The organism is Flavobacterium sp. W21_SRS_FM3 (assembly GCF_052113625.1).
GTDB lineage: Bacteria > Bacteroidota > Bacteroidia > Flavobacteriales > Flavobacteriaceae > Flavobacterium.
The window spans coordinates 115,343-173,013 of the sequence record NZ_JBGQOD010000005.1 but is presented as its reverse complement, the minus strand read 5'-3'; the positions used below and the strand labels follow the sequence as shown (position 1 = coordinate 173,013).

52 protein-coding genes (2 of these 52 running past the window's edge) are annotated in these 57,671 nt (G+C 34.0%); 13 read left to right on the top strand and 39 right to left on the bottom strand.

Features of this window, described 5'->3' with window-relative positions:
* The 9 genes from ACEN2K_RS09815 to ACEN2K_RS09775 all read right to left on the bottom strand — a co-directional run.
* Positions 1-1,154 carry the 5' portion of an MFS transporter gene (locus ACEN2K_RS09815; RefSeq protein WP_441759154.1) on the bottom strand. The gene continues 82 nt to the left of window position 1, outside the view, so 1,154 of the gene's 1,236 nt are visible here — the first part of the coding sequence; it begins with the start codon at positions 1,152-1,154; its stop codon lies beyond the left edge, outside the window.
* A 43-nt stretch (positions 1,155-1,197) separates the two neighbouring features.
* Positions 1,198-1,884: a 3-keto-disaccharide hydrolase gene (locus ACEN2K_RS09810; protein ID WP_441759153.1), complete on the bottom strand. Its 687-nt coding sequence runs from the start codon at positions 1,882-1,884 to the stop codon at positions 1,198-1,200.
* Between the two features lie 31 nt (positions 1,885-1,915).
* A complete protein-coding gene (locus ACEN2K_RS09805) occupies positions 1,916-3,376 on the bottom strand; it encodes a Gfo/Idh/MocA family protein (protein WP_441759152.1) in 1,461 nt (486 codons plus the stop codon).
* Between the two features lie 88 nt (positions 3,377-3,464).
* Entirely contained in the window at positions 3,465-3,839 is a 375-nt protein-coding gene (locus tag ACEN2K_RS09800; RefSeq protein ID WP_441759151.1) for a c-type cytochrome, read from the bottom strand.
* 18 nt (positions 3,840-3,857) lie between these two features.
* Positions 3,858-4,910 carry a sugar phosphate isomerase/epimerase family protein gene (locus ACEN2K_RS09795; protein WP_441759150.1) on the bottom strand — a complete coding sequence of 351 codons (1,053 nt, stop codon included), beginning with the start codon at positions 4,908-4,910 and terminating at the stop codon, positions 3,858-3,860.
* A gap of 10 nt (positions 4,911-4,920) precedes the next feature.
* Positions 4,921-6,075, bottom strand: coding sequence for a Gfo/Idh/MocA family protein (locus tag ACEN2K_RS09790; protein WP_441759149.1), 1,155 nt, complete (start codon positions 6,073-6,075; stop codon positions 4,921-4,923).
* 13 nt (positions 6,076-6,088) lie between these two features.
* Positions 6,089-7,792 (bottom strand): GMC oxidoreductase, encoded by a 1,704-nt coding sequence (locus tag ACEN2K_RS09785; protein ID WP_441759148.1) that lies wholly within the window; start codon positions 7,790-7,792, stop codon positions 6,089-6,091.
* Positions 7,793-7,845: 53 nt separating this feature from the next.
* Positions 7,846-8,406: a gluconate 2-dehydrogenase subunit 3 family protein gene (locus tag ACEN2K_RS09780; protein WP_441759147.1), complete on the bottom strand. Its 561-nt coding sequence runs from the start codon at positions 8,404-8,406 to the stop codon at positions 7,846-7,848.
* A 484-nt stretch (positions 8,407-8,890) separates the two neighbouring features.
* Entirely contained in the window at positions 8,891-9,298 is a 408-nt protein-coding gene (locus ACEN2K_RS09775) for a glyoxalase (protein WP_441759146.1), read from the bottom strand.
* A 66-nt stretch (positions 9,299-9,364) separates the two neighbouring features.
* On the opposite strand from ACEN2K_RS09775, the gene ACEN2K_RS09770 reads away from it, so the two are divergent.
* Positions 9,365-9,748 (top strand): acyl-CoA thioesterase, encoded by a 384-nt coding sequence (locus ACEN2K_RS09770; protein ID WP_441759145.1) that lies wholly within the window; start codon positions 9,365-9,367, stop codon positions 9,746-9,748.
* 118 nt (positions 9,749-9,866) lie between these two features.
* On the opposite strand, the gene ACEN2K_RS09765 is transcribed toward ACEN2K_RS09770, so the two are convergent.
* A complete protein-coding gene (locus ACEN2K_RS09765; protein ID WP_441759144.1) occupies positions 9,867-11,123 on the bottom strand; it encodes a mechanosensitive ion channel family protein in 1,257 nt (418 codons plus the stop codon).
* Positions 11,116-11,421, bottom strand: a complete 306-nt coding sequence (locus tag ACEN2K_RS09760) for a DUF3817 domain-containing protein (protein WP_441759143.1) — start codon at positions 11,419-11,421, stop codon at positions 11,116-11,118. The genes ACEN2K_RS09765 and ACEN2K_RS09760 overlap by 8 nt, the downstream gene beginning before the upstream one ends.
* Before the next feature lie 105 nt (positions 11,422-11,526).
* Between ACEN2K_RS09760 and ACEN2K_RS09755 the strand changes: the two genes are divergently transcribed.
* The 4 genes from ACEN2K_RS09755 (at position 11,527) to ACEN2K_RS09740 (ending at position 16,574) form a co-directional block, all read left to right on the top strand.
* Positions 11,527-12,048, top strand: coding sequence for a DUF6155 family protein (locus ACEN2K_RS09755; protein WP_441759142.1), 522 nt, complete (start codon positions 11,527-11,529; stop codon positions 12,046-12,048).
* Between the two features lie 112 nt (positions 12,049-12,160).
* Positions 12,161-13,717: a DEAD/DEAH box helicase gene (locus ACEN2K_RS09750; RefSeq protein ID WP_441759141.1), complete on the top strand. Its 1,557-nt coding sequence runs from the start codon at positions 12,161-12,163 to the stop codon at positions 13,715-13,717.
* 138 nt (positions 13,718-13,855) lie between these two features.
* On the top strand, positions 13,856-15,193 hold the full coding sequence (locus tag ACEN2K_RS09745; protein ID WP_441759140.1) for a DEAD/DEAH box helicase: 1,338 nt from the start codon (positions 13,856-13,858) through the stop codon (positions 15,191-15,193).
* 94 nt (positions 15,194-15,287) lie between these two features.
* Complete coding sequence (locus tag ACEN2K_RS09740; protein WP_441759139.1) at positions 15,288-16,574, top strand: NAD(P)/FAD-dependent oxidoreductase; 1,287 nt, start codon at positions 15,288-15,290, stop codon at positions 16,572-16,574.
* A gap of 10 nt (positions 16,575-16,584) precedes the next feature.
* Here ACEN2K_RS09740 and ACEN2K_RS09735 read toward each other — a convergent pair whose 3' ends face one another.
* Together ACEN2K_RS09735 and ACEN2K_RS09730 are read right to left on the bottom strand one after the other, a co-directional pair.
* A complete protein-coding gene (locus ACEN2K_RS09735) occupies positions 16,585-17,778 on the bottom strand; it encodes a multidrug effflux MFS transporter (RefSeq protein WP_441759231.1) in 1,194 nt (397 codons plus the stop codon).
* A gap of 110 nt (positions 17,779-17,888) precedes the next feature.
* Positions 17,889-18,626 carry an NUDIX hydrolase gene (locus ACEN2K_RS09730; RefSeq protein WP_441759138.1) on the bottom strand — a complete coding sequence of 246 codons (738 nt, stop codon included), beginning with the start codon at positions 18,624-18,626 and terminating at the stop codon, positions 17,889-17,891.
* 203 nt (positions 18,627-18,829) lie between these two features.
* On the opposite strand from ACEN2K_RS09730, the gene ACEN2K_RS09725 reads away from it, so the two are divergent.
* Entirely contained in the window at positions 18,830-20,314 is a 1,485-nt protein-coding gene (locus ACEN2K_RS09725) for a mannitol dehydrogenase family protein (RefSeq protein WP_441759137.1), read from the top strand.
* A 124-nt stretch (positions 20,315-20,438) separates the two neighbouring features.
* Here the strand turns inward: ACEN2K_RS09725 and ACEN2K_RS09720 are convergent, their stop codons facing one another.
* From ACEN2K_RS09720 to ACEN2K_RS09695, 6 genes are read right to left on the bottom strand one after another with little or no spacing between them, the layout of a single operon-like run.
* A complete protein-coding gene (locus tag ACEN2K_RS09720; protein WP_441759136.1) occupies positions 20,439-21,329 on the bottom strand; it encodes a carbohydrate kinase family protein in 891 nt (296 codons plus the stop codon).
* A 4-nt stretch (positions 21,330-21,333) separates the two neighbouring features.
* The gene (locus tag ACEN2K_RS09715; protein ID WP_441759135.1) at positions 21,334-22,824 is read right to left on the bottom strand and encodes a mannitol dehydrogenase family protein; all 1,491 of its coding nucleotides are present in this window, start codon (positions 22,822-22,824) and stop codon (positions 21,334-21,336) included.
* A 3-nt stretch (positions 22,825-22,827) separates the two neighbouring features.
* Complete coding sequence (locus ACEN2K_RS09710) at positions 22,828-23,802, bottom strand: ABC transporter permease (RefSeq protein ID WP_441759134.1); 975 nt, start codon at positions 23,800-23,802, stop codon at positions 22,828-22,830.
* Between the two features lie 27 nt (positions 23,803-23,829).
* A complete protein-coding gene (locus ACEN2K_RS09705) occupies positions 23,830-25,347 on the bottom strand; it encodes a sugar ABC transporter ATP-binding protein (protein ID WP_441759133.1) in 1,518 nt (505 codons plus the stop codon).
* A 20-nt stretch (positions 25,348-25,367) separates the two neighbouring features.
* Entirely contained in the window at positions 25,368-26,417 is a 1,050-nt protein-coding gene (locus tag ACEN2K_RS09700) for a substrate-binding domain-containing protein (protein ID WP_441759132.1), read from the bottom strand.
* 35 nt (positions 26,418-26,452) lie between these two features.
* A complete protein-coding gene (locus ACEN2K_RS09695; protein ID WP_441759131.1) occupies positions 26,453-27,259 on the bottom strand; it encodes a hypothetical protein in 807 nt (268 codons plus the stop codon).
* Between the two features lie 602 nt (positions 27,260-27,861).
* On the opposite strand from ACEN2K_RS09695, the gene ACEN2K_RS09690 reads away from it, so the two are divergent.
* The gene (locus ACEN2K_RS09690) at positions 27,862-28,059 is read left to right on the top strand and encodes a YqaE/Pmp3 family membrane protein (protein ID WP_441759130.1); all 198 of its coding nucleotides are present in this window, start codon (positions 27,862-27,864) and stop codon (positions 28,057-28,059) included.
* A 185-nt stretch (positions 28,060-28,244) separates the two neighbouring features.
* Here ACEN2K_RS09690 and ACEN2K_RS09685 read toward each other — a convergent pair whose 3' ends face one another.
* Entirely contained in the window at positions 28,245-28,676 is a 432-nt protein-coding gene (locus ACEN2K_RS09685; RefSeq protein WP_441759129.1) for an FKBP-type peptidyl-prolyl cis-trans isomerase, read from the bottom strand.
* 645 nt (positions 28,677-29,321) lie between these two features.
* Here ACEN2K_RS09685 and ACEN2K_RS09680 point away from each other — a divergent pair.
* Together ACEN2K_RS09680 and ACEN2K_RS09675 are read left to right on the top strand one after the other, a co-directional pair.
* Entirely contained in the window at positions 29,322-31,238 is a 1,917-nt protein-coding gene (locus tag ACEN2K_RS09680) for a DUF294 nucleotidyltransferase-like domain-containing protein (protein WP_441759128.1), read from the top strand.
* A 2-nt stretch (positions 31,239-31,240) separates the two neighbouring features.
* Positions 31,241-31,837 carry a 3'-5' exonuclease gene (locus ACEN2K_RS09675; protein ID WP_441759127.1) on the top strand — a complete coding sequence of 199 codons (597 nt, stop codon included), beginning with the start codon at positions 31,241-31,243 and terminating at the stop codon, positions 31,835-31,837.
* Here the strand turns inward: ACEN2K_RS09675 and ACEN2K_RS09670 are convergent.
* The 14 genes from ACEN2K_RS09670 to ACEN2K_RS09605 all read right to left on the bottom strand — a co-directional run bounded on the left by ACEN2K_RS09670 (position 31,830) and on the right by ACEN2K_RS09605 (position 47,568).
* Complete coding sequence (locus ACEN2K_RS09670) at positions 31,830-32,327, bottom strand: 4'-phosphopantetheinyl transferase family protein (protein WP_441759126.1); 498 nt, start codon at positions 32,325-32,327, stop codon at positions 31,830-31,832. The genes ACEN2K_RS09675 and ACEN2K_RS09670 overlap by 8 nt on opposite strands.
* Positions 32,324-32,578 (bottom strand): acyl carrier protein, encoded by a 255-nt coding sequence (locus ACEN2K_RS09665; protein ID WP_441759125.1) that lies wholly within the window; start codon positions 32,576-32,578, stop codon positions 32,324-32,326. The genes ACEN2K_RS09670 and ACEN2K_RS09665 overlap by 4 nt, the downstream gene beginning before the upstream one ends.
* A 10-nt stretch (positions 32,579-32,588) precedes the next feature.
* Positions 32,589-33,863: a beta-ketoacyl-[acyl-carrier-protein] synthase family protein gene (locus ACEN2K_RS09660; RefSeq protein ID WP_441759124.1), complete on the bottom strand. Its 1,275-nt coding sequence runs from the start codon at positions 33,861-33,863 to the stop codon at positions 32,589-32,591.
* A gap of 5 nt (positions 33,864-33,868) precedes the next feature.
* On the bottom strand, positions 33,869-34,303 hold the full coding sequence (locus ACEN2K_RS09655; RefSeq protein WP_441759123.1) for a 3-hydroxyacyl-ACP dehydratase FabZ family protein: 435 nt from the start codon (positions 34,301-34,303) through the stop codon (positions 33,869-33,871).
* Between the two features lie 11 nt (positions 34,304-34,314).
* Positions 34,315-35,367: a type III polyketide synthase gene (locus tag ACEN2K_RS09650; protein WP_441759122.1), complete on the bottom strand. Its 1,053-nt coding sequence runs from the start codon at positions 35,365-35,367 to the stop codon at positions 34,315-34,317.
* Entirely contained in the window at positions 35,364-36,077 is a 714-nt protein-coding gene (locus ACEN2K_RS09645) for a methyltransferase domain-containing protein (protein ID WP_441759121.1), read from the bottom strand. The genes ACEN2K_RS09650 and ACEN2K_RS09645 overlap by 4 nt, the downstream gene beginning before the upstream one ends.
* 2 nt (positions 36,078-36,079) lie before the next feature.
* Positions 36,080-37,210, bottom strand: a complete 1,131-nt coding sequence (locus ACEN2K_RS09640) for an NAD(P)/FAD-dependent oxidoreductase (RefSeq protein WP_441759120.1) — start codon at positions 37,208-37,210, stop codon at positions 36,080-36,082.
* Between the two features lie 104 nt (positions 37,211-37,314).
* Positions 37,315-39,222, bottom strand: a complete 1,908-nt coding sequence (acs, locus tag ACEN2K_RS09635; protein ID WP_441759119.1) for an acetate--CoA ligase — start codon at positions 39,220-39,222, stop codon at positions 37,315-37,317.
* Between the two features lie 532 nt (positions 39,223-39,754).
* Complete coding sequence (gene ilvC / locus ACEN2K_RS09630; protein WP_441759118.1) at positions 39,755-41,224, bottom strand: ketol-acid reductoisomerase; 1,470 nt, start codon at positions 41,222-41,224, stop codon at positions 39,755-39,757.
* A gap of 10 nt (positions 41,225-41,234) precedes the next feature.
* The gene (ilvN, locus tag ACEN2K_RS09625) at positions 41,235-41,762 is read right to left on the bottom strand and encodes an acetolactate synthase small subunit (RefSeq protein WP_441759117.1); all 528 of its coding nucleotides are present in this window, start codon (positions 41,760-41,762) and stop codon (positions 41,235-41,237) included.
* A 4-nt stretch (positions 41,763-41,766) separates the two neighbouring features.
* Positions 41,767-43,461, bottom strand: a complete 1,695-nt coding sequence (gene ilvB / locus ACEN2K_RS09620) for a biosynthetic-type acetolactate synthase large subunit (RefSeq protein ID WP_441759116.1) — start codon at positions 43,459-43,461, stop codon at positions 41,767-41,769.
* Between the two features lie 41 nt (positions 43,462-43,502).
* Positions 43,503-45,176: a dihydroxy-acid dehydratase gene (ilvD, locus tag ACEN2K_RS09615; RefSeq protein ID WP_441759115.1), complete on the bottom strand. Its 1,674-nt coding sequence runs from the start codon at positions 45,174-45,176 to the stop codon at positions 43,503-43,505.
* Between the two features lie 40 nt (positions 45,177-45,216).
* Positions 45,217-46,341: a 3-isopropylmalate dehydrogenase gene (leuB, locus tag ACEN2K_RS09610; RefSeq protein ID WP_441759114.1), complete on the bottom strand. Its 1,125-nt coding sequence runs from the start codon at positions 46,339-46,341 to the stop codon at positions 45,217-45,219.
* Positions 46,342-46,404: 63 nt separating this feature from the next.
* A complete protein-coding gene (locus ACEN2K_RS09605) occupies positions 46,405-47,568 on the bottom strand; it encodes a 2-isopropylmalate synthase (protein WP_441759113.1) in 1,164 nt (387 codons plus the stop codon).
* A gap of 154 nt (positions 47,569-47,722) precedes the next feature.
* Between ACEN2K_RS09605 and ACEN2K_RS09600 the strand changes: the two genes are divergently transcribed.
* Positions 47,723-49,267, top strand: a complete 1,545-nt coding sequence (locus ACEN2K_RS09600) for a hypothetical protein (protein ID WP_441759112.1) — start codon at positions 47,723-47,725, stop codon at positions 49,265-49,267.
* Positions 49,268-49,330: 63 nt separating this feature from the next.
* Here the strand turns inward: ACEN2K_RS09600 and ACEN2K_RS09595 are convergent, their stop codons facing one another.
* The 3 genes from ACEN2K_RS09595 to ACEN2K_RS09585 all read right to left on the bottom strand — a co-directional run bounded on the left by ACEN2K_RS09595 (position 49,331) and on the right by ACEN2K_RS09585 (position 50,533).
* The gene (locus tag ACEN2K_RS09595) at positions 49,331-49,555 is read right to left on the bottom strand and encodes a hypothetical protein (RefSeq protein WP_441759111.1); all 225 of its coding nucleotides are present in this window, start codon (positions 49,553-49,555) and stop codon (positions 49,331-49,333) included.
* A 91-nt stretch (positions 49,556-49,646) separates the two neighbouring features.
* On the bottom strand, positions 49,647-49,937 hold the full coding sequence (locus tag ACEN2K_RS09590; RefSeq protein ID WP_441759110.1) for a putative quinol monooxygenase: 291 nt from the start codon (positions 49,935-49,937) through the stop codon (positions 49,647-49,649).
* Between the two features lie 2 nt (positions 49,938-49,939).
* A complete protein-coding gene (locus ACEN2K_RS09585; RefSeq protein WP_441759109.1) occupies positions 49,940-50,533 on the bottom strand; it encodes an NAD(P)H-dependent oxidoreductase in 594 nt (197 codons plus the stop codon).
* 94 nt (positions 50,534-50,627) lie between these two features.
* On the opposite strand from ACEN2K_RS09585, the gene ACEN2K_RS09580 reads away from it, so the two are divergent.
* Positions 50,628-51,521, top strand: coding sequence for a LysR family transcriptional regulator (locus ACEN2K_RS09580; protein WP_441759108.1), 894 nt, complete (start codon positions 50,628-50,630; stop codon positions 51,519-51,521).
* Between the two features lie 326 nt (positions 51,522-51,847).
* Here the strand turns inward: ACEN2K_RS09580 and ACEN2K_RS09575 are convergent, their stop codons facing one another.
* Together ACEN2K_RS09575 and ACEN2K_RS09570 are read right to left on the bottom strand one after the other, a co-directional pair.
* The gene (locus ACEN2K_RS09575) at positions 51,848-53,605 is read right to left on the bottom strand and encodes a DUF885 domain-containing protein (protein WP_441759107.1); all 1,758 of its coding nucleotides are present in this window, start codon (positions 53,603-53,605) and stop codon (positions 51,848-51,850) included.
* Positions 53,606-53,755: 150 nt separating this feature from the next.
* Positions 53,756-55,732 (bottom strand): alpha-ketoacid dehydrogenase subunit alpha/beta, encoded by a 1,977-nt coding sequence (locus ACEN2K_RS09570; RefSeq protein ID WP_441759106.1) that lies wholly within the window; start codon positions 55,730-55,732, stop codon positions 53,756-53,758.
* A 237-nt stretch (positions 55,733-55,969) separates the two neighbouring features.
* Here ACEN2K_RS09570 and ACEN2K_RS09565 point away from each other — a divergent pair, with 237 nt between their 5' ends.
* Both ACEN2K_RS09565 and ACEN2K_RS09560 read left to right on the top strand, forming a co-directional pair.
* Positions 55,970-56,410: a response regulator gene (locus ACEN2K_RS09565; protein WP_441759105.1), complete on the top strand. Its 441-nt coding sequence runs from the start codon at positions 55,970-55,972 to the stop codon at positions 56,408-56,410.
* 26 nt (positions 56,411-56,436) lie between these two features.
* On the top strand, positions 56,437-57,671 hold the 5' portion of the coding sequence (locus ACEN2K_RS09560; protein WP_441759104.1) for an ATP-binding protein. 1,006 nt of this gene lie beyond the right edge of the window; only the first 1,235 of its 2,241 coding nucleotides appear in the window; it begins with the start codon at positions 56,437-56,439; its stop codon lies off the right edge, out of view.

Sequence of the window (57,671 nt, the reverse complement as noted above, 5' to 3'; positions counted from 1 at the left end):
GGAATGATCCACACCATTTGCCAGTTAATGGTACCGTCTATCATTTTATAATTATCCGTTATCCAGCCAGCGACAGCAAACCCCACTAACATACCTACACCGTAAGTAGCTAGGGTGATAAGCCCTTGTGCAGCACTCTTGTATTTCTCACCCGCTTTTGAGTTGGTATAGATTTGACCCGAAACAAAAAAGAAATCGTAACAAATACCATGTAAAGCAATACCTATAATAAGCATAAAACTTAATTCACCACCATTCCCATAAGCAAATAAAGCATAGCGAATTGCCCAGGCTAACATACCAACTAAAATTGTTTTCTTAAAACCATATTTTACGAAGAAAACGGGAATTAATAATAAGAATAAAGCTTCTGAGATTTGTCCGATAGCCATTTTACCTGTAGGATTTTCAATCCCTGCGCTTGTTAAGAAAGGGTGGGCGTTCTGGTAATAAAAGGCTAGGGGAATACATATTAGGATAGAGGAGATGAAAAATATCGCAAAATTTTTGTCCTTTAATAATTTTAAGGCGTCTAAACCTAATAAATCACTTACTCTAATCTTTTCGTCTGCAGTTACTTTAGGAGGAGTTTTTGGTAAAGAAAAACTAAAAAGACCTAATAATAGTGCTGCAATTCCAGACAATAAAAAAGTGTTTTTTAATAGTCCCTGTGTTACATTCTCAGAAGAATCCCAATGAAATAAGTAACTGATAGATAATCCAGCCAGTATCCAGCCTATGGTTCCCCAAACTCTAATGTTTGGAAATTCTTTCTCTGGGTCTTTCATCTGGTTGAAAGCAACTGAATTTACAAGTGCTAATGTTGGCATATATAAAATCATATAACTTAAAACATAGATGTAAAACATACCAATATCTACTGACTGGTACATTTGATACATTAACAGTGCTCCAGCTAAATGTAAAATTCCTAATATTTTTTCTGCATTAAAATAACGATCAGCAATTAATCCGATAATAAATGGAGCTATAATAGCTCCCCACGATTGTGTTGAGAAAACAGAAGCGGTCTCTGAACCGGAGGCTTGCAAATTTATCGCTAAATAAGTTCCTAGAGTTACAAACCAGGCGCCCCAGATAAAAAATTCTAGGAACATCATGATAGATAATTTAATTCGGATTGTACTATTCATTGGTTTTAGGTTAGTTAATTATTATTTTTTTGATTATTATAAATTAGTATAATTCTTTGATCATTATATTTCGATACCAAACATGATCTCCATGATCTTGTAAGGCAATTTTGCCTTTCTTGAACGTTCCAAAATCTTTCCACGCTGTAAATTTACTACCTGATACTAACTCCTTCCATTTCTTATCCCAAAGCGTCGTTTTTACAACAACAACTCCATTTAAGATAAAAGTAAGTTGGCCTCGATTACTGATAATTTCTGCAGTATTCCATTCCCCTACAGCTTTAACAGGTTCAGTATCACCTTTAACTAAATCATATAAGTTACCAGCACGATGTTTATCAATTTTGCCATCTGGATGCCCTTCATTATCTAAAACCTGCATTTCTAGACCAGTTTCATAAGTATTAGGATATTTAATGGGATTCTCGTGAACATAAAATATGATTCCGCTATTTGCTTTTGGTGCTACCTTCCAATCTAATTTTAAATGAAAATCAGAATATTCTTTATCTGTTACTAAATCTCCGCCTTGGTTATTTACTTTTGCCGTGGGATCAAAATGTAAAGAACCATTTTCTACTTTCCATGCATCACATGCTTGCGTTTTACCATAGCTGTGCCAGCCCGCGGTAGTCTTACCATCGAATAGAGGTGTGAATTGATCTTGTGCATTTGCTATTGGTATCATGACTAATACTAATAGAGCGGTGTGTATGGATTTTATCATTGGGAACTATTTTAAAATTTAGTAAGACTATTTAAAGTACAAGATTTTTCCAACCTTCACGATAATCCCTTTTTACAAATTGATTAACTTCATCAAAGTTTGTGATTTTCATATTGTCGTTGTCCCACAATAATTTAACAGATCGTCCTGGGTATTTAATTTTGCCATTAATTTCTTTTTGGATATCATATCCTCTAATTGCAAGATTAGCCATTAATAGTGCTTCAGTTAATGGTCCAGCAATTTCAAATGGCGAACTTAATTCTTGCTTACCGTGACCTGCAATACATGCATCAACCCATTGATTATAATGGCCATTTGAACCATCATGAACCCGATTGTATTTGGGAGTAATTTTTAAATTATCATTCTTACTTAATGGTAATAAACGCGGATTTAAGCCATATGTATCACACAACATCTTTCCTTTAGTACCCGTAAATAAAGTTCCATTTCCACCATCACCAAAAATCTCATTAGGTTCTAACTCCAATGGTCTTTCTGGTTGAATACCGCCGTCCATCCAATGCAAAGTCACATCACCTTCAGTCTTATTCGTTTTTGGAAAAGTCAATGTTACATGACTCGAAGGAGGGCAACTTTCTGGAAAATAGCCTCTTTTAAATTCATCCACATATACTGATCCTACACTACATTGCACATCTTTAGCATATTTTAAATTTAGTACACTAAAAGGTGCTTCTATTAAGTGACAACCCATATCGCCCAAAGCTCCTGTACCATAATCCCACCAGCCACGCCAATTAAATGGTACTAACTTGTCAACATATTCTTTATAAGGAGCTGTGCCTAACCACAAATCCCAATCTAATGCAGCAGGGACGTTGCTTTTAGTACCTGGCCAAGGAATTCCTTGAGGCCAAACTGGTCTATCTGTCCAAGCATGTATCGTATGAACATCTCCTATTAGTCCAGCTTCATACCATTCTTTCATGATTCTTGTACCATCATTTGAAGCTCCTTGATTCCCCATCTGGGTAACCACCTTATATTTTTTAGCGGCTTCTGTTAAAATCCGCGCTTCATAAATATCATGGGTTAATGGCTTTTGAACATAAACATGTTTTCCTAATTGCATAGCCGCCAGCGTTTGTATCGCATGATTGTGATCTGGAGTGGCTACAGATACAGCATCAAAGTATTTATGTTCTTTATCGAACATTTCTCGCCAATCCTTATAATACTTTGCTTTAGGAAAAGCATTGATACTTTTGGCTGCTCTTCTATCATCTACATCACATAGAAAAGATATAGATGCTTTACCGCTCTGATCAAACATAGCAATATCTGACTGCCCTTTTCCTCCAACACCAATACTGGCGATTAATAAACGATCACTTGGAGCGACAAACCCTCTTCCTAAAACATGACGAGGAACAATCATAAACGCCGCAGCTGTTATAGCACTCGTTTTTATAAAATCACGCCTATTCTGGTTGATTTTAATTTTTTTTTCTTGTTCTTCTTTCATGTTTGCTACTTATGAGAGTTATTTACTATTTTTAACAACGTCAATGAGGGAGGGAGGTTTTGCCTTAAAAAACCTTTACATACAACAATTACTTTTTTAATGATAGAATGTATTTAACCATTGCTTTTGCTTCGTCCTTTTTAAGTGATGCATGTGCACCCATTGGTAAACTGCCCCATACACCAGAACCTCCTTTTATTATTTTTTCAGATAAATAATTAATGTTCTTATCATTTGCAGCATATTTATTTGCGATGTCAACATAAGAAGGACCTACCACTTTTTTGTCCTTGTTATGACAACCAATACAATCTGATTTAGCTATTAATTTCTCTCCTTCTGAATTTTGTACAGTTGAACTGTGTATCACTAAAGTTTCAGTGTACACTTCCTTGTTAGATTCATTAGAAAAGGAGGTTAATCCTATCATAGCAATAGCTAGCAATACATATTTAATTTTCATTTTTAATCTCTTTAAATTTTACAATCCTAGAATTTTTCTATTAAAAGTTTGACTACTATCCACTGATGCGAAATCATCAAAAGCTTTGTCAGTCACTTTTATAATGTTGTTTTTGATAAATTCGGCTCCTTCACGAGCACCATCTTCTTGATTCTTAATGCAACATTCCCATTCCATTACAGCCCATCCTTTAAAATCATATTGCGATAATTTGCTGAAAATCGTTTTAAAGTCTACTTGACCATCTCCAGGAGAACGATAACGTCCGGCTCTGTTTAACCAACTTTGGTACCCACCAAAGGTTCCTTGTTTACCCGTTGGATTGAATTCGGCATCTTTAACATGAAATGCTTTAATTCGTTCGTGATAAAAATCGATATACTGGATATAATCTAACTGTTGTAATACAAAGTGCGATGGATCATATAAAATACAGGCTCGAGAATGATTATTTACAGCCTTTAAAAACATTTCATACGTTTCTCCATCAAATAAATCCTCACCAGGATGAATTTCATAGCAAACATCCACACCATTTTGATCAAATTCATTCAGTATAGGCATCCAACGTTTAGCTAATTCAGCGAATCCCTCTTCAACTAAACCAGCTGGTCTTTGCGGCCAAGGGTGGAAGTATTGCCATAGTAATGAACCACTAAATGTAGCATGGGCGTTTAATCCAAGATTATTTGAGGCTTTAGCAGCATATTTTAATTGTTGTACAGCCCATTCCTGTCTTGCTTTTGGGTTTCCATGTACATTTGTAGGAGCGAAAGCATCAAATAAGTCATCATAAGCAGGATGAACAGCAACCAATTGCCCTTGTAAATGAGTTGATAATTCCGTTATCTCTAAACCATAAGAAGCAATCTTGCCTTTTAGTTCATCCGCATAGGTTTTACTTTCAGCTGCTTTTTGTAAATCAATAAAGCGAGCATCTTGTGTTGGCATCTGGATTCCTTTGAATCCCAAATCAGCGGCCCATTTACAGATTCCGTCTAAAGAATTAAATGGGGCTTCATCACTTATAAATTGGGCTAAAAAAACCGCTGGTCCTTGTATTGTTGTCATTACTTATATTTTAAATTTTAAAATCAAACCATTTTTGATCAGATTTACCTGAGGCAATTACATTTTCAATAAAAGCCATCCCACGAACACCATCTTCCACAGTAGGGAAATCGAGCATTTCATTAGTTGGTTGTTTTCCTTCAATTTTAGCTGATATTGTCAAAGCAAAATTCCTATATAAATTAGCAAATGCTTCTAAGTATCCTTCGGGATGTCCGCTAGGAGTGCGAGAATTGAACTGCGCACTTTCTGACAAATAATTATTTCCTGCTCTATAGATTTGAGCGGGAGCGTCCGGCCACTTAACCACTAAAGTGTTGGGTTCCATTTGATGCCATTCAAGACCACCAACTTCGCCATAAATCTTAATTTTCAAGCTATTCTCTTCTCCTGCTGCAATTTGTGAAGCTACTAAAATACCATTGGCTCCATTATTAAATTTTAATAAAACGTTACCATCATCATCGAGTTGTCTACCTGCAACAACGGTATTAATATCAGCACATAACTGAGTGATTTGCAAACCTGAAATATATTCGGCAAGTTGTGCGGCGTGTGTTCCAATATCGCCCATGCAACCGCTGATACCACTTTTTGCAGGATCAGTTCTCCAAGCTGCTTGTTTGTTTCCGTCCTTTTCGGTCAAAGTACTTAGCCAGCCTTGTGGGTATTCTACCATAACTTTACGTATCTTCCCAAACTTATTTTCAGCAACCATATTTTTGGCCTGCTTCACCATTGGATAACCAGAGTAAGTATGGGTTAGACATAAGATAAGCCCTGTATCATATACTTTTTGTTGTAGCTGCTTAGCTTCATGAAGACTTAAGGTCATAGGTTTGTCGATCAAAACATGGAACCCATGTGCTAAGGCCATCATAGCAGGGGCAAAGTGGGCGAAATTTGGCGTAACAATAGATACAAAATCCATTCTTTCTCCTAATGGCAATTTACTTTCAGCAGTAATCATTTCTTGATAAGATCCATAACATTTTGAATCCGGAAGAAATAAATCACGGCCAGATTCTTTAGATGTTTCTGGATTAGAACTAAAAGCCCCACAATGGAGTTCTATTAATCCATCCATATTTGCAGCAATGCGGTGAATTGAGCCAATAAAAGCATTTTTCCCACCACCAATCATGCCCATTTTTAATTTTCTCATAGTGATGCAATTCCTAAATATTACCTTTTTTTAATTCTTTAACAGCATAGTCAGCTGCGCGGGCTGTCAAAGCCATAAAAGTCAATGAAGGGTTTTGGCAAGCGATAGAAGGCATGCACGATCCATCAGTTACAAATACATTACTCACTTCATGCATTTGATTCCATTTATTTAGAACCGAATCTTTAGGATCATTTCCCATTCTAGCAGTTCCCATTTCGTGAATAGCCATACCTGGATAACATTCGTTATCAAAGGTTTTTACATTTTTAATTCCGGATGCTTCTAACATTTCAGCTGCATCGTTCATCATATCAATTCGCATTTTTTTTTCATTCTCTTTGTATTCACAGTCAATTGCTAAGACAGACTGTCCCCATTTGTCTTTTTTAGTATGATCGATATAAACTTTATTTTCATAATAAGGTAACATTTCACCAAATCCTCCTAATCCCATACTCCAAGTATCTGCTGGGAAACTTAACTTATCTTTAAAATCACCACCAAACTCTAATTCGGCAACTTCTTCATGCCAGGAACCTCTACTAGCACCACCTTGGTAACCAAATCCTCTCAAATAATCTCTTTTGTCATTGCCAACATTTTGATATCTAGGCACATATATTCCATTGGCTCTGCGGCCATAGGTATATTTATCTTCAAATCCTTCAGCACTTCCAGAAGCGCCACAACGAAAATGATGATCCATTAAATTATGTCCTAACTGCCCACTAGCATTTCCTAATCCGTTCGGGTGAGCTTCTGAAGTTGAGTTTAATAGAATAAAAGTAGATCCTAAAGTGGAACCGTTTACAAAGACGATTTTAGCATAAAATTCCATGCTCTCATTAGTTTCAGCATCAATAACCATTACCCCTTTAGCTTTTTTGGTGTCTTTGTCATAAATGATGTGATTTACAATAGAGTAGGGCCTCACGGTCAGTCTTTTTGTGGCAACTGCCGCTGGTAGTGTAGAAGATTGTGTACTGAAGTAAGCTCCAAATGGACATCCACGGCTACATAAATTACGATACTGGCAGCTTCCTCTACCTTTGTGAGGAACAGTTAAGTTGGCCGTACGTCCTATCGTAAGTATACGGCTTTTGTTATAATGTTTTTCTATACGTTCTTTCACAGATTTTTCGACACAGTTCAAATCCATTGGAGGTAAAAATTTACCATCTGGTAGTAAAGGCCAGTTTTCAGCTTGTCCACTTATACCTGCAAATTGCTCCACATAATCATACCATTTAGTAAGGTCTTTGTAGCGAATAGGCCAGTCATTACCATGACCATCTTTTTTATTGTCTTCAAAATTGTGATCACTAAAACGGTAGCTTTGTCGTCCCCACATTAAGGACTTACCTCCTACATGAAATCCTCTATACCAATCAAAACGCTTGTCTTCAGTATAAGGGCACTCTAAATCATTTACCCACCATTTTTCATTAGCTTCCTGATAAGGATAATCTCTTGTTTGTACAGGATGTGTTCTTTTTTGTTCTTCTGTTAATCTACCTGCATGCTCGAACTCCCAAGGAGCTTTCATTGCTGTATCATAATCTTTTATATGTTCTATATTCATGCCGCGTTCTAACATCAACACGTTTAATCCTTTTTCAGTTAGTTCTTTTGCAGCCCAACCGCCACTAATACCTGATCCAATTACAATTGCATCATAAGTATTTTGTTCTTTTAAATTGGTATTTATATTCACTTTCCTTATTTTTTTAATTGATATCTCTATATTTCTAATTGATCAAATGGTGACTAGGTAGCCCAAGCCTTTTGACCTGGTTTATAATCAGCACTTCCATCATATCTACCAGGAATAGGTAGGTATTCACGTGCTTGGGTACATCCAATCTCCGAAGAGAAGAAGCCTAATAGCGTTAAATCTCTACCAATTGTAAAGAAAGAATAAGGTTGTTTTTTTGCGATTGTTTCGGTTCTTAAATCTTGTACTAGTTTTTGTTTTTGGTCTGTAGTAAGAGACAGGAAATTTGCATTATAATCCTTTAAAGATTTATTTTCCATTTCCTTTAAACCTTTGGCAAACTCATGTTGCATTGTAGGGGGATAACATTCTCTAACCATCATTGGGATAAATGTTCCTACACCAGCTGCTTTTGCTCCTGGAGATAATTTTGTAGTGGGAATAATTACATCCGCAAATTCTGCTAGAATTTCTTCATCTGAATTAGAAAAAAACACTTGGTTTCGTTCCTCCTCGGGAAGTGTAAAATTTTCAAATAAAACTCCAATTGTAGAGGAGGAGAGGGCAGTTCCGAGTAAAAATGCCACGTTTTTAAGTGCTTTTCTTCTATCCATTTGCTAAATTATTAATAGGATTAATTATTATTACATAATATTCAATTATTATAACTATACAATTATAAATAAAAATAAATTACATTCACTTTTTTCGAGTTAATTTATTGATATTATTAAGGATTTTTCAATAAATTTCTAATATACAGCAAAGTTTATGCAATAAAATTAGCAATGCAAGAAAAATTAGAAAAATACTGTAACAAAAAAATTTTATCTTGATATAAAACGATACTAAAAATTATTATTTTGTAAGTAAAAGATTATATTTAAAGAATCAAAAAGCGAGTATTTCAAGTTCAATGCGTTAAAATGACATATTATAGCTACACAACGCAATTATTTTGATTTAAGTAATTTAACCAATAGTCTTTTGAACGAGAAAAAACGAAAAAACATTCTGTACTAAACAAAATCAAAAATTAGATTGTTCAAAAATTAGTTGTTCAAACTGAATGTAAAGAGTGAAAATTTACTGTTTACATTACTTCTCTACAGAATGTATCTGTAATAAATCCATCTGGTTCTTCAATCTTTCGATTAACATCGCCATCATGCGTTTATTTATATTTGAGGTGTTCTGGGTATAAATAGTATATTCATGTATGGTGAATAATCCTACAATCATGCCTTTTAATGTATTTCTATATTTAGTGTCTTTTTGAAGACTATTACTTATAAAAGCATTTTTTTTATCGATTGAATAATTAGCAAAATCAGCTTTGTTTTTTGCAATATAATTTTTTAATGACGCAAGAAATAATTCATTTTGCAATTTTAATATAGGTCGCAAAACTTGATTCTGAAATTGTTCATCTATAGAAGATTGCGAACTTAAAGATCCTATAGTTTCTCCTCTAAATTCTGTAATAAATTCGTTCCTAATGCTCATTTTTTTCTTTAAAATTAAAGAAAAATAGGCATGTAAATGTTACTTTAGCATTATTAAATAAAAAACATGAGATTTCATACAAGAAAATGGGTTAAACCCGAAGATTTAAATCCTAACGGAACACTATTTGGAGGTCAGTTGTTAGCTTGGATTGATGAAGAGTTAGCGCTATATACCATCATACAATTAGAAAATTCAAGGGTAGTCACTAAACATATGTCGGAGATCAATTTTAGAAGCTCTGCACGACAAGGAGATATTATAGAAATAGGAATTGATGTAGTAAAGTTTGGTAACTCTTCGTTAACGCTTAAATGTGAAGCAAGAAACATGATGACTCGTGAAACTATCATTAGTATCGATAGTACAACCATGGTCAATTTAGGAGAAGACGGAAAACCTAAAGCTCATGGTAAGAGCGAAATTGAATATGTCAAAAACAGATTATAATGTAAATAAAAACAGATAGCTCAATGCTATCTGTTTTTATTTATATAGTATCTAAAAAATATAACTATGCAGGAATATTTTAGTGCAAGTTTAAATACAATTACTCATGTGAATCCTCTTAACCAACAAACTGATTCTTTGATGGTAGTTCAAAAATTTCTAAATCAAAGTATTTAACTGAAGCAAAAATATGGTCAAATACGTCTGACATTACGTATTCATAATTCTCCCATCTTTTATCACTTGAGAAAACATAAATTTCGATAGGTACACCATGAGCAGTAGATTGCAATTGACGACACATCAACAACATTTCCTGATTTAAAGCGGGATGATTGCGTAAATACTGAGTAATGTACTTTCGAAACAAACCTAAATTAGTCATGTTTCTACCATTGATGGCTAAAGATTTATCGATCGCATTATCAGTATTGTATTTTTCAATTTCTATCTTCCGTGTGTCAATATAGGCACTGATTAAATTAATGTTTTTTAGTTTAGTTAGTTCCGCATCCGATAGAAATCGGATACTACTGGTTTTAATTAAAATATGCCTTTTAATACGTCTCCCATCTGACTTTAACATCCCTCTCCAGTTTTGAAATGAGTCAGAACTTAAACTATAGGTAGGAATGGTCGTTGTAGTATTATCAAAATTTCGCACTTTTACCGTGGTTAAGTTAATTTCGATTACATCTCCATCAGCACCAAACTTATCCATCGTAATCCAGTCGCCAATTCGTACCATATCATTAATGGAAACTTGTACACTAGCCACAAATCCAAGAATAATATCTCTGAAAATTAAAATGATTAAAGCAGAAACCGCTCCTAATGTGGTCAACAGCTCTTTGAATTCAAAGTCGAATAATTTAGAGATGATTACGGTAACACCTACCATCCATAGTACAATCATAATTACCTGAATGAAACTATCAATAGGTTTATCACTATACCGTGGTTTTTGTTTCAAATAATCTCTTAGTGCATTAAAAACCGTCCTGATAATCCATAAGACAAGGAAGACAATATAAATACCTACTAATTTACCAAAAACACTTTCCCAATACTCAAATTTATCCAGAATAACGGGAACCGACTTATAGATGAACATCAAAGGGATCAGATGCGCAATGTATTTGGCGGTTTTATTGGTTACCAAAAAATCATCAAACTGTGTTTTAGTGCGTTGCGCTACAAACACAATAATAGTCACTAAGATTAATCTAAAAATGACATAGATGCTGTACGCTAATAAACACAACAAAGCAATGTTTAAGATCAGACTTAAATAAGAAGAGACGCTATAGGACATTCCCCATTTCCTAAATAAAGGATATAAGAAACTGAATATTTTCCCAATGAATTTAAACATTGTTTAGATTTTTCTGTTCGGTTTTAAGGTATTTGTATTCTACGTAAAAAGTACCAAATGGAATTAAAGAGGCTGCTAAGATAATTCCAAAGGTTTTTAAATCCCATTGCATTTTGTTTTTTAATAAAATAGCAAGTAAGATGTATGCAATAAACAATACTCCATGACTCATACCTATAGGGTACAACAAGCTATGATATAATTCAAAATGAGTAGGTTTTATAAAAAGCATGTTTGAAAATAAAGCCAAATAGGAAATTCCTTCTAGGATAGCAGTAATCTTAAAAATCTTAAGCATGTAAATTGTTTTAAGTAATAATGGACAAAATTAAGTATTATCATTCATTATATAGGTATTCATAACCAAAGTAATTTACTTTTGTATTGGATAAAAGGAACGATTATGAGTAAACGCGATTTAAAAAAATATTTAGCTGAGTTAAATAAAGAGCAGCTTGAAGAGCAATTAATTGAATTGTACGAAAAATTCAGTCCCGTAAAAGTCTATTATGATTTTGTTTTCAACCCAAAGGAGGAAAGCTTGCTACAAGAAGCCAAGTTGAAAATCTCTCACGAATATTTTCCGATACAAACCGGCCGAAAAAAGAAAAAGCCGAAAATGCGACGATCTGTTGCACAAAAAATTATTAAACATTTTATACTGCTTGGGGTAGACCCTTTTGTAGTAGCTGATATCATGCTGTACAACATTGAAATTGCGCAAACCTTTGCTTCCGGTAACACCATAAAACAAGAGCTTTTTTTTAAAAGCATGCAAAATTCATTTGAACAGGCTACTCAGTATTTAATAGCTAGTGGAGTGTTAAATGATTTTAAATCAAGGCTTGTTGGTATTTACAATGAAGCAGTTAGTCAAAAATGGAAGAATAAAGATCAGTTTAAAGCTATTTTAGAACGTCTGTAATTGTAAAACTGCCCATAAATCAATTTTATTTAATGTTCCTACTATATTTTATCGAAATTTCCATAGATAAACTGTTTTTTCGGTGTATTTTTGCAAAAACCCAACAAAAACAATGTTTGAAAATACTATAGAAATAGAAAAAGAAGACAAAAAAGAAGCAAAAAAACAACTGTATGCGTACCAACAAAATGACATAGACGCCATTTTTGAACGTATAGACAATGCACCAAAACAGCATCACTTACTTTATCAACTGCCTACAGGTGGTGGTAAAACAGTAATATTTTCTGAAATTGTACGTCGTTATTTATCACATAATGATAAGAAAGTAGTTGTGCTTACACACCGTATTGAGTTGTGTAAACAAACCTCAAAAATGTTGAAAGGTTTTGACGTAAAGAATAAAATAATCAACAGTAAGGTAAAAGAACTTCCAGATCAAAACGAGTATTCTTGTTTTGTGGCTATGGTCGAAACTTTAAAAAACCGTATCAATGATGAAAAACTGCACCTAGATAATATAGGTTTAGTAATTATTGATGAGGCTCACTATAATTCATTTAGAAAATTATTAAGCTCATTTAAAAATGCTTTCATTTTAGGAGTGACAGCAACTCCTTTGAGTTCAAATATTAAATTACCCATGCATCAAAGCTATGATGAGTTAATCGTAGGGGATACAATTAGTTCATTGATAGAAAATGGTTTCTTGGCAAAAGCAATAACCTATAGTTATGATGTAGGTCTTACTTCACTAAAAGTTGGTATCAATGGTGATTATACCGTAAAATCATCTGATGATTTGTATACAAATATGGCTATGCAAGAAAAACTTTTGCACGCCTACACAGAAAAATCATTAGGTAAGAAAACCTTGATTTTCAATAATGGTATCAATACCTCTTTATATGTTTATGAAACCTTTAGAGAAGCAGGATATCCTATTCGTCACCTAGATAACACTAGTAGTACTGAGGAAAGAAAAGAAATATTGCATTGGTTCAAACACACCTCAGATGCTATTTTGACTTCTGTGGGGATTTTGACCACTGGTTTTGATGAACCGTCAGTTGAAACTATCATATTGAATAGAGCAACTAAATCATTAACCTTATATTATCAAATGATTGGTCGTGGTTCTCGTAAATTACCTAACAAAGATATATTTACTGTAATTGACTTGGGTAACAACGCAGCACGTTTTGGTTTATGGAGTGAGCCTGTGAACTGGCAACATATTTTTAAATCGCCTGAATTTTATTTAGAAAACTTGCGTGATGATACTGAGATTGAACTGTATTTTAAGTATTCAATGCCCCCTGAATTACGCGCAAAATTCAGTAAAACTGCCGAAGTGACTTTTGATGTAGATGAAGAGCACAAGCTTGCCATTGCACAAAACTTACGTTCTAAAGTGGTGCTTGAAAAATCATTAGAACAACATGCAGCGATGTGTGTTGACAATACCGAAACTTTGCAAGAGGCAAAATCCTTATCAAAAGAACTTGATGATGATATTGATTGCCGCATCAAACGCTATTCTAAATGCTTAAGCCAGTGTAGTAAAAACTACCGTGAATGGCTTGTTGACGATTATAAATTAAAAATGACTTTACTTATTGGTAAAAAATACCGTGAGAAAATCATGAATGAACCTGACGAAGATTAATATTCATTAGGAGCTATTTCCTGCTATCCGCTGTATCTCTTGTGTTCGCTAACGCTACCACAAGAGGATGCCGCTGCTATCAGGGCTAAAAGCAAAATGCAAAACAACTATTTTTTATAAAATAATACATCCAAAATAATGTCAAAACAATTCTCAGATTTAGGAATTGAATCTCCTATATTAAAGTCGCTTACCGAATTGAAAATTGTTACTCCAACAGAAATTCAACAAAAAACAATTCCGTTATTATTGCAAAATAAAACAGATTTAGTTGGATTGGCAAAAACAGGAACTGGTAAAACAGCTGCGTTTGGACTACCACTTTTACAATTAATAGATAGTGCTGCAAATCATGTACAAGCGATAATCTTAGTTCCAACTAGAGAACTTGGACACCAAATATTCAAGAATTTAGAGGATTTTGCTAAATATTTACCTGAGGTATCAATCGCAGCAACTTGCGGTGGAATCCCAATCAAACCACAAATGGAGCGCTTGTCTCAACCTACACATATTGTTGTAGCTACACCAGGACGTTTAATCGATTTGATTCAGCGTAAAGCAATCAACTTAAAGGAAACTAAATTTCTTATTCTAGACGAGGCCGATGAAATGGTATCTATCTTAAAAGAAAGTTTAGATGAAATTATAGCCGAATTACCAAAAGAACACCGTACTTTTTTATTCTCAGCTACTTTGCCCGGAACGATCAAGCAATTAGTGCAAAATTACTTGAACAAAAATGTCGTTCAAGTAAGTGCTAACATGGAAACGGTAGGAAATCAAGGCATCGATCATGAATATATCGTAGTAGATCCTATTGAAAAACTAGATGTTTTAATGCACTTCTTAAATTCAAAAGAGGGCGAACGCGGAATTATATTTTGTAAAACAAAAGCCGCGGTCAATAAATTGGCTAAAAACTTAGCAATTAACCGTTTTTCATCGGGAGCTTTACACGGGAGTTTATCTCAAGGGATTCGTGACCGTATCATGGAGCAGTTTCGTGAAGGACATATCAATATATTAGTAGCGACTGATCTTGCTGCTAGAGGTATTGACGTAAAAGAAATCTCCTACGTAGTCAATTACCATTTGCCTGATGCTTATGAAGCTTACGTGCATCGTAGTGGTAGAACTGCTAGAGCAGGAGCAAAGGGACTTTCATTGACAGTTTTACAAGCTGAAGAGGAAAAAGAAATAGCCGACTTCGAGAAAGAATTAGGAATTAAATTCAGCAAATTTAAAAAGCCTAGCGCATCAAGTATCGAAGACAACAACACCTTGCTTTGGGCAAAGCAAATATTCAAGACAAAACCAAACCACGAGGTGGATGCCGAATTGAAAACTAAAATAAAAACAGTTTTTCACCATTTGACTAAAGATGAGCTAATTGAAAAATTATTAGCTAATTATTTGTTACAAAATAAAAATGAACCAGCAGAAAAACCTGTTAAAAGACAAAAAATGAAATAAGATTTTAGTCTTTTTTTAATAATTCTAATTTTAATAGCACCGATAAAAGACGTACTTTTATCGGTGTCGTTTTTTTAACAATAAATTAAATTATATGGAAATCGTTATAATTGGAGGAGGTTTTGCAGGATTAAACTTAGCAAAAGAGCTATTAAATCATAAAGGAATACATGTCACTTTAGTAGATAAAAACAATTATAATTTCTTTCCTCCGTTAATATATCAAGTAGCTACGGCTTTCTTAGAGCCATCCAGCATTAGCTACCCGTTTAGAAAATTCTTTGCTGGAAAGAAAAACTTACAATTTAGATTGGGAGACTTGAAACAAGTTGTTCCTGAAGAAAATAAAGTGATTCTGCATAATGGTGAGCTGCATTATGACCAATTGGTTTTTGCTACTGGAGCTGAAACAAGTTATTTTGGAATGGAAAATGTCAAGAAAAATGCCATTCCTATGAAAACCTTGAATGATGCCATAGAAATGCGTAACACTATACTTAAAAATTTAGAAAAAGCCGCAATATGCAAAGACATGCGTAAACGACGTAAGTTGTTAACTATTGTCGTTGCTGGTGGAGGACCTACAGGAGTAGAAGTTTCAGGAATGTTTGCTGAGATGAAAAAAAGTGTTTTCATGAAGGAATATCCTGAGTTAGCCACTGCTGTTAGTAATATTTATTTGATTGATGGCGGACCCGCACTGCTTGCGCCCATGAGTGAAGATTCTCAAAAGGATACGCTAAATGCTTTGACGGACCTAGGCGTCATTGTCAAGTTGAACAACAGGGTTACTGATTATGTTGATGATACAGTTTTCTTATCTAATGGAGAAACCATTCAAACTAAAAATCTAATTTGGGCAGCAGGAGTTTCAGCTAAAACCTTTGAAGGAATTCCCGCCGAAAGTTATGGCCGCGGAAGAAGGATGGCAACAGATGCTTTTAACAAAGTACATGCTACTGAGAATATTTATGCCATTGGAGATACTTGCATTCAATTAACGGATAAAGATTTTCCAGAAGGTCATCCTCAAGTAGCTCAAGTGGCGATTCAGCAAGGGCTTAATTTGGCAAAGAATTTCAAATTAATGGTAGAGAAAAAACCTTTAAATCCATTTCATTACAATGATAAAGGGTCTATGGCTATCATTGGTAAAAACAAAGCAGTGGTAGATCTACCAAAACCGAAGATGCATTTTAAAGGTTTCTTTGCTTGGATTATCTGGTTGTTTATTCACTTAATTTCGTTGATCACTTACCGTAATAGAATTAAGACTTTTTACAACTGGATGATTGCCTACTTAGCAAAAGATCAATCGTTACGAATGATTATAAGACCAGAGAAAAAAAATAAAAATATGCCTAGTGAATCAAGCTGTTAAGCTTGGTTCACTAATGTTTTACTTTAATATTTTTCCTTCCTACATTTAGCACAACAAAAGCTGTTAAAGTAGAGACAGCCATGATGATCACCATAGGAATCATGGAGTCTTTCACAAACAAACCAACCGCGAAAGAGGCTAGAGCACCCAAACCTAATTGTATGGCTCCCATTAATGCCGAGGCACTTCCTGCATTTTTAGCAAATGGAGCTAAAGTTAAACCTGCAGTATTGGGATTTGAAATTCCCAAACAAGCTAGAAACACAAATAACATTCCTATCGTTTCATACAAGCCCAAAAGATTATTAAGAGCTAAAATCAAAAACAAACTAACAATAATTGATTGTATTACTAAGGCACTGTAGATCATTTTCTCACTAGAAAACCAGCGTAGCAAAACCGAGTTCAATTGACTAGCTAGAATAAAACTTAATGACATAAAAGCAAAGATCCATCCATAAGTTTTTGGATCAACTTTAAAAATATCCATAAATAAAATAGGGGAAGCGGCCACGTACGTAAACAAGCCAGAAAAAGCGATGGCTCCAGTAAAAGCGTAGGTATAAAATTGCGGTTCTTTTAAAACAGTGGCAAAATTCAATAAAATAGGTTTGGGTTTTAAAGATATTGACGTATCTGGTATATAACTATTGGGTAAACCAAATTGCGCAGCTAACATAATAATGATTCCAATTCCCATTAATATTAAAAAAACCATATGCCATCCATAGGCATCAGTCACATAGCCTCCAACAGTTGGGGCAAGCATGGGTGATAAACCCACAACCAACATTAGTAACGAAAACACTTTAGGAATGTCGCGCACAGGAAATAAATCACGTACCATAGACACGGATGCTACGGTCGCAGCACAACTTCCTATAGCTTGTATGAATCGTAAGCCAATGAAAGTATCAATATCTGTAACAAAAGCGCAACATAAAGAGGCTACAATGTAAACTAATAAACCAATAAATAAAGGCTTTTTTCTTCCATAGCGATCCAATAAAGGGCCGTATAACAATTGGCCTGCTGAAATTCCAATAAAATAACTAGACAAAGTCATCGCTACATTAGCAACAGTTGTATTTAAATCTTTTGCAATACCTGCAAAACCAGGTAAATACATATCAATAGAAAAAGGACCTAGTGCGGTAAGTGATCCCAGAATAAGAATTAATTTTATATAGCGAGCTTTGGACATGAAGGTTGGGGCTTTAATTTTTTGCAAAGGTAAATAATTAAACTCCCAAAGTCTCCACTTCATCGAATATAAAACAGAGCACATGGACTAATAATCTCTTAATAAAATAGTCACAGAATGGTGCTGATGATGTTGTCTTTCTCCGTTAACTTATCATAGATATCTTTACTAAACATATAAAGTTTAGATGGTTTTTTAGAAATACCTATTTTTTTCTTATCTTCAAGAGGTACAATAAATGGTTTGTGAATGGCTTTTTTTCTGAAATTTCGATTATCAAGTTCAATGTTCAACGTAATTTCAAAGGCACTTTGTAATTCGTTCAATGTGAATTTCATAGGCACCAAATCAAACATGATCGGTTCAGTCATGATCTTACTTTTTAAATCATCATAGGCATCTGTGATAATTGTCTGATGATCAAATCCTATTTCCGGCAAATTCTTGAGAGGAAACCATTGTAAGTCTTCATTATTTTCAATTGCAATGGCTTCTAGAGGCAGCGCCAAGTAGTAAACAACAGTGAGATTTCTAGATTCACCGCCTTTACTTCGTATCCACAATATATCTTTATCCGTATTTACACGACGATTACTTCCGTACGTTCTAAATTGTTTTTTATTGGTTAACGGCTTTTTAGTAATCGCTTTTAAAACACTATCGGCTGATTCAGCTAAATTATTACTTTTATAAACATGCTGTCCAGGAAGCATCCAGTCATCAATAATGGGAAAATTATCGTTGTATAAGTTAAGCGTTCTTTTGTGTAGCAAAACATTCAGATTGTCAGCGTCTAAACCAAAAATCACACATTCTACCGATAGGTTATTTATTTTTCTAAAATCCATAGTTTGAGTTTGACATGAAAGCAATGCATTACAAATATAAAGAAATTATGCAGGAAGTGATTACGGGACAGCGCTTCTTTGCCCTATTAAACATTATTTTTTAACAGCTAAAACTCTAGTTAAAAGTAGGACCCAACTTTAATTATAAAAGCGTATTTTTAAACATTGAAAAAATGATCAATAAATAAAGATTAAGCAAAAATATGGCAAAATTTTATTATCTCAATGCCGAAAATTTAGAAATGTTACCTGCAAATGTTAGCGTTCCTACCTACGATAGAGACGCAATCAAAACCAGTATTTTACACATTGGAGTCGGTAATTTTCATCGCTCACATCAGGCTTATTATATTAATGAACTCATTGATAAATACAAAGACTTGAACTATGGTATTTGCGGCGTTGATTTATTGGATTCTGATCGAAAAATGTATAATATTTTAAAAGACCAAGATGGTTTATACACGCTTTACACAAAAGAAGCCAATGGCGCACACAAAGCAAAAATTATAGGATCTATAGTCGAATATTTTTATGGACCTGAAAACCCATTAGCGGTTATTGAACGAATGGCAAGTCCCGATATTAAAATTATCTCACTTACCATTGCAGAAGATGGCTATCATCTAAACGAAATCACTGGTGCTTTTGATATTAATCATCCTGCAGTGACAGAAGATATTAAAAATCCTTTTAGTCCTAAAACAGTTTTTGGCTATTTGACCCAATCCTTTAAATTGAGAAAGCTCCGTGGTATTGAAGGTTGTACCGTACTTTCATGTGACAACATCAAATCTAATGGAGATACCATGCGTCAATCATTATTAGAATACGTGAGTAAAGTGGAACCCGAACTAGTGGAATGGATTAAGGAAAACACAACATTTCCCAACACGATGGTCGATCGTATTAACCCAATTACGAGTTCAGTGGATCGCAACACTTTAAAGGAAGATTTTTCAATTGATGATCAGTGGCCTGTTATTGTTGAGCCTTTTTCGCAATGGGTTATAGAAGATAAATTTGTACACGAAACTCCAGCTTGGGAGCGAGTAGGAGTGCAGTACACCGATGCGATAGGTCCTTTCGAAAATTTAAAACTTAAAATTTTAAATGCCAGCCATACAATTTTAGGAATTTTAGGAACACTACACGGTTATAAAACAGTTTACGAAGTCACAAGTGATACTGATTTTCTAACTTTTTTAGAAGCGTTTTTAGATGATGAAGTAACGCCTACATTGCAAGATTCTAATTCCGATACCATTGAAAAATATAAAAAAAATATTGTGTCAAGATTCAAAAATCCGCATATAAATGACCAATTATTCCGTATTTGTCAAGAGAGCTCTGCTAAAGTTCCGCTGTTTATTTTACCTACAATCAAGTCACAATTGCTTTCGAATAAAAATATTGAAAAAGCCGCTTTGATTATTGCAGCTTGGGCAAAATACAATGACGGAATTGATGATAACGAAAATAGTTACGAAATTGTAGATACAATGAGCGGCACTTTAATTAGAACAGCTGCGCTTTCGATACAAAACCCAATGAAATTTATTGAAATTAAAGCTGTTTTTGGAGATTTGGCCCAGCAAGCTGATTTTGCAAAAGCCTATTTAATCGCTATCGAAAAAGTGCGCGATAAAAGTATCAAACAATGTATTCAAGATGTCAATGCACAGTAATAAGAGGCTTTAGCTACCACTGTAAAAAACAAAAAAGCTTCCTAAATTAATTATGAAGCTTTTCTAAATTATACTACAAAAAAACTAAGATCAAACGCATTTTTTCATACAAACAGATCTATTATTAAGCGATTGTTTTCCCTATCAGGTTGCTAATATCATCAGCTGAAATAACTGGATTGGCGCCTTCTCGACTAGCCACTAAAGCACCAATTGCACAAGCATGATCAATTGCTTCTTGCGGATCGTCGTTATTCATTAATTTACTTGTTATCGTTGCTAAGAAAGAATCTCCTGCACCTACAGTATCTACCACTTCAACATGGTATCCTGAGTTGTAATAAAAATTGTTATCCACATAAAGCACAGCACCTTGACTACCTCTAGTTACACAAATACATTTAGCATTTGTTTTTTCAGCAATGAACAAAATATTTTGATCAAATGACTGATCTGTGGAGCCTAAAAGTGTTGCAACTTCGTATATTTCATCATCATTGAATTTAATAAAATCCGCTTGACTCATCAAATTTTCAAGTACTGCAACAGTGTAATAGGGCTGGCGTAAATTAACATCAAATATCTTGTATTTTGCAACTTTCAAAAGTTCGTTCAACGTTTTTGCAGAAGTCTCATTGCGAGAAGCCAAACTACCGTAGATAAAAATATCAGCATTTTTTACAACAGCAATCGCCTCATTTGTTAGTTCGATATTATCCCAAGCTCTCGGTTGCATAATATCATAAGAAGCCGAACCTTTATCATCAAGCGTAACCTTAACTTTACCCGTTTTATAATAGTTGTCAACTTGAACACGACTAACAGCTACCATGTTTTCTTCAAGAAAGTCAATTAATTTTTTGCCTTTTTTTCCTTTTCCTACGCGACTTATAATCGCCACTTCATTACCCATTGATGCTAATCTAATAGCAACATTAAGTGGTGCTCCTCCAATTTTTTTGTGAGTAGGGAAGACATCCCATAATATTTCTCCAAAACAAGTGGCTTTTATCATAACTTTAAATTAATGAATTGCTGTTCAATTCGATTATACATTTTTCAACTCCATAAGCGGTAATATCATTGTATGCTTTTGTATAAATAGAAACGAAAGCTTCTGAATGGCTTAAATTACCAAAAACAGCTTCCATCTGGATGAAGGCAACTGGATTTGTTTGCGCTAATTTAGCTTGTGCAAAAAGAACTTCTTGCATAGCATCTTTGATATTGATCCTTTCTTTCTTCTCATTAACACCCAAACTGTAAATTGCCCAAGCAGCAATCACCAAGGCAGCATGTGATACTGATCTATTAGCAGCAAGCTGTCCTTGAACGGTAGGCATTATAAATTTTGGCATTTTTGCAGATGTCTCAGAGCAAATGCGTTCGATTTGATCTTTAATATATACATTGCTAAATCTAGCCACTAAGGTTTTCTTGTATTGCATTAGATCCACACCCTCAAGATCATTCAGTGTAGGTGTCACTTCGTTATCTAAATAAATAGCCAGGAATTTAGCAATTTCTGGATTGTGAATGGCCTCATCAATAGTATTGTATCCCATTAAACTACCTAGAATACCTATCACAGAATGTCCTGCATTTAACAATCCTAATTTCATTTTTTCGAAAGGAGCAACATCTTTTACAAATTGCACTCCTACAGCCTCTAGATTAGGACGGCCAGCAATAAAATCATCTTCAATAACCCATTGTTGAAAGGACTCACATACAACAGGCCATTGATCCTCAATTCCAGAAGTTTCTAATAATAATGCAATATCCGAAGGAACTGTAGCAGGTGTAATACGGTCAACCATACTATTAGGGAAAGAAACATTCGATTCTATCCAAGGCAATAAATCTGGTTGTGCAAGTGCGATGTATGACAATAACATTTTTTTAGTTACATATCCGTTTCCTTCAATGTTATCACACGATAAAATAGTGATTGGGCCGTTGTTATTTTCTTTTCTTAATGCTAAAGCTTGCGTTAAATAACCAAAAATTGTTGTAGGCTCAGTTGGATTATTTTTATCATGAACGATTGTTGGATTTTCATAATTGAATTCTCCAGTCGCTTCGTTCAAATTATATCCACCTTCAGTGATGGTAAGCGTAATAATCTTTGTTCCTTGATCAGCCATTTTTTCAATTACCGCTTTTGGGCTATCAGGAGCAAATAAATATTCTGTAATTGAACCGATAACTTTCTTAGTTAAGCTGCCGTCTAATTCTTTAATTACTAAAGTGTACAAACCGTCTTGTTCTTTTAAAACGTTGTAGATTTTTTGGTCAAAATTAAGTAGAGCCACACCGCAAATACCCCAGTTAGCATTCGCTGCATTTTCAAGTAATTGATCAATGTACATTGCCTCGTGTGCCCTATGAAAACCACCAACACCTACATGTACGATACCGGTTGTAATATCTTTTCTATTATAGTTTGGTACAGCCAAACGTTCAGCGATTGCTGGCAAGTTGGTGTTATTTAATTTGTAATGTTTCATTATTTATTGTTTTTTTCCTTCGAATTTTTGAAATAATACTGCTAATATGATAATTCCTCCTTTTACAACTTGTTGTGGGTAAGATGGAACATTCAATAGATTTAAAATATTACCTATTAATCCTAAGATTAGCACTCCCATTAATGTATTAATCGCAGTTCCTTTACCACCATTTAGACTTGCTCCTCCTATAACTACTGCTGCAATAGCATCTAATTCCCATGAAACACCCATATTCGGCGAACCTAAGTTAGTTCTTGAAGCGGTGATAATTGCTGCAATGGCCGCTAGTGATCCCGAAAGAGCATATACTAAAAATTTATATTTATTGACTTTGATACCTGATAGGCGAGAAGCTTCTTCGTTACTTCCCATTGCAATAACTAAACGACCAAATACATTGTATTTTAACATCACAGATGCCATGGCCACAATAATAAAAAAGATAATTGCGATATTGGGAATACCAATTGTTGCATTATTTGCAAAATCAGACATAAATACACCACCAGCTGAATCAAAAGTCACTGGTGATCCTTTTGCATAAATGAAACCTAATCCTCTCGCGATCGTCATCAATGCTAGTGTAGCAATAAAGGGTGCCATTTTTTGGTAGGCTACTAAATATCCAGAAACGCTACCTAAAGCAAATCCCATAATGATAGTTAACAAAATAGCGGCCGGTAGAATAACAACGTTTATTAATAGTGCGAATGTCACAGCTAATAAAGCGACAAGCGAACCAACAGATAAGTCGATTCCTCCAGTTAAGATTACAATAAGCATCCCAATGCTAATAATTCCAATTCCAGAGACTTGCTTTAATAAATTAGATAAGTTTGTTTGCGTGAAAAACACATCAGAAATCAAAGCTGAGAAAATCATTAGCAATACAAAAATGACAATTGTATTGTGCTTAATTAAAAACTTTAGAATTCCACCTGGACTGCTAAGCTGTTGTTTTATAGTTAGATTCATTGCGTTGTATTTAATATTATTTAAAATTTAATTTTTCAATTCTTCACCAATAGAGTACCTCAAAATATTTTCTTCAGAGAATTTATCTTTAGGCAGTTCCCCAAAAATGCTTCCTTTGTGCATAACTAATATTCGGTCTGCAATTCCCATGATTTCAGGCATATCAGATGATATCACTACAACAGCAACACCTTTTTTGGCCACTTCATTAATCAGGTTGTAGATTTCGACCTTAGCACCTACATCAACACCCCTTGTAGGTTCGTCAATAATGATTAGCTTACTGTCTATACTCAACCATTTTGCTAATGCCACTTTTTGCTGATTTCCACCTGATAAATTTTTGACATCAATTTCAGAACTTGGTGCTTTGATGTTGAGTTTAGCAATTAAATTATCAACATTAGTGTATTCCTTTTCGTTATTAATAAAACCTAACTTGCTGGAGATAGGTTTAAAACTAGTAATACTTATGTTTTTTCGAATAGACAAAGGAAGAAAAACACCTTCCTCTTTACGATCTTCGGATACGAAACCTATTTGTTGTCTTACTGCTTCAACAGGATTTTTGGTTTTAATAATTTTACCATTTAAAGTCAAAGTTCCCGACTTCTTTTTTTCAGCACCAAAAATTAGTTTGGCCACCTCTGTACGTCCACTTCCTCCTAAACCGGCAATTCCTAAAACCTCTCCAGCACGAACAGAAAATGAGACATCTTTTACAAAACCATCGTCTCCGCTTAAACCTTGAACTTCAAAAACTGCTTTTTCGCTGACAGTCACATTTCGAACTGGAAATAAATCTTCTAGTTCTCTACCAATCATCAAACGAATCACGCCATCTTTATCTATATTTTCAGTAGATACGCAGCCTGTGTCGATTCCGTCCCTCAAAACAGTGATGGTATCAGCAATTTTAAAAATTTCCTCAAGGTGATGCGAAATATAAATGATGGACATACCGCCTTTTTTTAATCGTTCTAAATTTGCAAAAAGCTTCTTAGCATCATTTGGATCAAAAACAGTGGTGGGCTCGTCAAGAATCAAAACTTTGGTGTCTTCTGATAATGCTTTGGCAATTTCGACTACTTGTTTTTGGACAATACTGAGATCTCTAACGATTGCCGAAGCATCTATTTCGAAACCCAAAGAATTAATTAACTCTTGTGCATCCTTAGTGATTTTTTTCCAATTCATCCAAAATTTGCTAGCACCTAACTTGTGTAAATAAATATTCTCGGCAACCGATAAATCATTTACTAAAGAAAGTTCTTGGTATACCACACTTATACCTAGCAATTGACCGTAGTGTGTGTTTTTTGGATTAATTTCTTTACCATTAAGTAGTACCGTTCCGCTGTCCTTCTGATGTACACCACTTAAAATCTTAACTAACGTTGATTTCCCTGCACCATTCTCACCAAGCAAGGCATGAATTTCTCCATGTTTTACTTTTAGATTGACACCCTCAAGAACAGAAACAACTCCAAAACTTTTAGTTATTCCGGTCATTTCAAGACGGTATTCGCTTTCTGAATTTCCCATTTGAGTACTTTTTTTTATTTTTAGAACAATGCTTTTGGATTGTAATATTGAGCAGCATTTTCTTTAGTAATTAATAAAGGTGCTGTGTAGGATTTTATAGGAAAATCTCTTTTCCCATTGATATACTGTATCGCACATTCAACAGCATTTCGCCCTATTTGAACTGGGCTATTCATTGCTGTACAACCGTAGAAATCCGTATCCATAATGTATTTTATTGCCTCTTTTTGACCATCTGCAGCAGCAACAATCAAGATATCGTCTGTTTTACCAGCTTGAGCAATCGCTTTAATGGCACCTAAAACACAAACATCAGATTCTGTAATTACTACGTTGATATCTGGATGCGCTACTAATACATCTTCCATAGCTTTCAATCCACCAGCATACGTCCACTCCGTGTACATTTGTGTAGCTACATTGAGATTGATATATCCTAAAGTTCGCAATTGTTCTTCAGTAATACCTTGTAAAAGCCCTTGTTTGCGAGTTAGCCCTACGGGGTTTCCTGCATTACCACTAAGTAAGGCAATCTTCATTTTTTTAGTACCAAATTTCTTAGCAACCCATGCACCAGCTAGTTCACCATTAGCTAAATTGTTTGATTGGATTGTAGTCACAAAATCAGCAGATGGGTCAATCGAACTATCAATAATAAATACAGGAATACCTGCGGCTTTTGCTATCTTCGTAACCGCTACAAGTGCCATGGGATCTTTCGGGTTTAATAACAAAGCATCAACTCCTTTAGTAATTAAATCTTCAACTGCTGCAATTTGTTTGTTGATATCACCTTGACCATCAGCCGATAAAAATTCCATCCCATTAATTTCAGTATTTTCTTTAATACTCATTAATAAAGCTTGGTAATAAGGAGCGTCTAGGGAAGGTGTACAATAACCAATTTTCATTCCCTTTAAATCCTTTGCACTTTCAATCTTAGTAACTGCCGCAGTACTAGATTGAACATTTGATTTTTTATTTTCACCTTTATCAATACAACTAGTTATGCTTAACATAACTGCTAACATCAAAAAGGGTTTAAGTGTTTTTTTGAAAATTGTTTTCATATTTTAATTTTTAAGAATTATATCGAATAAAAGGATTAAAAAAGAGCTACATCAACTTGTAAGATGGCTTTTTGTTTTTCTGGATTCCACATCGCAGTCATTTCTATGGGAAAAGAAAAATCACCAGCTTTTACGGTTCGTGCATAGATAGCACCTACATTTATGATGTTTGCTTTTTGATCTGTATAAAATGTTTTATCCGTAAGGAAAGAGAAAGCTCCCCCTGTGAATAAGGTTAAACTGTTATTCTCCTTTTCCCAAACTTTATGTTTTACTTCAAGATAGTGAGTGTATGAATCTTTTAACGATCCATCAGTTTGCACTTCATAATCACCAGACCTACCTGCTAAAATTGTTGCTAAATACAACGAAGTTTTATTAGTTACTTGATAACCAAAGTTTAAATCTACAAAATTATATCCTTGTGTTTTCTTATAACTCCAGTAATGTAACACATCGCCTCTTTCTTCAACACCAGTATAATTATTATGTGAAACTGCTTCAATAAAGAATTTATCAGTAATGTGATATAACGTATAAATCGATAATTCTTTGTAATTAGCATTTACACGATCTCCATCATTAGTCCTTATTGGATCTCCAGAAAATCCTGCACCTCCCCATAAACCAAAAATAAATTTTTTATTTTTCGAATTGTACTCTAAAGACGTAGCAACCATGGGACTGGGAGTTACTACAAAACCGTGCCATGTATGCATGTTTTTTAAATGCAAGTGTATATTAAATGGCTTGTAATCATCATATGGAGTAACTATATTTTTAACTTCATGATTAATGCCATCTTGCGCATAACCTGCGGCTTGAGATAATAATAAACTCACAGTAAGTATTGTAAAAAAAAACCTCGAGGTTGGTTTGCACTGATGCAGTATAGAAACAGTAACATTTGATTTAAATAGTAATAATTTCATGGTTTACAGTAATTGGGGTTGTTTTTATAAAACGTATTACTTACGTTTTATAAAAACAAATGTATATTATTTTTAACCATAAATAATTTATTTATAGAATAAAAAAGCGATTATTTTATTTATTTCAACACAATTTTAAATTATTATCATTAAAACTTATATATTTTTACACATTTATATTACGTTAATTTAACGCTTTATTGAATTATATTAAAAATATTGATGGAAATTATACTTTAATATGCAAATAATTCAAAAAGACAATTCTCTGAGAAAAAAACTAATTAATAGTAACTATATCGTTTTTTTAGTAAGTTAAATAGTATAAATAGTAGGCTACTGGTCGACATTTGCGCTTTCGCAAACGATGTATCTTGGTTATTTTAGCTATTAAAAAAGAGTTTGCTATTAAATTTTGTACTCTTTATTTTAATTTAATTGTAACAAATGGGAAGAATATTTGATTAAATAATTAACTTTAGAACGCTACTATTTAAAGAAATAAAAATAACATGATATTAATTGCTATTATTTTCCCTACACTGTCCTTTTTTTTAAGAGGCAAAATTTTGACAGCAATTTTATGTCTGTTATTACAAATAACAATTATTGGTTGGCTTCCCGCTTCTATTTGGGCAGTACTCTCTTTACAAAACTCAAGAGCAGACAAGCGTAACAGAAGATTAATACGTGCTATCAATAGGAGGTAGGCAAGTGGGATGGAGCTATAGTTACTTTTTTTTACTTACTATTAAAAGAGAAATCAGTTAAAAAATAGATATTTGGGAACTTATAAAGCGTGCTTTTTAATTCATATTAATTTTCGAAAAAAATAAAACAAAAAAAAGCCTGACAGATTTATTCCGCCAGGCTTTTTAAATAGTATAATGCGTGATTACTCGGTAATCTCAACAACTTCTAGATCAAAAATAAGATCTCTACCAGCTAGTGGGTGATTTCCGTCTAAAACAACAGTTTCTTCTCTAACTTCAACAACCATAAGATTCATTTCTTGACCTTCTGGAGTTCTAGAAACTAATCCCATACCAACTTCAGGAGTCATTTCTTGTGGCAATTCGCTTTTTGGCACTTCGATAATCAAATCTTCACGAGGATCACCGTAAGCATCATCTTTTGCAATGTTTATTGTTTTTTTCTCATTTAATTTCATATCAATAAGGCCTTTTTCAAAACCAGGAATTAAGCTTCCTTGTCCTAAGGTAAACGCTAATGGCTCTTTTCCTTCAGAAGTATCAAATACTTGTCCGTCTGCCAATTTTCCTGTGTAATGTACTTTAACCGTGTTGTTCTCTTTAACTTGAGTCATATTTTTTAATTTTAAAGATCTTCTTTTTTGATAAAAAGATCTTAGTTTAAACTTAATTACCAGGTTTATTACCAAAACTGAGCCAAAAACACCTTTTTCAAAAGAAATGCATAGAATCTCTTGCGATCGTTTGTCACTTAAGGGCTTAACTGAGTTTCAGTAAGAAATCGGTAATTATGTCAGGTATCGATATTTTCATCTTAAATGTATTTAATATTTAGTATATGGTATTTAAGTATTTGTTTTATAGCATGATTATCAAATAATGTTATTTATGACTTTATAGATAACCCATAGTAGTTAATATTAAACCTCATAGACATATTTATCCAATTATATACCCAACTTCTATAGTATACAAATGAACTATAATTTATATTATGTAAAATAGAATATATAATAAACACCACTACTTACTATTTTGTAACTGATAATATGCAGCATCATAAAATTATTTGTAGCTATAATTTAAATATTCTGCAATCTAAATTCTATTTCATCAACCGATTAATAAATAATTAATCACCAAAACGCTTTTATGTTTGTGCTTAAAATACATTTTTAATAAAACAAACGTTTAACTACAATAACTACTATTTTTTAACTCTTTAATTTATTAATTTTGCTACTTAAAATTTTAACACCATGAATACAATTGCAAATCATATTGCTGATTTTCTTAAAGAATTTGCTCCTTTTAATCACTTGACTTTTCAGGAATTAACTGATATTGCTACTAATATTCGTGTCATTAATTTAGAAATAAACAAAACCTTATTTCAAATCAACGAACCGCTACATGATTGTTTTTATGTTGTGGCTTCAGGATTAGTAAATCTATCTGTAATTTCAGATGCCGAAGACACTATTTTGAACAAATGCCATGAAGGGGCAATATTTGGTTTACGCCCATTTTTTGCTAAAAACAGCTATATGATGACTGCAAAAGCACGTGAAGAAAGCGTTGTTTATGCTATTCCAATAGCCATTTTTAGGCCTTTCGTAGCTAATAATACCGATGTTTTGAACTTTTTATTAGAGAATTTTGCTATAAATGCCCGTAATTCTAAAGATAAAGAGAGCCTCCACAGTAATCTTATTTCGGATACTGTTTTTTATACTGGTCAACAGTCGGAAATGCAATATTTTCAAACCTTATCTTATAATAATCATCCTCTAACTGTATCCAGAACAGCAATTGTTCAGGAAGTAGCGCAATTAATGGCTGAAAACAGAACAAATAATGCGTTAGTTTGTGAGAATGACATCCCAGTAGGAATTGTTACAGATATGGATATGTCATCTAAAATTGCGACTGGACGATTTGCCATTACAGTTCCTATCGATAAGATTATGACCTCTCCCGTTATTACTGTTTTAGAAAACGTCTCATTAGCTGAAGCACAATTATTGATTTTAAAAAACAATGTATCTCACCTGTGTGTCACTCAGGATGGTTCTAATAAATCAATCGTCAAAGGGGTGGTTTCTGAACATGACTTGGTTGTGGCTCAAGCCAATAATCCTGGTGTTTTAATTAAAGAAATTAAGCGTTCACAAACCGCTAAAGAACTTAAACAAATTAGATTGCGCTTAGCTGATTTGATTCAGACTTCCATACAAAAAAACATACCGCTTACACATATTACAAACATTGCCAGTGAAATTAACTTTGCTATTTTGAAACGTGCCATCGAGCAATCCATTTTAGAAATAGGCTCCCCTCCTGCCCGTTTTGCGTGGTTAAGCATTGGAAGTCAAGGAAGAAAAGAACAATTATTGCCTACAGATCAGGATAGTATTCTTATTTTTGAAGATGTTATCCCTGAAAAGTACAGAGCTGTCAAAGATTATTTTTTGGCTTTAGCCAAAAAAACCACTACTACTCTTGAAAAAGTAGGTTATGAATTTTGTCCAAACGGACATATGGCTAGCAACATGTTGTGGTGCAAATCACTGTCTGATTGGACTAAACAATACAATAGCTGGATGAATACTCCTGGTGAAAATAGTAATGATCTTAGTAGTATTTTCTTTGACTATGAACTGGTTTATGGAGAGCAAAAAATAGAAGATGCCATAAATAACATCGTTTTTACCAATGCTGAAAACAATACGTTATTTTATGATTTCTTAGGAAATGATGCGTTGCGTAAAAACTCGCCATTGACCTTTTTCAAAAATTTTCATGTGGAGGAAGAAGGTCCTAATAAAGATAAATTTGATATCAAAACGCGAGCGTTAATGCCACTTATTGACGGGGCACGATTGTTCACAATGAGCTTTAATATTAAAGGGATTAATAATACTTATGTACGATTCAAACAACTAGCAATTACTGATCCTAAACATTCTGAAACCTATTTAGAATGCGCTGAGGCCTTTTTAGTTTTGTCTAAAATACGTACTTTAGAAGGTTTAAAAAATGATAATTCAGGTCAATATATTAATTTGCAGGAACTATCAAAAATTGACAAGGAAAAGCTTAAAAATGCTTTGGCTCCAATGAGAGATTTGGAGGAATTAATTAAAAGTAAATTTCAACTGACACAATTTTCATAATCATGCTGGACTGGATTAAAAATATTAATAAAGAATTTCCCGAGTTCTGGAAAGCCTACCTATCAAAATTTAGTAAGAAATCAAACCGCTATGTGATTTTGTCTACTGAAACTACTGGGTTGAATCCAGAAAAAGATGTTATTTTGACTATCGCTGCTTTTGGCGTAGTAAACGATAGCATTCTTATAGGTGACAGTTTTGAAAATGTTTTATTGCAGTACAAGTACTTTCATGACAATAAACTTTCTAATGAGTTTATTATCGAAAGTAAAATGGACAAATTAGGAGAACCAGATGCCATAAAAGCTTTGGTAGAATATCTTGGAAACGCGGTGTTAGTGGGGCATCATATTGATTTTGATGTCGAAATGATTAATGCTGCGCTAGAAAGGTTAGACTGCGGACGTCTGAAAAATGAAGCTTTGGATATTGATATTATGTACCGAAAACTCCAGGATATCAACGATAAAGAATTTTCACTAGACGAATTATCGGATGCTTTTAAGATTCCTAAAAGTGACCGCAATTCTTCGGCAGAAGATGCTTACAGAATTGCTTTACTATTTCTAAAACTAAAATCTCGATTGGGACTTAAATAATCTGCCGTATTCTTACACAAGCATTATAGCGACCATGGTTACTGATTGATATTGGAATTTGTTTTTGCGAAATAGGATCTTTATAAAACGGAATTCCATTTGTTTTCTGAATTGAAACTGGTCGTTCCAAGAATTCTATTTGACTTAAATCTTCTTTATTGGACACTGCAACCGTGTGAATTTGGTCTCCTATAATCATCGTTTTAGTAAAAAATTGATTCCCGAGACATTTTACTGTTCCTGAATCTTCATTTTCATAAAAACACTCTAAAAGATGGGGAATATACGCCCGAATTCCTGTGATTCTATTGTATATTTTGTAAGCTGCTTCTTTCCTACTCCACAAATTCCAAACGAGAATTTCTGGATTTTTACTGGATAAAATTAAAGTTATCTCCCTTTCTGTAAATATTTTTTGTAAAAAACCGGGCCGTTCCCAATTGCTTTCTATATTGGCTACAGCCAAATCAATGATGTCATTACCAATCATTGATCGGCTAATTTATCTTCGATAATAGCCAATGTAGATTTTACATCAATCATTTTTTCCATAGACTCATTGTCGATATGAATTCCAAAAGCATCCTCTACATCTAATATGACGTCTACTAAATTAGCCGAATTGATATTCAAATCTGCTATAAAGTCAGTATCTTCTGTTAATTGCTCAAATGCCTCCTGATTATTTACAAATGGCTCAATGATACTTTTTAATTTTTCAATTGTTTCTTCTTTATTCATAATCACGTTATTAAACGATAAATTTTTTAAATATAACACAGCTATTTACATCTCCAAAACCAAAACTTGCTTTAGCGATGATATTCAAATCTTTGTCAATTAGTTCTTGTGGTATTCGAGTGGGGTCAATTAAAGCAGTAATATCTGGATTCAAATCTTCACAATTGGTGTTTTTAAAAATAAATCCATTGTACAATTGCAGTACTGTTGCTACGCTTTCAATACTACCCGAAGCCGATAAACAGTGACCTACCAACGATTTTAGTGAATTAATATAAGGAAAATCAGCTCCGCTTCTTTGTAAAGCTTCGCACCAATTTTCTATTTCGAGAGCGTCTTTTGAAGTAGCTGTTAAATGTCCGTTGATCGCATCGATGGCTGATGCATCAATATTTGCATTGGCAAAAGCATCCTTAATACATCTTTGCACCGCTATAGGATTAGGCGCCGTCATACTTCCCAAACCGCGTTGCCCACCTGAATTAATATTTCCACCAATAATCTCACCATAAATGCGGGTTCCTCTTGCTAAGGCAGATTCTAGATCTTCTAGTACAAGCGCTCCAGCTCCACTACCGGGGACAAACCCTGAGGCGGTTGCACTCATCGGTCTGGAACCTTGTTCAGGATCGTCATTATGCTTAAAAGTGCATACCCGCATCGCATCGAATCCTCCCCAAATATAGGGTCCAGAATCACTGGTGCTGCCTACCAGAATGCGTTTTGCCTGACCCGATTTTATACGTTCGTAACCCATTAAGATGCTCTCTACTCCAGTTGTGCAAGCAGAGGAATTAGTAGTGACCTGATTTCCTAGTCCTAATTTCCCACCCAAATAAGCGCTCACACCGCTATTCATGGTTTGTGCCACGGCTGTGCTACCTAATCGACGGGTTTGTAAATCATCGATTTTATATATGCTTTCGCGAAATTTATCGATTCCAGAGGTTCCTGTTCCAAAAATAGTACCACTATCCCAATCTGGTTCATCATCAGTACAAATCGATAATCCAGCATCTTTCCATGCATCTAATCCAGCAATCACACCATATAGTATTCCGGTGGAATTAAAATTTCGAAGTTCTAATTCAGTAAAATATTTCAGTGAGTGGTCCATGCTAATTTCAGGCTTAGCCGAAATTTGACAAGAAAACTGCAGTCGTTCAAGGTCGGCATCTTTTTTAATCCCAGAAATTCCATTTTTAATAGCATGTGTAAATGCCTCCAGCCCTACTCCATTTGGAGCAACAACACCTAAACCAGTGATTACAACTCTTGTTTTCATTTTTATTATTTTTGAAACATCATCCCCGCAATTTCACCACGACATACTACGTCGCCATCTTCATTTTGCATGGACACTTTACATTTTAATTTACCAAACCTAAAATACATTTTCTCAGAAGTAACTACCACTTTCTCATTTGGATAAACAGATTTTATAAATTCGATATCTGTTGATGTTAAAGCAATTGCATACTTTATACTATTGTTATCATTTAATAGATAGATGCCTAAAGTCACCAGTCCTACCTGGGCCATCACCTCGGTTAAAATAACTCCTGGAGTCACTGGGTTATCTTTAAAATGGCCTTTATAAAAGTCCAAATTTTCATCAAATGTATAGCTTCCTGTTACTCCGTTTTCATCAATTGCACTTATGGCGTCAACAAATAAAAAGGGTTTTGTGTAGGGTAGTAATGCTATAATATCAGAGTGCTTCATTTTTACTTTTATTAAAATTGCAACAAGACGCGCTGTGCAGAAAAACCAGGACCAAAGCTCAGCATAAGTCCAATATCACCTTTCTCAGGTTGATCATCCATTATTCTTTCTAAAACGTAAAGCACGGTAGCGCTAGACATATTACCATATAAACGGAGTACTTCTTTAGTATCATTGATATTTTTACCTAAATCTGAGAACAAGTCTTCAACAGTTTGTACTATTTTCTTTCCTCCTGGATGAAAAATCAAATGATCAATCGCTTCAATCTTCAAATTATTCTTTGCTAAGAATGGATAAATAATAGCTGGAAAATGAGAAGCAATGGTATCAGGAACTTCTATATCCAAAACCATTTGAAGTCCTGAATTAGTCAGTTTAAATCCCATCATATGTTCGTTATCATAAAAATGGTACATTTCTTCATCCAATATTTCAGGCCCTTCATCGTCTTCATGAGAGGAAAGCATAACACAAGCTGCACCATCACCAAAAATAGCTGCACTTACAATATTTGCCATCGAAAAATCATCTAGCTGGAATGTGGCAGTCGGACTCTCCACTGCAATGACAGCGGCACGTTTTCCTGGGTTCGCTTTAAGAAAATTCTTAGCGTATATAATGCCCGATACTCCAGCTGCACAACCCATTTCTGTTACGGGGAGGCGCACAATATCTTGTCTTAATTTCAATTTATTAATCAAGTAGGCATCAAGTGATGGAATCATGATGCCAGTGCAACTTACGGTTATGATATAATCTAAATCTTCTGGTTTCCAATTTGATTTTAAAAGTGCCTTCTCCAGTACTTTTACACCAAGGTCTATTACTTCCCTAATGTAAATGTCATTCCTTTCCTCAAAAGAGGTTTTTGTAAACACTTCGATTGGATCCATTATAGAGTAGCGCTTGTCAACCGCAGCTCCTTCAAATATTTTTTTTACTTTTCGAATAAATCGATCATCTTGATTGATGAGCCACTGATCTAAAAACGGTAAAATTTCATCTGTTGTCCTCGAATATTTAGGCAGTTGCTTGCTAACTGAATTTATTTTTACGCTCATCTTTTTGAAATTATCCATTGGTATCTAAAAGCCCATTTCCATAGGACAGTATAATTGTTAAATTCTAATTCTTTTGAAAATTGAATTAAATCTTTCTTTTTAAATCCTCTCAAGATCGAAATTAAACCATCTTCCCTTGACATGTTATTTAGCCGAAAAACAAAACACAATCCTTGAAATAATCGATATGCGACAGCGCTCCTTTGTAAATCGTTAATCACTATTCCCAATTTGGCATTTTGGTAAAAAACAGTCATGATTTGCTTAATTGCTACATCCTTAAAATGATGTAATGTTAAGGTACACAAAACAATATCATATTTTAACTCTCTAAAAGATTTATCAAAGATATCCTCGCAACGATAAGATATATTATTATATTCACAAGACAATTGGCGGGCATGATTCACCGTGAAATTATTAGCATCTATTCCTATTAGCTTGAATTTTAAGTGTTGTTTTAAGCCAAATTCTGCTAAAGTGCGCAGCATGTCGCCATTGCCACAACCCACATCTACTATAGTTATCTCACTAGTAGGATCAACCTTTTTTAACAACTGCTTTACTCCTAGTAAAGTTAGTTTGTTTCCTCCAAGAAGCTGATTGATATTGGCAATTTTATCCAATGCATCTTTCAAAATAGGACCTTCCATGGCAAAGTCATCCATAATCTCCTCCTCATCAGTTCTGTATTTAGTGTTTATTAGCATTATTAATCGATTGTAATAGGTTGGCCATGTGTACTTTTAATTATTTTAGGTAGAATAAAAGGCATTATAATAACGATATGCAGCAGCACAGCAGCTAGTTTTTGCTTTTGTAAAATTTGAGCTAAAATTCTTCCCATTTTTAATCTTTTTTTAAAATGAAAATCCCACTGCTGTTTGTATTTTGCTTCTAATTCCATTAGAGACTGCTCTGTATCACTACAATAATCAACAACTAGTTCAGCCGCAATCTTAGCGCTATGAATGGCCATTGCCATACCGTTGCCACATAAGGGATGTATCAGCCCTGCAGTATCACCAATCATTAGCATGTGATTTTCTACAGCCTCTTTTTTATCAAAAGCAATTTGACTGATGGTCAATGGCTTATCAAAAAGTATTTGGCATTGAGCAAATATTTGCTTTAAGCGCGGATTTTTGGTGACAATTGCTTGCTGGTATTCTTCAATATTTTTAAAATTCTTAAACGTTTTATATTCTGCTAAATAACAAATATTGATTCGGTTGTTTTCTACTTTAGACACCCCACAATACCCCCCTTTGAAATTGTGAAGACCAACTAAATCATTCGGAAAAACACCTGTGTAATGAGCCTTTACAGCCAACCAAGGGGATTTCTTTTGAATAAAGGTGCGATGTAACTTTTGGTCTATTATCGATCTTTTACCATAAGCTCCAAGAACGATATCTACTTGTAAAACATTGCTGGCGTTTGTTATTATTTTAAAACTATTGTTATTAAATTCTATATCCTCAACTAGACCTTGTATTACTGTACAGCCATTTGCTACTGCTTTTTTGTACAAATAATAATCTAAAGCATAACGACTTATGCCAAAGCCACCCAGCGGTAAAGGACATTCAATCTGCTTTCCGTCCTGAATAGAGAACTGCAACTTATTAATATAACTCGGTTGTAATTCAGCAATATTTAAACCCAAGTAATCTAAATAAGGGAGTACTTCATTCGAAATGTATTCTCCGCACACTTTGTGTTTTGGATATTCATTTTTTTCAATTAGCGTAACTTCTAAACCCATTTTGGTTAAGTGAATAGCAGCAGTGAGTCCTGCTAATCCACCACCAATAATAACTATAGAAATTGATTTGCTCATAGGTTACTAATTTAGGTAATTTCTTTCAAATAAAACTTTATACCCAAAAAAAAACTGCTTCTAAGTGGAAGCAGTTTCTTGGTTGGTTATTTAATAGTAAGTGGTTATTTTCTTTCATTTTTAATTTCGTCAACTATCTCAGGGTTTAATAAAGTCGTTGTATCTCCAAAATTAGAAAAATCACCTTCTGCAATTTTTCTCAAAATCCTACGCATGATTTTTCCAGAGCGTGTTTTAGGTAAGCCGGAGACAAACTGAATTTTATCCAGCTTTGCAATAGGACCCACGTGATCAGAAATATGTTGATTGATTTCCTTGAACAAATTTTCTTTGTTTCTAATTTCTCCTGTTTCTTTTAATATCACATAACCATACAAAGCTTTTCCTTTGACATCATGAGGGAAACCAACAATAGCACTTTCTGCAACAGCAGGATGCTCATTAATGGCATCTTCAATAGGAGCTGTACCTAAATTATGACCTGAAACAATGACCACATCATCGACACGACCTGTAATTCTATAATAGCCTACTTCATCTCTTAATGCACCATCTCCAGTGAAGAATTTTCCAGGAAATTCAGAAAAATAAGTGTCTTTATATCTTTGATGATCACCCCAGATAGTTCTTGCAATACCTGGCCAAGGAAATTTAATACACAAACTACCGACTACTTGATTTCCTTCAATTTCGTTGCGTCTTTCATCCATTAACACAGGTTGAATACCCGGTAGAGGAAGAGTCGCATAAGTAGGTTTTGTTGGGGTTACAAACGCAATTGGAGAAATCATAATACCTCCTGTTTCTGTTTGCCACCAAGTATCAACTACTGGACATTTTTTAGCCCCAACATGGTCATTAAACCAGTGCCAAGCTTCCTCGTTAATAGGTTCTCCAACAGATCCAATGACTTTCAATGTTTTTAGTTCGTATTTATTAACGTACTCTAAATTTTCTTTAGCTAATGCTCTTATGGCTGTAGGCGCAGTATAAAATTGTGTGATTTTATGTTTTTCGATAATTTGCCAAAAACGGCTAAAATCTGGATAAGAAGGTACACCCTCAAAAATTACTGTTGTCGCACCGTTTAATAATGGTCCGTAAACAATATACGAGTGTCCAGTAATCCATCCGATGTCTGCAGTACACCAGAAAACATCATTTTCTTCGTAGCTAAAAACATTTTTAAAAGTATAAGCCGTTTGTACCATATAACCTGCGGTAGTATGCACCATTCCTTTTGGCTTTCCTGTAGAACCAGAAGTATATAAAATAAATAAAGGATCTTCAGAATCCATAATCTCCGCTACAGAATTGTCTGAAGCCTCATCGAGCAATGGTTGTAACCAAATATCTCTACCTTCTTTCATAACTACAGCATTATTAGTCCTTTTAACGACCAAAACGCTTTCTACTGAGGCACATTTCTCTAAGGCCTCGTCTATGATTTCTTTTAACTCAATGGTTTTGTTACCACGGTAACCTCCATCAGAAGTAATTACCATTTTGCATTCACTATCATTGATTCTTGAAGCAACAGCTGATGCTGAAAATCCAGCAAATACAACAGAGTGTATTGCTCCTATTCTTGCACAGGCTAATATTGCTACTGATAACTCAGGAATCATAGGTAAATAGATGCAAACTCTGTCTCCCTTTGTAATCCCTTGTTCTTTCAACACATTGGCCATTTTACATACTCTCTGATGCAATTCATTATAAGTAATATGTAAAGCGGTTTCTTCTGGATTGTTGGGTTCAAAAATAATAGCTGTTTTCTCTCCTCTTTTATTCAAGTGACGGTCAATACAGTTTTTTGTAATATTTAATTTAGCTTCAGTAAACCATTTGATGTCTGCTTCAGCCATATTAAAATCGACAACTTTATCCCATTGCTGGTACCATGTGAAATTTTCTTCGGCAATTTTGCCCCAAAATTTTCTTGGCTCTCGAACAGATTTGTTATAATGTTTAAAATATTGTTCTAAATTATCAACTTTATAGTAACTCATGCTTTTTAATTTTTTATAAATGTATTAAAACTATGCCTATTCTTAAAATTATTTAAATTATAAATTAGCATGAAAAATTAAATATTTAACAGCAAAATTACTGTTTGATTATAAAATCTTTAAAAAGAGATTAGCATAGCCATTTTTAACCATAAAAAAAGGCAAAGTAGTTTTTCTACTTCACCTTTTCTCTTAACAATTATTCTAACAATTTATGTAGTAACAAATAAAACAAATCCAAATATCCGCAATTTTTGAATTTTTAGTGCTTTACCTACAACTATAACTTTGATGGCACATGGTCCCTCTAATACTATATCCTATTTTTATGCGGAGTCAAATTGTATGTATTATATTAAAGGAATTACTTCACTTAACTTCCTTTGACAGAAGCTAAGTGAATGTAATGTGCAACCATATGCATTTTTTAAAATTTTAATATGTTGTTTACTAACTCAAAATATAGAAAAACAAATGATACAGTGCAACTTTCAACACACCCTCTGATGTGGCAATTCCTATTTTTAATTATTTATCCTATTTTTTTCATTGCTGTCATCGAAGCTCTTAGCCATTCCCCTATTTCTTCAATGGGGTGCTGACGGATGCTTTTATTTACAGCAATTAACACAGCATTATCAACACTATTTGACGTTGAAAAAGGTTTACCAATAATGTTTGTTTCTACCGTTTTCATAAAGTCAGTTAATAACGGTTTACAAGCATGGTCAAATAAATAACAACCATATTCTGCTGTGTCCGAAATAATTCGGTTCATTTCATATAATTTTTTTCTTGCTACAGTATTTGCAATTAAAGGAAGCTCATGCAAAGATTCATAATAGGCTGATTCTTCAATAATACCAGTCTCAGTCATGGTTTCAAAGGCAAGTTCAACTCCTGCTTTCACCATAGCAATCATTAAAACACCGTTATCAAAATATTCCTGTTCTGAAATTGGCGCTTCTTGTGGTGCCGTTTTTTCGAAATTTGTTTCGGCTGTCGCAGCTCTCCAAGTCAATAAATTAACATCATCATTTGCCCAGTCAATCATCATATTTTTTGAGAATTCACCCGAAATGATATCGTCCATGTGTTTTTGAAACAACGGACGCATAATATCTTTTAATTCGTCAGCTAATCTGTATGCTTCCACTTTAGAGGGATTAGAAAGGCGGTCCATCATATTGGTTATTCCACCATGTTTCAATGCCTCTGTTACTGTCTCCCAACCGTATTGAATTAATTTTGAAGCATAAGCTGGCTCAATACCTTTTTCAACCATCTTATCAAAACATAAAATAGATCCTGTTTGCAACATACCGCAAAGAATAGTTTGCTCCCCCATTAAATCTGATTTTACTTCGGCTACAAAAGAAGAGTTTAAAACTCCAGCTTTGTGACCACCAGTGGCTACCGCGTATGCTTTAGCCTGAGCAAAGCCATCTTTTTTAGGATCATTTTCTGGGTGAACGGCGATTAATGTGGGTACTCCAAAACCTCTTTTATACTCTTCACGAACCTCAGATCCAGGACATTTAGGTGCACACATAATTACAGTAATGTCTTTACGAATTTGCATTCCTTCCTCTACAATATTGAAACCATGTGAATAAGCTAATGTTGAACCTTGTTTCATCAATGGCATGATGGCATTTACCACTGCAGTATGCTGTTTATCTGGTGTTAGATTACATACTAAATCTGCTGTAGGGATAAGTTCTTCATAAGTGCCAACTTTGAATCCGTTATCAGCAGCATTCATATAGGAAGCTCTTTTTTGATCAATTGCTTCTTTACGCAAAGCATAAGATATATCTAAGCCAGAATCTCTCATGTTTAATCCTTGGTTCAAACCTTGAGCTCCACAACCAACAATTACTACTTTTTTACCTTTTAATGCGTCTATTCCATCCACAAATTCTGATTGATCCATGAATTCGCAAACGCCTAATTGTTCTAATTGTAATCTTAGTGGTAATGAATTGAAATAATTTGCCATTTTTTTATTTTTATTTTTGTTTTAATTCTTCTAATAATGCTGAAATTTCCATTTTTTCTTTGGAAATAGATATTCTTCCTGATCGCACAAATTGCATGATTCCGAAAGGTTTTAATTTTTGATACAACTCTTCAATTTCAGAACGCTGTCCTGATTTTGAAATCACAAAAAAGTTACGAGAAACAGTGACAATCTCAGAATTGCTCTCTTTAATAATATTTTGAATTTGTCTTTCGTCGAATAGTAAACTAGACTCTATTTTAAATAGTGCGTTTTCTAGAAAGATAGTCTCTTCATCAATGTGATAAAAAGCTTTGATGACTTCTATTTGTTTCTCTATTTGACCGACAATGTTTTGCACCCATTTTTCGGTTGTATTGACAACTATAATAAAACGAGATACACTTTCAATCTCTGACTCTGAAACATTTAAACTCAGTATATTAATGTGACGCTTTAAGAATATACCTGATATCCTGTTCAATAGTCCTACGTTATTTTCTGAATAAACAGAAATGGTGAATGTTTGATTTTCCATACAATTAACTTAATCTGATATCAGAAACAGATGCTCCTGTGGGTATCATTGGGAATACATTATTTTCTTTTTCAACCATAACTTCTAAGAAGTACGATTCTTTTGAAGCCATCATTTCTGCAACAGCAGCATCTAGATCTTCTCTCTTAGTTACTTTTCTTGCTTTGATGTAATAGCCTTCTGCAATGGCAATAAAATTTGGGTTAATCATTTCAGTGGATGCATATCTTTTATCAAAGAATAATTGTTGCCATTGACGCACCATTCCTAAAAATTCATTATTCAATACCACAATTTTCACTGGTACTTTTGTTTGAAAAATGGTTCCTAATTCTTGAATAGTCATTTGAAAACCTCCATCACCAATAATTGCAACAACTTCACGATCTGGTCTACCCATTTTAGCACCAATAGCTGCCGGTAAAGCAAATCCCATGGTTCCTAATCCGCCAGAAGTTACATTACTCTTAGATTGATTGAATTTAGAGTAACGACAAGTAAACATTTGGTGTTGCCCTACATCAGAAACCATTATAGCATCTCCATTCGAGTGTTTATTGATCATTTCAATGGTTTCTCCCATAGAAATCCCTTCTTTCTTAGGTTTTAACTCTTCGTCAATCACTTTTTCACATTCTATTTCATATAATGCTTTGAATTCATTATGCCAAGACTCATGTGATTTACTTTCGATTAGAGGTAGTAACGCTGCTAAAGATTCTTTGACATCTGCTAACACGGCAACCTCCGTTTTGACATTTTTATCTATTTCTGCAGGATCGATATCAAAGTGAATTACTTTGGCTTGTTTTGCGTAGGTTTCTAAATTTCCAGTAACACGATCATCAAAACGCATTCCCAAGGCAATTAAGACATCACATTCATTGGTTAGAATATTAGGCGCATAATTTCCATGCATCCCTAACATCCCAACATTTAAAGGATGATCTGTAGGTAAAGCTGAAAGACCTAAAATGGTCCAAGCAGCAGGAATTCCTGACTTTTCAATAAATGCTTTCAATAATTCTTCGGCCTGTCCAAGAATAATTCCTTGTCCAAAAACAATCATTGGTTTTTTGGCCTTATTGATTAGAGCAGCCGCTTCCTCTACTTTCTCCTTTTTTAGTTTGGGAACGGCAACATAACTTCTAATTCCTGTACATTTCTTATAACTAAATTCCATTTCATCGAATTGTGCATTTTTTGTAATATCGACTAATACCGGTCCTGGACGACCTGATTTAGCGATATAGAATGCTTTCGCCATAATTTCTGGAATTTCAGATGCTTCGGTAATTTGGTAATTCCACTTAGTCACCGGAGTAGAAATTCCGATAATATCTGTTTCTTGAAAAGCATCTGAACCTAATAAATGTTTCCCTACCTGTCCAGTAATACACACCATAGGAGTAGAATCAATCTGCGCATCTGCAATTCCAGTTACCAAGTTAGTAGCACCAGGGCCCGAAGTTGCAATGGCAACCCCCACCTTTCCTGTGGCTCTAGCAAAACCTTGCGCAGCATGTGTAGCACCTTGTTCATGACGCACAAGAACATGATGCAACTGATCTTTAAATTTATATAACTCGTCATAAACTGGCATAATAGCCCCACCAGGGTAGCCATAAACCAAGTCTACTCCTTCTTCTAATAAGCATCTAATAACGGCTTCAGCGCCTGATATTTTATTTGTTCCCATTGGTATCTTTTTATTCGCTTGGAGCGCTATGCCTCTTTGCTTTATTTGTCAGTTACACAGCCTGTAGATGCACTTGAAACTGAACGTATATATTTTAGTAAAACTCCTTTTTTCACTTTTAAATCGGGTTGAACCCAATTTGCCTTACGTGCTGCTAACTCTTCATCAGAAATCTTCAGATTAATCGTGTTTTTTACAGCATCGATTGTGATTGTATCTCCATTCTTGACGAGTGCAATTCCGCCTCCTTCAAAAGCTTCTGGAGTGACATGTCCTACTACAAAGCCATGAGAACCACCAGAAAATCTTCCATCTGTTATTAGTGCTACTGAACTTCCTAATCCCGCTCCCATTATAGCGGATGTAGGTTTTAACATTTCTGACATTCCAGGACCTCCTTTTGGACCACAATATCTAATGACGACTACATTACCAGGTTTTACTTCCCCAGCCTGAACTCCTGTAATGACATCAAATTCATTTTCATATACTATTGCCGTTCCTTCAAAATATTCTCCTTCTTTACCACTAATTTTTGCTACGCAACCTTCTTCGGCAAGATTTCCGTATAGAATCTGAATGTTTCCTGTAGGTTTTAATGCTTTTTGAATTTCATGTATTACTTCTTGTCCGTCATTTAAATTGGGTACTGCTGCTAAGTTTTCAGCTATTGTTTTTCCAGTAACTGTCAAGCATTCGCCATGTAAAAATCCTTCTTTCAATAAATATTTCATTACTGCAGGAACACCACCTACGTTATGTAAGTCTTCCATTAAGTATTTACCACTTGGCTTTAAGTCTGCAAGCAACGGTGTTTTATCACTGATATCTTGGAAATCTTTCAACGTAATTTCGATATCAACAGAGTGTGCCATTGCAATTAAGTGCATCACCGCATTTGTTGATCCTCCTAAAACAGCTACAATCGTAATTGCATTTTCAAAAGCCTTGCGAGTCATAATGTCTCTAGGCTTAATATCTTTTTCTAATAATATTCTAATTGCTTTACCAGCATCAGCACATTCTTGTTTTTTTTCAGGACTTAAAGCAGGATTAGACGAACTATAAGGCAAACTCATCCCAAGAGCTTCAATAGCCGAAGACATGGTATTTGCAGTGTACATTCCTCCGCAAGCACCAGCTCCTGGACAAGCATTTTGAATAACTCCTTTAAAATCTTCAGGGGTGATAGTACCACTGAATTTTTTACCTAATGCCTCGAAAGCAGAAACAATATTCAGATCTTCACCTTTCCATTTACCTGGATGAATGGATCCTCCATAAACCATAATAGAAGGACGATTGACTCTACCCATGGCCATCAAAGCACCTGGCATATTTTTATCACAACCCGGTACCGCAATTAATCCGTCATACCATTGTGCTCCCATTACTGTTTCAATAGAATCTGCGATAACATCTCTAGACACTAAAGAAAAACGCATTCCTTCATTCCCATTAGAAATACCATCACTAACTCCGATGGTATTAAAAATCAAACCGACTAAATCTTCTGCCCAGACACCGGTTTTAATATCTTTTGCCAAGTCGTTTAAGTGCATGTTGCAAGTATTTCCTTCATACCCCATACTAACAATTCCAACTTGTGCCTTTTTTAAATCTTCTTCTGTTAATCCAATGCCGTACAACATCGCTTGTGAAGCGGGTTGCGTTTCATCTTGAGTTATAGTTTTACTGTATTTATTTAATTCCATTATATGATTTTGTGTCTGTATTTTTAATTTAATTTTTGTTTTAAACGATTGTTGATTGCCCTATATGAACATTATCATTATTGAAGTACAATAAATCATCTTTGTTCAAAATGAAATTAGAGACAAACTCCCCTACTTCATTCGTTCCAAAACTAGTTCCAGGATTCAGGTCAATCGTGACTACATTATATTCAATCGCTTTTTCTACCGCTTCATGAACTAACTTAGCCTCCTCATGAAGACCAAAATGTTCTAGTAACATCGCAGCCGAAGTAATGGAAGCAATCGGATTGGCGATATTTTTTCCTTTGGCTTGCGGAAATGATTTGTGAATAGGTTCAAACATTGCTTTTTTAGTGCCAAAAGAGGCTGATGCCAGTAAACCTATTGAACCTGTGATTGCACTCGCTTCATCAGAAAGGATATCACCAAACAGATTTTCAGTCAATATTACATCAAACTGTTTTGGGTTCAATACTAATTGCATTGCGGCGGTATCAACAAATAAAAAGTCTAATTCCACATCTGGATAATTATAACTTACTTTTTGAACCACATTGCGCCACAAACGAGAAGTTTCAAGCACATTAGCTTTGTCTACCATGGTTAGTTTGTTTTTTCTTTTTTGGGCAGCTTGAAAAGCTAAATGCGAAATTCTTGTAATTTCTTCTTCTGAATATTCGCATACATCTGAAGCTTTGGTTTTTTCTTCATTTAATGTTTTATCTCCAAAATAGATTCCGCCTGTTAATTCTCTGAAAATAATAAAATCAGCACCTTCGATAACTTCTCTTTTTAATGGAGAAGAATTTAAAAGTGTCGTATACGTTTTTATAGGTCTTTTATTGGCAAAAAGTCCTAACTCTTTTCTCAAACGCAATACACCTTGCGACGGACGCTTTTGAGAATCGGGATTATTATCATGTAAAGGATTACCATCTCCTACAGTGCCAAACAATACTGCATCTGTATTTAAACATAAATTTAATGTTTGTTCTGGTAGAGAAGTCCCTGTTTTATCAATAGCGACAGCTCCCACAAGGGCATCTTCAAAAACAAACTCATGATTAAACATCACACTAATAGCATATAATGCTTTTTTTGCCTGTAAAACTACTTCAGGACCTATTCCGTCTCCTGATAATACTGCTATTTTTAAATTCATATCTCTCGCTATTGGTTAATTAGATAAATAATTTAGTTGTGTTATTTGGTCTAATAAAAACAGTTATACGGTTACACTTTTACAAACTTCAATTATTTGATGAATATCTTCATCTATGACTTCTTTTTTAATATCTGCAAATTTTAAGAACTCAGCATATACAATATCTAATTGCACTTTTGTTAGTTCGTAACCTACTTTTTTTGCTCTGTAAGCTAAGGCTGCCCTACCACTTCTCGCAGTAAGTACAATTGAAGATTCATTTACTCCTACATCAAGTGGATCCATTATTTCATAAGTCGCTCTGTTTTTGATTACACCGTCTTGGTGAATACCCGAACTATGAGCGAAAGCATTAGCACCTACGATAGCTTTATTGGGTTGCACGATCATTCCCATACTTTCTGAGACTAAACGACTCATTTCATTCAACTGTTTCGTATCAATATCAGTATACAGGTTTAAATATGGATGCTGCTTAAATATCATTACCACTTCTTCTAGTGCCGTATTTCCAGCTCTCTCACCTATTCCATTGATTGTACATTCAATTTGTCTAGCTCCGTTTACCGCTCCTGAAATAGAATTTGCGGTAGCCATTCCTAAATCATTGTGGCAGTGACAAGATAAAATCACGTTTTCAATGCCTTTGACGTTTTCTCTTAGATACTTAATTTTGTTTCCGTATTCTTCTGGTAAACAATATCCTGTTGTATCAGGAATATTAAGTACGGTAGCTCCTGATTTAATCGCTTCCTCACAGACTCGAGCCAAAAATTCATTGTCAGTCCTCCCAGCATCTTCAGCATAAAACTCCACATCTTCTACGTACGATTTAGCATGTGCTACAGCAAATTTTGCTCTTGCTATAATATCTTCACGAGTAGTGTTTAATTTATATTTTATATGTGATTCAGAAGTACCAATTCCTGTGTGAATTCTAGGATATTTAGCATGTTTTAAGGCTGCTGCGGCAACATCAATGTCATTTTTAACTGCTCTGGTTAAACCACAAACAGTTGCGTTTTTTACAATTTTACTTATTTCAGAAACAGATAAAAAATCACCTGGACTAGATACAGGGAAACCAGCTTCGATAATATCAACACCCATTTCATCCAGTCGATTTGCAATCACTAGTTTTTGTTTGGTGTCTAATTTACATCCTGGAACCTGTTCTCCGTCTCTTAAAGTGGTGTCAAAAATTTGAACTTTCTCTCTATTCATTTTCATTTATTTAATGTAATTTCACATTTCAATAACAAAGTTAGATTTGATTCCTACAAACTAAAACCAGATCTAGCTAAATATACTGCTTATAAAGCAATTTTAAACTACTTAACTTACTGATTACCAACAAAATAAGCTTTACAATTTTACAATGGCTAACCATCAAAAAGATTTTTTATTCGTATTAATTAAATCACTCTCCAAGTCTGAAAAGAGGCAGTTCAAGATTTTTGCTAGTCGGCTTGAGACCAGTTCAAATACAAAATTCATTGAATTGTTTACTATTTTAGATAAGTCTGAGAATTACGATGAGAAGTTAATATTGAAAAGTGGCGCTATTAAAAAAGTACAGCTTTCTAATTTAAAATCGTATCTGTACAAACAAATCCTAGTAAGCATTCGGTTAAATATTCCGAGTCAAAATATTCGCTACCAGTTGCGCGAGCAAATTGATTTTGCCAGTATATTGTATAATAAAGGTTTGTATAAACAAAGTTTGAAAATACTGGATAAAACTAAAATTCAGGCTTTAGAAAATGATGAAAAGTATATGGCTTTTGAGATTGTAGAATTCGAAAAATTAATAGAATCTCAATACATTACGCGCAGTATTCAAGGACGTGCTGATGAATTAGTAGTTCAAGCCAAAGAGCTTAATTATCGCAATACCATTTCTAGCAAATTGTCCAACCTGTCTTTGCAACTGTACGGCATCATGCTTAAAACGGGTTATGTTAAGACTGATGAAGAGTACAAATACATAGACGATTATTTTAACAAGCATATCGCCAAGTTAGATGAAAGTAAATTTGGTTTTAGAGAAAAATATTGGTTTTATAATGCTAATTTGTGGCGAAGTTTCTTAGTGCAAGACTTCTTAGGGAGTTACAAATACGCCTATAAATGGGTTACGTTGTTCTACGATAATCCTAATATGATTTATCTAAACCCTGTTTTTTTCCTTAAAGGGAACCATTATTTACTGGAGTCGCTGTTTATGTTGAAATACAAAACAAAGTTTAAAAAATACTTGTTATTATTAGAAGAGACTATCAAAGATCCGCGTTTTCCTGTTAATGATAATGTTGCCTCATTATCGTTCTTGTATTTATATAATAACAAACTTAACTACCACATTCTTGAGGGTTCATTTGAAGAAAGCGAATACCTAATTCCAGAGATTTTACACAAAATAAAACTACATAGTGATCACTTAGATGAACACCACGAAATGCTCTTTTATTATAAAATTGCTTGTATTTATTTTGGTACAGAGAAATATGCCGAGTCTATTTTTTATTTAGAAAAAATTATAAATAATAAAAATCTCAGCATGCGCGAGGATTTAATGTGTTTTGCGAGATTATTATATTTAATCGAACACTATGAAATGGGTAAAGATTTTAATTTAGAATCCCAATTAAAAAGCACTTACAAATTCCTTTTAAAAATGAATGACTTACATGAAGTTCAAAAGGAAATTATTCGGTTTCTGAAAAACTTAAATTCATTATATCCAGCAGATATTAAAAAGGAATTTATCAAAATGCGGGCTCGCTTTATAGAGTTAGAAAAAAACACTTATGAGAAAAGAGCTTTTCTTTATTTAGATATCATTTCTTGGCTAGAAAGTAAGATTGAAAACAGAAAAATAGCTGATATCATGAGAGAGAAAGCCAAATTGATCAATCGTTAATATATAAAAAAAGTCCGTCTTGAGCAAACGCTCAAAACGGACTTTCTCACTCTTAAGGCTACATTATTTAAAGTCTTTACGGCCTCTGATGATATCTTCAAAAGTGCAGCATTTTGCAAATTCCTGCTCTCCATCAATCATAAAAGGTAAATAAATGGTTTCGACTTCTGATACGTCTTCTTTCAAATAAAAGGCTATATCATCAAATTTATAAAACCATTCTTTATCATATTGCACTTTATTTATAGTAGCATCCTTGCGGATATTCTTTTCATTTAATGGTTTCATGCTCAACGCCACTTTAGGATTCAAATTTTTCCCAAATTTACATTTAAAATCATTGTTTTCAAAGCATGAATTTTACCACTTATTTTGCCACTTAAGCTATACGGTCAGTACGGTACACTTTTATAGGTTCTTCTAATAACAGCTTTGTACTTTCAAAGAAATCTCTTAAATATTCTTTATTATTATGTAGCTCTAACCCTTCTTGATTCTCCCAAGTTTCATGTAAAACAAATAAGGTTTCGTCTTCTTTACTTTGATGTAATTCATATTGCAAACAAGCCTTTTCTTGAGTGCTTTGATGAACCAAATCAATTATTTTGCTTCGAAGAGTAGCTAGATTATCGGTATTCGTTTTTAGAATGACTGTTAAATTAATTTCCATAATTAGTTAATAAAAATTTTGGTTAAGTGTGCTTTATAAGATTGCAGGTCTTTTTGAACATTCGCATTTTTTTCAATATCATGAAAGTGGATACTTTCTAAAGGTTCCATACCCGTAAAGGCATTCATGCGATGAAAACCAAATAACGCACCTTGATCCACACTATGCTGATTAAAAAATTCCCCTGGTAAAGTAAATGCTTCTTTTGGTGCATTCCAAGAGCTAGTTACCATATATTTTCTCCCTTGCAACATACCTCCTGTTCCGTAATTTATGGCTGGATTTTCTGATGAACGGCCATCGCTTTTGTAAATTCCTTTGGCATGACCAGCAGTAAACACCACGTCAATATATTTTTTAAACCCGTGTGGCAATTGAAACCACCATATGGGAGTATGGTAAATTACCACATCTGCCCACACGAATTTTTCTACTTCTAAAGCTGGATCGTAATCAGTATTAATATCTGTAGTTTGGATTTCGAATCCTTCTTTTTCTTTAAAAAATAGCGCAGTTTCATTAGCTATTGTTTCATTAAAACGCCCACCAGAATGACCAAACTTTTGCCCGCCATTAATTATAAATATTTTTCTCATCATCTTTCTTTTAATTGATGCTGCAAAGTTAGCGCGGTTTTACCTATTATTAAAATAACATAATTCATACCTTTGTATTATAATTATAATAGTTATGGTAAACTTAGAGTGGTACCGCACTTTTAAAGCGGTTTATAAAACGGGAACATTAACAAATGCTGCAGAGGTGCTTTTTATATCTCAACCGGGGGTGAGTTTGCACTTAAGCTCCTTAGAAAATTATGTAGGCTACAAACTCTTTGATCGTACGGGTAGGAAAATGGTTCCTACAGAACGGGGCAAGGTTTTGTACAACTTCATATTGGAACCCTTATCAAAATTAGAAGAGGCTGAAAAGAATTTTCAAAGAAGCACAGAGATTAATACACCAACCATTAGTGTGGGAATGTGCTTTGAAACCTTTCAAATTACTTTAGAGCAGTACATTTCTACGTTGCCTTTTAATGTAATTATTCAGTTTGGGGAATATCCTGAAATGGTTGAAAGTTTAGAGAAAGGAATATTAGATCTGATCATTACTCCACAAATGGTAGTAAAAGACGGAATAGAATATCAAGAATTTTCTTCAGAAACTATTGTACTGATTGGAGGGAATACCATTGATGAAGAAACGTTTAATCAACTTGCTGAAAAAGAAGATATAACAGAGATGGAACATTGGCTCAAACAGCAAAAATGGTACGGTACCACTGGTGATATGGAACACTTACGCCGATTTTGGCAACTGAATTTTAATAAGTATCCCGAATTTAGACCCAATTATATAGTACCTAATATCAATTCGATTATCCGGTGTTTAAGCAGTGGAAAAGGTTTGGCAGTAGTACCTGATTTTTTATGCAAAAAAGAAATTGACAGCGGCCAAGTTAAACTTGTCTGGGAAGGAAAGACGCCTTTAAGAAATATCCTTTATTTTGCAACGAGGAAAAAAACAATGTATGAAAAAGAAATTAAGCTAATTAAAAAGCTCTTCCTAGAATTGCAGTAAAATGTATTAATACATGATTTAACCTTGTAATCGCCAATGAAGCGGTTATGTTTCAAAATTAACGCATATTATATTAAGATTTTACTGTAAGGCAGTATCGTATGTATTATTAGTTTAATTTTAATAAAAAAAATAAAAACTAACTAAATACTGAAGCTATGAACGGATTTTTTAAAACATTACTCGCGGGTTACGGAGCAAAAAAATTAGGTGGTGGTTGTTTTGGAACCATCATCCTATTTATAATTATATATTTTATATTGGGATACTTTTAGAAGTATATTAAATAACCCAATTGGTTTTTCCAATTGGGTTATTTTTTTGTCTTATTTTTTTTCTTTTTTCACTTCCTGCAGCATTAGTCCTTTAATGTATTTTACAGGAGCACTGCCATAACTCAAGAATTTTTCATGAAACTGTTTTAAATTAAAAGCCTCCTTTTTTTCTTTTTTAAGCATTTCTCTAAAGTCATAAATTTCGGTATAACCTGTAAAATAAGAAGTCAACTGCACTTGTGATAACGTTACTCTCTTCCACTTCCCTTCCGCTTCTGCCTGCTGTTGAAAAGCGTCAACAATCAATAAATGCATAGCGTCTTCAAGACTCATCTCTTTTGTATGAACGCTGTAATCTAGAATCATATTACAAGTCGTCCTAAGATTCCATTTGTAATACATCAACCACATTTCATCTGAGTTTTTATATCCACTTTCTAGCATCATTAACTCTGCATAAACAGCCCAACCTTCAATCATAGCACCATTACCTAAGATTGATTTAATAATACTTGGTGACTGGTTACTATAAACTAGTTGTGTATAATGTCCTGGAATGGCCTCATGAATATTTAAAATTTGCAAGATGTAATCATTGTATTCTCTTAAATAACTTTCAGATTTTTCTTTGTCCCATCCAGCCATACTACCTACATTGTAATAAGTATTAGCATCTTTATCATAAGGTCCAGGAGCTGATATGGATGCGCCTGCAACTCCAGCCATATAACTAGGTTCTTTTCTAACCACTAATGGTTTTGATGGATCGATGTATAACAAGTCCTTCTCCTTTACATACGCAACAAGCTCAGGAATCTGCTTTTCTATTTCCGACTGAAATTTGGCGGGAGTAGTATGTTGTAAAGAAATTTTATCTATAACTGCTCTAATTAGAACCAAACTATCTACTGGTCTATCTTCAGCTTTTTTATATTTATCCCATAATCGATCAGCAAGTACATACATCTTTTGATGTAAATCTTTCTTATGCTGTACTGCTTTTTTATAAATAGAATCTACTTCAAAACTTGACTGGATATCTAAATCAAACTTTTTAGCATATAGCTCCTCACCTAATCTGAATGAACGTGGCGTTTTGTTGTCCAATTCCTGCAGCCACTTCACATATGACTTCACAGCTGCTACGGCAATTTTAGCTTTTTCTTTAATCTCTTTTTGTTCTGAAGCAGCTAATTTACTTTTGCTTAAAGCCGAAAGTAAATCAGTTTGAAAGACAGAAACGCCACCAGAATTTTGAGCAATTGCAAGATCCGTATGTTCTATAGTTGGATTTTTAATGTTCTTTTTGGCTGCTTCATAATAAGCAGGTATGGCATTCATTTTTATATTAAAACTATGTAAACGTGCTTCCAGTGAATCGTATTTTCCATTCAAAATCTCAGCAAAAGAACCACAAACATTGTACTCAGCTGGATTCCATTCTTCAGATTTTAATTTATCGATTCTGAAAATGGTACTCTTTAACTGATTTTCGATTAAATGCAAGTCGGTTTTATTATTATCAGAAAGACTTTCCAATGGATAAGCTCGCAGCGAATCTAATTGGACATGAGCAAAGTCCAATTGTCTCTTTTTAAATACTGAATCTGATACTACTAAAATACTATCGCCTTTATGATAGCCCTGACTCGCGGCCCAATCAGGATATATTTCCCATAGGTCCGTGATAAAATTTTGTTTATACTTTTCGAATTTTTCATTCAAATTTTGTGTTTCCACCGCTTCTTCTTTCTTTTTGCAAGAAACAAGAATACTCAAACATATAAAGGAGAAAATAATCTTTTTCATCATTAGTATTTTAAAAAAATAAAGATAAAAAAAAATGCTGGGCAGCAACTATTATTCTAAAATCCTTTTTATAAAATGAGTTTGAATATAAAAATCCCTAAGCCACTACAATTATGGCTAAGGGAAATTATGTCTCATTTTTGGACGAATTTAATAGTCTAAGAGGGCTAGTAATTCTTTTTCGAATCGGCCCTTCGGTAAATATTGATCTTCTAATGCTTTGGTAAACGGAATAGGAGAATCGAGACTAGCAACACGTTTCACTGGAGCATCAAGATACTGGAAACATTCTTCCATAATCATAGCGGATATATCACTAGCCACACCACCAAACAAGGAGTCTTCCTGATAAATAATAGCACGACCTGTTTTTTTCACAGATTTAAAAATAGCTTCAGTATCTAATGGTTGTAAGGTTCTTAAATCCAGCACATCTGCTGAGATGGCACTATTTTTATCTAAAGTATCTAGTGCCCAATGTACTGCAGCACCAAAAGAAATAATGGTGACCTCTGTGCCTTCTTTTATTAAGGCCGCTTTTCCTAACGGTAAGGTATAATAATCTGTTGGCACTTCCTGATAAACAGAACGGTACAACTGTTTGTGTTCAAAAAACATCACCGGATTGGGATCGTTAATCGAAGCGTTTAATAAGCCTTTTGCGTCATATGGAAAAGCCGGATAGACTACTTTTAAACCTGGAGTTTTAGTAAACCAAGCTTCATTAGTTTGTGAGTGAAAAGGTCCTGCCTGTGTTCCGCCACCGCAAGGCATGCGTACAACAACATCTGCCTTTTCGAGCCATCGATAATGTGATTTAGCTAACAAATTCACGATAGGATTAAAACCCGTTGAAACAAAATCAGCAAATTGCATTTCGACTATTGCCTTGTATCCATTAATAGATAATCCCATTCCTGCTGATACTACAGCGCTCTCACAAATAGGCGTATTAATGACGCGCTCCTTGCCAAATTGCGCTACAAATCCATCTGTTATTTTAAAAGCACCCCCATATTCAGCAATGTCTTGCCCCATAATAACCAAGTTATCATGTCGCTCCATGGACTGTTTTAAGCTAGTAGAAACAGCATCTATAAAGCGAATCTTTTCCTTTTCACTATTAGGCTTAATTTCTTCATATACAAAAGTTTTGTAAATATCATTTAACTCTTCACTTAATGAAGCCTCTATTTCAGGTTCGGCATTGGCCATAGCCAAACTTTCATCTATAGCTGCCTTAATTTCAGCACGGACCCTTTCATCAAAATCGTCTGTAAGTATTTTATTTTCTTTTAAAAATTTTCTGTAATTTTCAACAGGATCTTTGATTGCCCATTGCTCCATTAATTCTTGCGGAACATATTTAGTCCCACTCGCCTCTTCATGACCGCGCATTCTAAAAGTTTTGAATTCTAATAAAACAGGACGCGGATCTGTTTTCATCGAGGCTTTCAATTCTGAAACTAAATTATAGACTTCAAGAATGTTATTCCCGTCAACAATATGACTTTCCATTCCATATCCTTTTCCTTTATCGGCTAAATTTTCACAACGATATTGCTCATTAGTGGGTGTTGATAGTCCGTAACCATTATTTTCAATAATGAACAATACTGGTAATTCCCAAACTGATGCAATATTTAATGCTTCATGAAAATCCCCTTCGGACGTTGCTCCTTCACCTGTAAAGACGGCTGTAACTTTACCGTTTTTCTTTAATTTATTGGCTAAAGCAATTCCATCAGCAATCCCTAATTGAGGGCCGAGATGCGAAATCATTCCGATGATCTTGTATTGCTGTGTGCCAAAGTGAAAACTACGATCCCTACCTTTTGTAAAACCATTCGCTTTACCTTGCCATTGTGAGAATAAACGATATAAAGGAATCCCTCTCCCTGTAAATACACCTAAATTCCGGTGCATCGGTAAAATGTATTCGTCCTCATCTAAGGCAGCAGTAACACCAACAGCTATAGCCTCTTGACCAATGCCCGAAAACCATTTTGAAACCTTTCCTTGCCGAATCAGGATTAACATCTTTTCTTCAATAAGTCTTGGTTTGAGAATACTTTTATATAGATCTAAAAGTGTTTGGTTAGAAAGATTTTGAGTGTCAAAATTCATATTAAAAATGGTTAGTTTGTAGGTATCAAATGTAATAAAAATAACAAATTAGGCGTTAATTGTTATATTTTTTATTTTAGATGTTATTAAATTTTTTAGTTCAATACAAAATTAAAAACGTTTTAATATTTTTAATAAAAGTCAAAGTTTTTTTATTACTATTTATATTTCTATTTTTGTATGAACAACTCTTAAAATATTCTTAATATATTTTAAACCTTAAATTTTATTTATTTGATGAACGCAATTAAAATTTTTTATGCTGATGATGATGATGATGATTTGTTGTTTTTTAATGATGCTGTAGAACTTATAGCAGGTGATAGCGACAAAATGATTAGTTTAGTAACTTATAAAAATGGGGAAAAACTAATTGAAAACATCAAATGTAATGAGGAAAAAAATTCGGTGTTGTTTTTAGATATAAATATGCCTTATAAATCTGGTTTTCAATTGTTAGAAGAGATAAGAATGCAACCTGATTTGGATAAATTTCCAGTGATTATGTACTCTACGAGTGCTGACGAAGGGAATATTGTTAAAAGTCAAAATCTGGGAGCTAACTATTATGTGGTAAAACCGTATGATTTTAATGACCTCATTAACATGATTAAGTCTTTTATAACCATAAATTGGGATAATCATATAGCTGATTTTAATAATTTTGTTTACAAATAATAGTTTAAAAATTTTAGTACACCTTAATGAGTTTTAAAAACATCGTAAATAATAGTCTAGTAAATTTAAATAATTGCGAAGATGAGCCTATACATATTCCTGGATCCATCCAGCCACATGGTTTTTTAATCTCAATTGAGTCAAAGACAAACATTCTGTCAGTTTGTAGCGAAAATGTATCCGAATTTGTGGGTACTCCCTATGAACAATTACTTGGAAAAAATGCGGCTACTATTTTTGATCAAAAGCTTGTAGATGAAATTAGTCTCTTCAAAGAGAGTAGTAACCATGTTAAAACATTTAATTACCGTATTAACAATATTGACTTTTCAATTAATTTGCATTCTAGCAATGACCAGATTATTATAGAAGGAGAACCATTGCGCCATCAATTTAATGAAAACAACGATTTATATAGTTCATCAAGACAACTGTTGAGTTATATTGAGGGAACCTTCACATTAAAGGAATTAGCTGATGTTGTAGCTGTTGCAATCAAAAATATTACCCAATATGATCGTGTAATGGTTTATCGATTTGATGACAATTATAACGGTGAAGTTATTGCCGAGAGTAAAGAAAGCCATTTACAGTCTTATCTTGGATTGCATTACCCACACACTGATATACCAGTACAAGCTAGAGAATTGTATATTAAAAATCACTTGAGAATTATAGGAGATGTAAGTTACACTCCAGTTCCTCTATACAAATTAAATACAGATAAGTCTGAAACATTAGACCTTAGTTTATCTGTATTAAGAAGTGTCTCCCCTATTCATATTGAGTATTTAAAAAATATGGAGGTAGGCGCAACTTTAACCATTTCTCTTATTCACAAAGGGAAACTATGGGGCTTAATTACTTGTCATCATTATTCCCCAAAATTTTTAAGTCACGAAATTAGATCTGCCGTAAAGTTGCATGGACATTTTATAACTTCACAAATTGATGTACGTATCATAAATGAAGAGTTTGAGATTGCTACTAAAACTAATAATGCCTTAAACGATTTAATATCAAAAAAATTAGATGCTAAAAGAGATTCGATAACAGACCTACTGCGAAACGAATCCATTTTAAAACTCTGCAATAGTGTTGGATTTACCGCTGTAATTGCTAATAAAGTTTACCATTATGGAACCACTCCTTCTGATGAAAACTGTAAAAGGCTTGCTGTATTTCTATCTGAATTCACAAACGAAGAAACACTGCAAACGGATTCTCTAATAAAAATTTCTACCGATTTAACTTTTATCTC

Coding starts and splice junctions, on each gene's coding strand:
- ACEN2K_RS09810 (WP_441759153.1), bottom strand. CDS start 1,884: ATGATAAAATCCATACACACCGCTCTATTAGTATTAGTCATGATACCA.
- ACEN2K_RS09805 (WP_441759152.1), bottom strand. CDS start 3,376: ATGAAAGAAGAACAAGAAAAAAAAATTAAAATCAACCAGAATAGGCGT.
- ACEN2K_RS09800 (WP_441759151.1), bottom strand. CDS start 3,839: ATGAAAATTAAATATGTATTGCTAGCTATTGCTATGATAGGATTAACC.
- ACEN2K_RS09795 (WP_441759150.1), bottom strand. CDS start 4,910: ATGACAACAATACAAGGACCAGCGGTTTTTTTAGCCCAATTTATAAGT.
- ACEN2K_RS09790 (WP_441759149.1), bottom strand. CDS start 6,075: ATGAGAAAATTAAAAATGGGCATGATTGGTGGTGGGAAAAATGCTTTT.
- ACEN2K_RS09780 (WP_441759147.1), bottom strand. CDS start 8,406: ATGGATAGAAGAAAAGCACTTAAAAACGTGGCATTTTTACTCGGAACT.
- ACEN2K_RS09775 (WP_441759146.1), bottom strand. CDS start 9,298: ATGAGCATTAGGAACGAATTTATTACAGAATTTAGAGGAGAAACTATA.
- ACEN2K_RS09770 (WP_441759145.1), top strand. CDS start 9,365: ATGAGATTTCATACAAGAAAATGGGTTAAACCCGAAGATTTAAATCCT.
- ACEN2K_RS09765 (WP_441759144.1), bottom strand. CDS start 11,123: ATGTTTAAATTCATTGGGAAAATATTCAGTTTCTTATATCCTTTATTT.
- ACEN2K_RS09760 (WP_441759143.1), bottom strand. CDS start 11,421: ATGCTTAAGATTTTTAAGATTACTGCTATCCTAGAAGGAATTTCCTAT.
- ACEN2K_RS09755 (WP_441759142.1), top strand. CDS start 11,527: ATGAGTAAACGCGATTTAAAAAAATATTTAGCTGAGTTAAATAAAGAG.
- ACEN2K_RS09750 (WP_441759141.1), top strand. CDS start 12,161: ATGTTTGAAAATACTATAGAAATAGAAAAAGAAGACAAAAAAGAAGCA.
- ACEN2K_RS09745 (WP_441759140.1), top strand. CDS start 13,856: ATGTCAAAACAATTCTCAGATTTAGGAATTGAATCTCCTATATTAAAG.
- ACEN2K_RS09740 (WP_441759139.1), top strand. CDS start 15,288: ATGGAAATCGTTATAATTGGAGGAGGTTTTGCAGGATTAAACTTAGCA.
- ACEN2K_RS09735 (WP_441759231.1), bottom strand. CDS start 17,778: ATGTCCAAAGCTCGCTATATAAAATTAATTCTTATTCTGGGATCACTT.
- ACEN2K_RS09730 (WP_441759138.1), bottom strand. CDS start 18,626: ATGGATTTTAGAAAAATAAATAACCTATCGGTAGAATGTGTGATTTTT.
- ACEN2K_RS09725 (WP_441759137.1), top strand. CDS start 18,830: ATGGCAAAATTTTATTATCTCAATGCCGAAAATTTAGAAATGTTACCT.
- ACEN2K_RS09720 (WP_441759136.1), bottom strand. CDS start 21,329: ATGATAAAAGCCACTTGTTTTGGAGAAATATTATGGGATGTCTTCCCT.
- ACEN2K_RS09715 (WP_441759135.1), bottom strand. CDS start 22,824: ATGAAACATTACAAATTAAATAACACCAACTTGCCAGCAATCGCTGAA.
- ACEN2K_RS09710 (WP_441759134.1), bottom strand. CDS start 23,802: ATGAATCTAACTATAAAACAACAGCTTAGCAGTCCAGGTGGAATTCTA.
- ACEN2K_RS09705 (WP_441759133.1), bottom strand. CDS start 25,347: ATGGGAAATTCAGAAAGCGAATACCGTCTTGAAATGACCGGAATAACT.
- ACEN2K_RS09700 (WP_441759132.1), bottom strand. CDS start 26,417: ATGAAAACAATTTTCAAAAAAACACTTAAACCCTTTTTGATGTTAGCA.
- ACEN2K_RS09690 (WP_441759130.1), top strand. CDS start 27,862: ATGATATTAATTGCTATTATTTTCCCTACACTGTCCTTTTTTTTAAGA.
- ACEN2K_RS09685 (WP_441759129.1), bottom strand. CDS start 28,676: ATGACTCAAGTTAAAGAGAACAACACGGTTAAAGTACATTACACAGGA.
- ACEN2K_RS09680 (WP_441759128.1), top strand. CDS start 29,322: ATGAATACAATTGCAAATCATATTGCTGATTTTCTTAAAGAATTTGCT.
- ACEN2K_RS09675 (WP_441759127.1), top strand. CDS start 31,241: ATGCTGGACTGGATTAAAAATATTAATAAAGAATTTCCCGAGTTCTGG.
- ACEN2K_RS09670 (WP_441759126.1), bottom strand. CDS start 32,327: ATGATTGGTAATGACATCATTGATTTGGCTGTAGCCAATATAGAAAGC.
- ACEN2K_RS09665 (WP_441759125.1), bottom strand. CDS start 32,578: ATGAATAAAGAAGAAACAATTGAAAAATTAAAAAGTATCATTGAGCCA.
- ACEN2K_RS09660 (WP_441759124.1), bottom strand. CDS start 33,863: ATGAAAACAAGAGTTGTAATCACTGGTTTAGGTGTTGTTGCTCCAAAT.
- ACEN2K_RS09655 (WP_441759123.1), bottom strand. CDS start 34,303: ATGAAGCACTCTGATATTATAGCATTACTACCCTACACAAAACCCTTT.
- ACEN2K_RS09650 (WP_441759122.1), bottom strand. CDS start 35,367: ATGAGCGTAAAAATAAATTCAGTTAGCAAGCAACTGCCTAAATATTCG.
- ACEN2K_RS09645 (WP_441759121.1), bottom strand. CDS start 36,077: ATGCTAATAAACACTAAATACAGAACTGATGAGGAGGAGATTATGGAT.
- ACEN2K_RS09640 (WP_441759120.1), bottom strand. CDS start 37,210: ATGAGCAAATCAATTTCTATAGTTATTATTGGTGGTGGATTAGCAGGA.
- acs (WP_441759119.1), bottom strand. CDS start 39,222: ATGAGTTACTATAAAGTTGATAATTTAGAACAATATTTTAAACATTAT.
- ilvC (WP_441759118.1), bottom strand. CDS start 41,224: ATGGCAAATTATTTCAATTCATTACCACTAAGATTACAATTAGAACAA.
- ilvN (WP_441759117.1), bottom strand. CDS start 41,762: ATGGAAAATCAAACATTCACCATTTCTGTTTATTCAGAAAATAACGTA.
- ilvB (WP_441759116.1), bottom strand. CDS start 43,461: ATGGGAACAAATAAAATATCAGGCGCTGAAGCCGTTATTAGATGCTTA.
- ilvD (WP_441759115.1), bottom strand. CDS start 45,176: ATGGAATTAAATAAATACAGTAAAACTATAACTCAAGATGAAACGCAA.
- leuB (WP_441759114.1), bottom strand. CDS start 46,341: ATGAATTTAAAAATAGCAGTATTATCAGGAGACGGAATAGGTCCTGAA.
- ACEN2K_RS09605 (WP_441759113.1), bottom strand. CDS start 47,568: ATGAATAGAGAGAAAGTTCAAATTTTTGACACCACTTTAAGAGACGGA.
- ACEN2K_RS09600 (WP_441759112.1), top strand. CDS start 47,723: ATGGCTAACCATCAAAAAGATTTTTTATTCGTATTAATTAAATCACTC.
- ACEN2K_RS09595 (WP_441759111.1), bottom strand. CDS start 49,555: ATGAAACCATTAAATGAAAAGAATATCCGCAAGGATGCTACTATAAAT.
- ACEN2K_RS09590 (WP_441759110.1), bottom strand. CDS start 49,937: ATGGAAATTAATTTAACAGTCATTCTAAAAACGAATACCGATAATCTA.
- ACEN2K_RS09585 (WP_441759109.1), bottom strand. CDS start 50,533: ATGAGAAAAATATTTATAATTAATGGCGGGCAAAAGTTTGGTCATTCT.
- ACEN2K_RS09580 (WP_441759108.1), top strand. CDS start 50,628: ATGGTAAACTTAGAGTGGTACCGCACTTTTAAAGCGGTTTATAAAACG.
- ACEN2K_RS09575 (WP_441759107.1), bottom strand. CDS start 53,605: ATGAAAAAGATTATTTTCTCCTTTATATGTTTGAGTATTCTTGTTTCT.
- ACEN2K_RS09570 (WP_441759106.1), bottom strand. CDS start 55,732: ATGAATTTTGACACTCAAAATCTTTCTAACCAAACACTTTTAGATCTA.
- ACEN2K_RS09565 (WP_441759105.1), top strand. CDS start 55,970: ATGAACGCAATTAAAATTTTTTATGCTGATGATGATGATGATGATTTG.